Origin of the sequence: Geofilum rubicundum JCM 15548, assembly GCF_000974365.1 — a bacterium.
In the GTDB taxonomy this organism is placed as follows: Bacteria; Bacteroidota; Bacteroidia; order Bacteroidales; family Marinilabiliaceae; genus Geofilum; species Geofilum rubicundum.
The window spans coordinates 57672-115342 of sequence record NZ_BAZW01000001.1; the positions used below are offsets into that span (position 1 = coordinate 57672).

General features: G+C 46.0%; 49 protein-coding genes, 1 tRNA gene and 1 pseudogene (1 of these 51 only partly in view). 29 read left to right on the top strand and 22 right to left on the bottom strand.

The window, feature by feature from the left end:
• The 7 genes from JCM15548_RS00245 to JCM15548_RS00275 form a co-directional block, all read right to left on the bottom strand.
• Positions 1-1119, bottom strand: the 5' portion of a protein-coding gene (locus JCM15548_RS00245; RefSeq protein ID WP_062121922.1) for an HD domain-containing protein. Its footprint begins 135 nt before the window's first position; the window shows 1119 of its 1254 coding nt (coding positions 1-1119); it begins with the start codon at positions 1117-1119; the stop codon falls past the left edge of the window.
• A gap of 189 nt (positions 1120-1308) precedes the next feature.
• Positions 1309-2583: an SPFH domain-containing protein gene (locus JCM15548_RS00250; protein WP_062121924.1), complete on the bottom strand. Its 1275-nt coding sequence runs from the start codon at positions 2581-2583 to the stop codon at positions 1309-1311.
• 13 nt (positions 2584-2596) lie between these two features.
• A complete protein-coding gene (locus tag JCM15548_RS00255) occupies positions 2597-3919 on the bottom strand; it encodes an SPFH domain-containing protein (RefSeq protein ID WP_062121925.1) in 1323 nt (440 codons plus the stop codon).
• Between the two features lie 24 nt (positions 3920-3943).
• Positions 3944-4603 carry a hypothetical protein gene (locus JCM15548_RS00260; protein WP_062121926.1) on the bottom strand — a complete coding sequence of 220 codons (660 nt, stop codon included), beginning with the start codon at positions 4601-4603 and terminating at the stop codon, positions 3944-3946.
• 41 nt (positions 4604-4644) lie between these two features.
• Positions 4645-5733: a toxic anion resistance protein gene (locus JCM15548_RS00265; RefSeq protein ID WP_062121927.1), complete on the bottom strand. Its 1089-nt coding sequence runs from the start codon at positions 5731-5733 to the stop codon at positions 4645-4647.
• A gap of 5 nt (positions 5734-5738) precedes the next feature.
• Positions 5739-6359 carry a 5-bromo-4-chloroindolyl phosphate hydrolysis family protein gene (locus JCM15548_RS00270; protein ID WP_062121928.1) on the bottom strand — a complete coding sequence of 207 codons (621 nt, stop codon included), beginning with the start codon at positions 6357-6359 and terminating at the stop codon, positions 5739-5741.
• A gap of 129 nt (positions 6360-6488) precedes the next feature.
• On the bottom strand, positions 6489-7319 hold the full coding sequence (locus tag JCM15548_RS00275; protein WP_062121929.1) for an ion transporter: 831 nt from the start codon (positions 7317-7319) through the stop codon (positions 6489-6491).
• 618 nt (positions 7320-7937) lie between these two features.
• On the opposite strand from JCM15548_RS00275, the gene sufB reads away from it, so the two are divergent.
• The 15 genes from sufB to glgP all read left to right on the top strand — a co-directional run bounded on the left by sufB (position 7938) and on the right by glgP (position 25877).
• Positions 7938-9386, top strand: a complete 1449-nt coding sequence (sufB, locus tag JCM15548_RS00280; protein ID WP_062121930.1) for a Fe-S cluster assembly protein SufB — start codon at positions 7938-7940, stop codon at positions 9384-9386.
• Positions 9387-9434: 48 nt separating this feature from the next.
• Positions 9435-10187, top strand: a complete 753-nt coding sequence (sufC, locus tag JCM15548_RS00285; protein ID WP_062121931.1) for a Fe-S cluster assembly ATPase SufC — start codon at positions 9435-9437, stop codon at positions 10185-10187.
• A 43-nt stretch (positions 10188-10230) separates the two neighbouring features.
• Positions 10231-11610, top strand: a complete 1380-nt coding sequence (sufD, locus tag JCM15548_RS00290; RefSeq protein WP_062121932.1) for a Fe-S cluster assembly protein SufD — start codon at positions 10231-10233, stop codon at positions 11608-11610.
• A 41-nt stretch (positions 11611-11651) separates the two neighbouring features.
• Positions 11652-12872 carry an aminotransferase class V-fold PLP-dependent enzyme gene (locus tag JCM15548_RS00295; RefSeq protein ID WP_062121933.1) on the top strand — a complete coding sequence of 407 codons (1221 nt, stop codon included), beginning with the start codon at positions 11652-11654 and terminating at the stop codon, positions 12870-12872.
• A gap of 48 nt (positions 12873-12920) precedes the next feature.
• A complete protein-coding gene (locus JCM15548_RS00300; RefSeq protein ID WP_062122100.1) occupies positions 12921-13349 on the top strand; it encodes a SufE family protein in 429 nt (142 codons plus the stop codon).
• 67 nt (positions 13350-13416) lie between these two features.
• On the top strand, positions 13417-13734 hold the full coding sequence (locus JCM15548_RS00305; RefSeq protein WP_062121934.1) for an SUF system Fe-S cluster assembly protein: 318 nt from the start codon (positions 13417-13419) through the stop codon (positions 13732-13734).
• Positions 13735-13736: 2 nt separating this feature from the next.
• Complete coding sequence (gene queG, locus JCM15548_RS00310) at positions 13737-14675, top strand: tRNA epoxyqueuosine(34) reductase QueG (RefSeq protein ID WP_062121935.1); 939 nt, start codon at positions 13737-13739, stop codon at positions 14673-14675.
• An 83-nt stretch (positions 14676-14758) separates the two neighbouring features.
• Entirely contained in the window at positions 14759-15622 is an 864-nt protein-coding gene (locus JCM15548_RS00315) for an alpha/beta hydrolase (protein WP_062121936.1), read from the top strand.
• A gap of 83 nt (positions 15623-15705) precedes the next feature.
• Complete coding sequence (locus JCM15548_RS00320; RefSeq protein WP_062121937.1) at positions 15706-16638, top strand: GSCFA domain-containing protein; 933 nt, start codon at positions 15706-15708, stop codon at positions 16636-16638.
• Between the two features lie 331 nt (positions 16639-16969).
• Positions 16970-17488, top strand: a complete 519-nt coding sequence (locus JCM15548_RS24845) for a glycogen debranching enzyme N-terminal domain-containing protein (protein ID WP_262486822.1) — start codon at positions 16970-16972, stop codon at positions 17486-17488.
• A 20-nt stretch (positions 17489-17508) separates the two neighbouring features.
• Positions 17509-18147 carry a glycogen debranching enzyme N-terminal domain-containing protein gene (locus tag JCM15548_RS24850; RefSeq protein WP_262486823.1) on the top strand — a complete coding sequence of 213 codons (639 nt, stop codon included), beginning with the start codon at positions 17509-17511 and terminating at the stop codon, positions 18145-18147.
• Positions 18114-18908, top strand: coding sequence for an amylo-alpha-1,6-glucosidase (locus JCM15548_RS24855; RefSeq protein ID WP_262486824.1), 795 nt, complete (start codon positions 18114-18116; stop codon positions 18906-18908). Before JCM15548_RS24850 ends, JCM15548_RS24855 begins: the two co-directional genes overlap by 34 nt.
• A 4-nt stretch (positions 18909-18912) precedes the next feature.
• The gene (locus JCM15548_RS00330) at positions 18913-20205 is read left to right on the top strand and encodes a glycosyltransferase family 4 protein (RefSeq protein WP_062121938.1); all 1293 of its coding nucleotides are present in this window, start codon (positions 18913-18915) and stop codon (positions 20203-20205) included.
• A 19-nt stretch (positions 20206-20224) separates the two neighbouring features.
• Positions 20225-21562, top strand: a complete 1338-nt coding sequence (locus tag JCM15548_RS00335; protein ID WP_062121939.1) for a glycoside hydrolase family 57 protein — start codon at positions 20225-20227, stop codon at positions 21560-21562.
• Between the two features lie 79 nt (positions 21563-21641).
• Positions 21642-25877 carry an alpha-glucan family phosphorylase gene (glgP, locus tag JCM15548_RS00340; RefSeq protein WP_062121940.1) on the top strand — a complete coding sequence of 1412 codons (4236 nt, stop codon included), beginning with the start codon at positions 21642-21644 and terminating at the stop codon, positions 25875-25877.
• A gap of 213 nt (positions 25878-26090) precedes the next feature.
• Here the strand turns inward: glgP and JCM15548_RS00345 are convergent, their stop codons facing one another.
• Positions 26091-28097, bottom strand: coding sequence for an alpha amylase C-terminal domain-containing protein (locus JCM15548_RS00345; protein WP_062121941.1), 2007 nt, complete (start codon positions 28095-28097; stop codon positions 26091-26093).
• Positions 28098-28120: 23 nt separating this feature from the next.
• A complete protein-coding gene (gene kdsB / locus JCM15548_RS00350) occupies positions 28121-28879 on the bottom strand; it encodes a 3-deoxy-manno-octulosonate cytidylyltransferase (protein ID WP_062121942.1) in 759 nt (252 codons plus the stop codon).
• 169 nt (positions 28880-29048) lie between these two features.
• Here kdsB and JCM15548_RS00355 point away from each other — a divergent pair, with 169 nt between their 5' ends.
• From JCM15548_RS00355 to JCM15548_RS21370, 9 genes are all read left to right on the top strand, one after another.
• A complete protein-coding gene (locus JCM15548_RS00355; RefSeq protein ID WP_062121943.1) occupies positions 29049-30290 on the top strand; it encodes a sigma-54 interaction domain-containing protein in 1242 nt (413 codons plus the stop codon).
• A gap of 10 nt (positions 30291-30300) precedes the next feature.
• Positions 30301-30801, top strand: a complete 501-nt coding sequence (locus tag JCM15548_RS00360; protein ID WP_227625266.1) for an LptE family protein — start codon at positions 30301-30303, stop codon at positions 30799-30801.
• A gap of 6 nt (positions 30802-30807) precedes the next feature.
• Entirely contained in the window at positions 30808-31782 is a 975-nt protein-coding gene (locus JCM15548_RS00365) for a DUF8458 domain-containing protein (protein ID WP_062121945.1), read from the top strand.
• Between the two features lie 11 nt (positions 31783-31793).
• Positions 31794-32195 (top strand): preprotein translocase subunit SecG, encoded by a 402-nt coding sequence (gene secG / locus JCM15548_RS00370; protein WP_083984885.1) that lies wholly within the window; start codon positions 31794-31796, stop codon positions 32193-32195.
• 276 nt (positions 32196-32471) lie between these two features.
• Complete coding sequence (locus JCM15548_RS00380) at positions 32472-32750, top strand: co-chaperone GroES (protein WP_062121947.1); 279 nt, start codon at positions 32472-32474, stop codon at positions 32748-32750.
• 37 nt (positions 32751-32787) lie between these two features.
• The gene (gene groL / locus JCM15548_RS00385; RefSeq protein WP_062121948.1) at positions 32788-34425 is read left to right on the top strand and encodes a chaperonin GroEL; all 1638 of its coding nucleotides are present in this window, start codon (positions 32788-32790) and stop codon (positions 34423-34425) included.
• A gap of 213 nt (positions 34426-34638) precedes the next feature.
• Positions 34639-36426 carry a translation elongation factor 4 gene (lepA, locus tag JCM15548_RS00390; RefSeq protein WP_062121949.1) on the top strand — a complete coding sequence of 596 codons (1788 nt, stop codon included), beginning with the start codon at positions 34639-34641 and terminating at the stop codon, positions 36424-36426.
• Positions 36427-36447: 21 nt separating this feature from the next.
• Positions 36448-36855: a hypothetical protein gene (locus JCM15548_RS00395; RefSeq protein WP_062121950.1), complete on the top strand. Its 408-nt coding sequence runs from the start codon at positions 36448-36450 to the stop codon at positions 36853-36855.
• Positions 36855-37025 carry a hypothetical protein gene (locus tag JCM15548_RS21370; protein ID WP_157482273.1) on the top strand — a complete coding sequence of 57 codons (171 nt, stop codon included), beginning with the start codon at positions 36855-36857 and terminating at the stop codon, positions 37023-37025. The genes JCM15548_RS00395 and JCM15548_RS21370 overlap by 1 nt, the downstream gene beginning before the upstream one ends.
• Positions 37026-37428: 403 nt before the next feature.
• Here JCM15548_RS21370 and rprY read toward each other — a convergent pair whose 3' ends face one another.
• From rprY to JCM15548_RS00420, 6 genes are all read right to left on the bottom strand, one after another.
• The gene (gene rprY, locus JCM15548_RS00400) at positions 37429-38112 is read right to left on the bottom strand and encodes a response regulator transcription factor RprY (RefSeq protein ID WP_062121951.1); all 684 of its coding nucleotides are present in this window, start codon (positions 38110-38112) and stop codon (positions 37429-37431) included.
• Positions 38085-39686, bottom strand: coding sequence for a sensor histidine kinase (locus JCM15548_RS00405; protein WP_062122101.1), 1602 nt, complete (start codon positions 39684-39686; stop codon positions 38085-38087). The genes rprY and JCM15548_RS00405 overlap by 28 nt, the downstream gene beginning before the upstream one ends.
• 124 nt (positions 39687-39810) lie before the next feature.
• Positions 39811-40065, bottom strand: a complete 255-nt coding sequence (locus tag JCM15548_RS22385; RefSeq protein WP_227625267.1) for a putative dsRNA-binding protein — start codon at positions 40063-40065, stop codon at positions 39811-39813.
• A gap of 80 nt (positions 40066-40145) precedes the next feature.
• Positions 40146-40529 carry a ribonuclease III domain-containing protein gene (locus JCM15548_RS22390; protein ID WP_227625268.1) on the bottom strand — a complete coding sequence of 128 codons (384 nt, stop codon included), beginning with the start codon at positions 40527-40529 and terminating at the stop codon, positions 40146-40148.
• Positions 40530-40556: 27 nt separating this feature from the next.
• Positions 40557-41807, bottom strand: coding sequence for a beta-ketoacyl-ACP synthase II (fabF, locus tag JCM15548_RS00415; RefSeq protein ID WP_062121952.1), 1251 nt, complete (start codon positions 41805-41807; stop codon positions 40557-40559).
• A 32-nt stretch (positions 41808-41839) separates the two neighbouring features.
• Complete coding sequence (locus JCM15548_RS00420; RefSeq protein ID WP_062121953.1) at positions 41840-42076, bottom strand: acyl carrier protein; 237 nt, start codon at positions 42074-42076, stop codon at positions 41840-41842.
• A gap of 173 nt (positions 42077-42249) precedes the next feature.
• Between JCM15548_RS00420 and purN the strand changes: the two genes are divergently transcribed.
• Entirely contained in the window at positions 42250-42813 is a 564-nt protein-coding gene (purN, locus tag JCM15548_RS00425) for a phosphoribosylglycinamide formyltransferase (RefSeq protein ID WP_062121954.1), read from the top strand.
• Here the strand turns inward: purN and JCM15548_RS00430 are convergent.
• The 3 genes from JCM15548_RS00430 to leuS form a co-directional block, all read right to left on the bottom strand.
• Entirely contained in the window at positions 42791-44095 is a 1305-nt protein-coding gene (locus JCM15548_RS00430; RefSeq protein ID WP_062121955.1) for a peptidoglycan DD-metalloendopeptidase family protein, read from the bottom strand. The genes purN and JCM15548_RS00430 overlap by 23 nt on opposite strands.
• Before the next feature lie 85 nt (positions 44096-44180).
• The gene (locus JCM15548_RS00435; protein WP_062121956.1) at positions 44181-45041 is read right to left on the bottom strand and encodes a YitT family protein; all 861 of its coding nucleotides are present in this window, start codon (positions 45039-45041) and stop codon (positions 44181-44183) included.
• Positions 45041-47827, bottom strand: coding sequence for a leucine--tRNA ligase (gene leuS, locus JCM15548_RS00440; protein WP_062122102.1), 2787 nt, complete (start codon positions 47825-47827; stop codon positions 45041-45043). The genes JCM15548_RS00435 and leuS overlap by 1 nt, the downstream gene beginning before the upstream one ends.
• A gap of 271 nt (positions 47828-48098) precedes the next feature.
• Between leuS and JCM15548_RS00450 the strand changes: the two genes are divergently transcribed.
• Positions 48099-48872, top strand: coding sequence for a D-hexose-6-phosphate mutarotase (locus tag JCM15548_RS00450; protein ID WP_062121958.1), 774 nt, complete (start codon positions 48099-48101; stop codon positions 48870-48872).
• Between the two features lie 114 nt (positions 48873-48986).
• Positions 48987-49061, top strand: a tRNA-Arg gene (locus tag JCM15548_RS00455).
• Positions 49062-49176: 115 nt separating this feature from the next.
• Here the strand turns inward: JCM15548_RS00455 and JCM15548_RS00460 are convergent.
• Both JCM15548_RS00460 and JCM15548_RS20830 read right to left on the bottom strand, forming a co-directional pair.
• On the bottom strand, positions 49177-50373 hold the full coding sequence (locus JCM15548_RS00460) for a PAS domain-containing sensor histidine kinase (protein WP_062121959.1): 1197 nt from the start codon (positions 50371-50373) through the stop codon (positions 49177-49179).
• Positions 50374-50577: 204 nt separating this feature from the next.
• Entirely contained in the window at positions 50578-50736 is a 159-nt protein-coding gene (locus JCM15548_RS20830) for a DUF1328 domain-containing protein (RefSeq protein ID WP_083984887.1), read from the bottom strand.
• A 355-nt stretch (positions 50737-51091) separates the two neighbouring features.
• On the opposite strand from JCM15548_RS20830, the gene JCM15548_RS24860 reads away from it, so the two are divergent.
• Positions 51092-51301, top strand: coding sequence for a MarC family protein (locus tag JCM15548_RS24860; RefSeq protein ID WP_062121960.1), 210 nt, complete (start codon positions 51092-51094; stop codon positions 51299-51301).
• Positions 51267-51773, top strand: coding sequence for a MarC family protein (locus JCM15548_RS00470; protein WP_162198151.1), 507 nt, complete (start codon positions 51267-51269; stop codon positions 51771-51773). Before JCM15548_RS24860 ends, JCM15548_RS00470 begins: the two co-directional genes overlap by 35 nt.
• A 51-nt stretch (positions 51774-51824) precedes the next feature.
• On the opposite strand, the pseudogene lacZ reads toward JCM15548_RS00470, so the two are convergent.
• Positions 51825-54976 (bottom strand): annotated as a pseudogene (gene lacZ / locus JCM15548_RS00475) (beta-galactosidase, LacZ type).
• Between the two features lie 120 nt (positions 54977-55096).
• Positions 55097-57505, bottom strand: coding sequence for a glycoside hydrolase (locus tag JCM15548_RS00480; protein WP_062121962.1), 2409 nt, complete (start codon positions 57503-57505; stop codon positions 55097-55099).
• Positions 57506-57671 lie beyond the last annotated feature (166 nt).

The following is a 57671-nucleotide window of genomic DNA, read 5'->3' on the forward strand; positions in this document are numbered from 1 at the left end:
GTTGATTTTATCGTCGATGATGCTGTAGGTGTTATTGGAAATAGCCGCTGTAAATACAAAGAAGGCAGCTTCTTCCGTATCATTTAGGTCGAGGGTGTTTTGCAACTGATTTTGGAGGCTTATAATTCGTTCTTTCTCAAAGGGCTGGTCCTGTATTTCAATGGCCAAAAGGTTGCGGTTCAGCAGGCCACCTGCTAAAACAGACAGCACCTTGTCGGGGTGCGCAGCCCATGATTTCAGAGCCGTCATGATGTCACTGTCATCCAGTAAGGCAAAGTGGTCCAACACCTTTGGGTCGTTTCTGAATTGCGCCAATGAAGGCTGATGGTTTAAAAAGTAGGCCAGATGCCCGGGTATTTGCATGGTTTGAGAATCGCCGGCCAGTTGCCGGGCCCTTCTGAGAATGTTGATCAGCATTTTTTCAGCCACAAGCGCTGTCTTGTGCAGGTACACCTGCCAATACATCAGTCGGCGCGCAATAAGAAATTTTTCTATGGAGTAGATGCCTTTGGCTTCCACGACCAGTTGATCGTTGGCCACACTCAGCATTTTTATGATGCGGTCGGAGCTTACCACACCTTCTGAAACGCCCGTGTAAAAACTGTCGCGACGCAGGTAGTCCAGCCGGTCCATGTCGAGTTGGCTGCTCACCAGTTGGTGAAGAAACTTTTTGGGATAACGGTTGGTAAATATTTTAATGGCCATTGTTAAGCGGCCCTTCATTTGTTCATTGAGCCGCTCCATAAAAAGGAGAGAGATTTCCTCATGGTCGATGCCCTGAACCAGCGTGGATTCCAGTACATGGGAAAAGGGCCCATGCCCTAAATCGTGCATCAGAATGGCGGCATGTACCGCCTCTGATTCTTCGGGTGTAATGTCGTGCCCTTTTTGTCGAAGCGTTTCAACGGCCTCGCTCATCAGGTGCATACACCCGAGGGTGTGCTGAAAACGGGTGTGGGTGGCCCCCGGATATACCAGAGCGGTCATGCCCAGTTGCTTGATCCATCTGAGCCGCTGCAAATAGGGATGCTCGATTAAATCGAATAGCAGTTCTCCCGGAATAGAAATGAATCCGTGCACCGGGTCGTTGATGATTTTCTTTTTGTTAGTGGTTTTCAAAATGGAATGGTTTGTGGGTGCAAAGATAGGGCTTATCGTTAAGAAAGAAAGGGTTGGTCGGGTAGAATGGGTGGGAAGGGTCGAGAGGTGAAGCGCAGCGGAATCCCGCATGGCGGGATCAAGAGGTTGGAGGGATAAGTTAAAAAAAAGGCCGTCCGGGAGGACGGCCTTTGGGGGATGCCTGTTTTTTTATTGGGCCTCATCAGGTGGCGGGGTGTTGCCGTTTTTTTTATGTGAGACGGCACCGGCTGTGGCATTGTTGATGATGTTGTTTTTCATCTCTTCAATGGCACTGGGGTGAATGGCCGAAATGGGCTCATGTTTGCCTTCAATACCGGTGATGACAGAGATGTTTTTGGCCGGGAAATAATTGAGCGTTTCCGCAAATGGCCGTATCAGACTTTCAAAATTCTCGATGAGGTAAATTTTGTTGCCCGACTCTGGATTTTTGCGGATGATGTCAATGGTTTCTTTCAGCTCTTCAATTTCACCTTCGGCCTTACCCAAAAAGGAGAAGGTCTTTTGCCTGGCCTGCAGAATCATGCGCTCTTTTTCGGCCATGGCAGGCGTAACAATCTCTGCCCGGTATTTATGCTGAAGCATTTCGAGTTTCTGCTTTTCCGCTTCAATTTCAGAAAGCAAAGCAGCCTCCTGGGCTTTCATGTCCTGCAAAACCTTCTCAATACCCACTTTTTCGAGCTGCTTTTCGGTCATGATGCGTACCTTGGTTTCGGCGACCAATTGCTCATAGTTATTGTCGATGTTACGAACACCTACCTCGGCCGTCCGCGCTTCTTCCTGTTCCACCGCATTGGCTCTTGATTCAGCAATGGCTTTGCGGGCTTTGGTTTCCGCATTCACCGTTTGCACCCTTTTGAGCAAAGCAATGTACAAATCCGGTTCTTCCACTCCTTTTAGGCGGTGGTCGTCCACATCGGCAATGTTCATGGTGGTGATTTCCAGACCAATGTTTTCCAGGTCGCTTTTGCAGACATTGATCATTTTGGCCACCAGGGTGTCTTTGTCCTGCATCACCTGAACCGGTGTCATGGTCGCAATGGAGTCGCGTAAATGGCCTTCAATGATATTGCTGGCCAATGATTTGAGTTCGTCTTCGCGCTGAATCATGTGCAGGATGCGGATGGCGGCCAGACTGCGGCCGGCCTGATTGGAAGCAATGGCAAAACTGACCGTGGCCTTCACATTCAAGGGAACCACGCCTTCAGCAATGGCCGAATCAACCACCACCTCAATGGTGTGAGGTGTGAGGTCCATTTTGGCAAAGCGGTGCAGCAAGGGAATGGTGAAAATACGACCACCACTGATCATCTGAAATCCTTTTTTGCCGCTCACGCCTGATATAATACCCAATTCGTTACCACCAACAATGCGCATGTTCGAAATGATTTGCACCAAAAGGGTAAGAATGATGAGTCCTAAAAATACACTTACAAATACGATCATTTTAAATTCCTCCTTAGTTTTTAGTTGCGAAAAACTCTTTAACAGAAATCCCGGTGGCTTTTTCAAATTCACCCAGGAAGCCAACAAAGGATTCAGGCCCCCTGTTGACGGCACTGCTAAAGCCTTTGTCTTTGTCCATTAACACATACGAGTCGACCCCGATTTCGGAGGAATGCTTTTTGAAAGCTTCATAGAGATGGGGGAGTTGTTGCTGAAGGAAGAGAACGGAACAGCCAATTTCTTTGGCCTGTGCAATGATGTCCATCTTTTTACCGAGAATGCGGTTTTTGGCACTTTCAATGATTTTAACCGCTTCCTTGTCGCCCTGACTAAGAATATCAGCAGCTTCATTCTGGGCTTTTTCTTTGATCAAAATGTCGGTCTCGTTTTTGAGTTGCTTCAATCCGGTGTTGAGCTCTTCGATTCTTCGGAGGCCTTTGTTTTTAGCAGCTTCAATGTTGTTGCGGGCTTCGGCAATGGCCTGAACAATACTGGCCTCGCTTTCCCGCTTGTACATTTCCAGCTTTTCCTTGGCATGGATGATTTGCTCATTGGCTTTGGCCTTGGCCAATTCAATCCGGCGATTGGCATCCGATTCGGCCTTTTCAGCAATGGCCCGCAGTCGGGCCTCTTCAATCTCCACATCCTGGCGCTTCTCCGCCAATGTTTTTTGAGCCAGGTTTCCGATGTAGTTGGAGCTGTCCCATATTTTCTGAAGGGAAACAGATACCACTTTCATCCCAAAACTGGCCAGATCACTGTTGATATCCACCAACAGGGCATTTCTGAATTGGGCCCGGTCGCCTTCGGCGGCCGTAGCCTCATCGTCGCCGGAGCCATCATCATGGTAGCTGTCCTGCATACCAATCGCCTCCAGGGGCGTGGCCTTATTTAAGGCGCCTCTGAAGTTTCCGATGAGGGTTTGACGCACCTGTTCCTGTAATTCGTCAATGTCCTTTCCCATCAATCGTTCCACGGCTGAGTAGAGCATGGAGTTGTTGTCATCATCGATGCAGACACAGGCTGTGGCGTCGGCGCCTACGGTGATGCCATTGGCTGAGTTGACGCCGTCCACTTGTACGTTGATGGGCAGGACCCTCAGGTCGAGGTACTGCGCACTCTGAAAATAGGGAATGACACTGCTGCGTCCGCGCTCAACGCTAAAACCGAAGGTTTTTTCGTTTTCCTTTCTTTTTCGGCCGGTAATAACCAGCAATTTGTTGGGTGGTGCCACTTTAATGAAGGCTTTTAGGATGGCCAGAAGTATGAAAAAGCATACAACCGCCAGAATTCCTTCCAAAAGCCCGCCAGTGGCTGAACTGAAAAAATTTTCCATAAAGATTGGTGATTAAAGTTAAAGTTACTTGATTGATTGTTTTTGTATATAGACAACGTCGCTGTCCACTTTGCTGATGACGATGGCGTCTCCTTTCTGTACCGGCGTGTTTTTAAAGGCCAGTTTGGCATAGCGTTCCAGGGTGACAGAACCAAAATTGATTTTCACCTTGCCCATGGCATCCCCTTCAATGGGCAAGAGTGCTTCTCCTTTAAGGTGAAGCAATTCGTTTTCCGAAAAACTGGAGTCCAGTTTCTTGTTTTGAATGCGCTTGAATAGCTTAAAAATGAGCACCGTAATGAGTCCGACCGGGATGCTCCACAAAAGACTGGAAATACGGGACTCGCCTGTAAGGAGGGCAAAAGTGCCAATAATACCAAAGCCGGCTGAGAAATAGACCAGCGTGCGCAGAAAGCCGATGAATTTGAGCACCGTGCTGTATTTGTGTCGCCTGTAATCGACCATGTAGGAGCCCTGGATTTCCTGTGTTGTGCCGGCATCCGGACTGTCCGCGTCTGACAGGTCGATGAGGTCTGAGAGGCGGGTGTCATCCGCATCCTCTCCATCTCCGCCATCCTCTCCATCTCCCTGAAAAGAGGAAATGGCATTGGTGAATAAATCCACTAAAATAACACCAACGCCGAACATGCCGGTGAAAATGTATAGGTATAAAAGTCGGTCCATTGTTTTGGGTTTTAGAAATGGGGTCTGATGGATATGGGTATTTAGGCAGACTTGACTTCGTTAAGTTTGGCCTTAAGGTCGTTTTCGATTTTCAGGAGTTCTCCTTCTGCCTGGGCGCGTTTGGTTTTTCCTTCCTTTTGAATGGTCAGTGTTTCTTCAATGGTGGCGATCAGGTCGTTGTTGACTTTTTTCAAAGTTTCGATTTCAACAAGGCCTCTTTCATTTTCTCTGGCCGTCTCAATGGAGCCTTGCTTCAGCATTTCTGAGTTTTTAGTAAGGAGGTCGTTGGTGGTTTTGGTCATGTTTTTTTGCAGCTCCAGGGCCTTGTTCTGACGGAAGATACTGATGGCAATTACAACCTGGTTTTTCCATAGCGGAATGGTGTTCAATATGCTGCTTTGAATTTTTTCCACCAATAGCTGGTCGTTGTTCTGAATCAGCCTTATCTGTGGTGCGGTTTGGATGGAAATGGTCCGGCTCAGCTTCAGGTCGTGCAACTTTTTTTCAAAGCGGTGAACCATTTGCTTGTAGTCATGCAATCGTTGCGCGTCAGCCGGATCGGCAGACGCCGCTACGGCTTTTTCAATTTCAGGCAACTCCTGTTCATAGACCTGGTTAATTTTAAATTGTCCGGCGGCAATGTATACATCCAGTTCGCTCAAATACTCATGGTTTTTTTCATAGAGCGTGTCCAGCATGGCAATGTCTTTGAGCAATTGCATGCGGGCTTTTTCAAGTTCTTCAACAATGCGGTCGATTTGCGTACTCACCTTTTCGTAGCGGGTAATGAAGCGCTTGACCGAGTGGACCAGTCGGCCGACAAATGGCAGGCTCGCCAAAAAGCCGCCGGCCCCCAGCTTGTCCACTTTCAGTTCTTTTACGCTCTGACCCAGATGGACCAGTGTTTCTCCGATGTAGCCGGCATCCTTGGTCTTTACCTGAGAAAGGATGGACTCAGAAAAGGCGGAGATGTTGCTTTGAGCACCAATGCCGTATTGTAAAACGGATTGCGAGTCGCGAATGTCAACGGTGGTCGCTATTTGTTGTGCTTTTTCTTTGACTTCAGGTTTGAGTTGTGTTAAGTTGATGACCTGAGGTGTGTTGTTCGAGTGAAGATCCGGTGTAGTCATGGTTATTAGCCCTCCGATTTAATGGTTTTTGCCAGTACAGTTAATTCAATATCCAAATTCATTACATCCTTATCGTACAGCTTTTCTAACTGCTTTTTGAAGGCCGACTCTACCGTGTTTAATGTTTTTTCGACTTTGTCGAGGGAAGCTTGCGCTGAAGGGATGAATTCTGTTTTGGATTGTAATTCTGCATATTTGGTGACGATGGTGCCAGTGGCATCAATGTAGTAATTCAGGAATTGTCTGGAAGTCTTAATCGCATCCTGTCGCAGATTTATTTCATCCAGTATATTGTAGCCGAGGGCACAAATTTGTTGAACCTTTTGCCGCACCTCCAACCGTTGGATGGTCATGGCGGTTTGTTCAATTTCTGATAATTTGGATTTGGCCAGCGTCAGTGAAGTGTCTTTGGCAGAAGGGGGCTTGCTGTTACCAGCGTCTTGTCCGGCTCTTTGTGAGCCCAGCAGGGCGTTGACGGTAAAAAAAAGAGCGGTGGCCACAATGGCAGAAATCATTATGGGGAATCGAAAGACAACAAAGATCAGAACAAATGACACACCGGCAACTAGGCCGGAAATGACGCTTTTGTCGGGTTGCTTCCTGCTATGGTTCGATGCTTTGGGCATTGGCTTTTGGGGTGTTGGCGGTATGGTCCTTATCAGATTGAGTCGCTAAAATATAAATTATTTCAGAGAAATGGAGCAAAGAAAGGGTTTAAGTTTTACTTAGGTGTTGGATTTTGGCCTTGTTTCTCGTTAAACTTTGCTTAATTTTTCGCCACAAATTCTGCAATAATTGGCTTCCGGTGTATGATGGGGTTCCCCGCAGTTGTTACATGTTTTATGCTTGTCGGTGCTTTCATTAAAAGTGCGCGACATTTCCACCGTTACAATTCCGGTTGGAATGGCTAGTATGCTGTACCCCAAAAGCATGATGAAGCTGGCTATGAATTTCCCTAAATCCGTAAGGGGCACAATGTCACCGTAGCCCACCGTTGTGAGTGTTATGATGGCCCAATAGATGCTGAGCGGGATGCTGTAAAAGCCATTTTGAGCACCCTCAACAACGTACATGATGCTGCCCAGCATGACGACCAGTATGGCGATGAACATCATGAAAATAAGAATCTTTCGGGCGCTCCTTTGGAGGGCCAAAACCAGGAGGTTGCTGGCCCGGATAAAATGATACAGCTTTAGAATGCGGTAAATCCTTAGCAATCGGATGGCGCGAATGACCACCAGGGCTTGGGCATCAGGTGCCAATAAAGACAGAAAGGTGGGGATGATCGCCAAAAGGTCTATGATGCCCAGAAAACTAAAAATGTATTTGGCGGGTTTAGGCGACGAAAAAATCCGGAGCAGATATTCAACAGTAAACAGGATGGTTATCAGCCACTCGGCTGAGAGTAATTCCTTGCCGTAAATTTGCTTGACAGAGGGGATGCTCTCCAGCATTACCAGCGCAATGCTGATGACAATCACCACCAGCAGGGCAATATCGAAGCGTTTACCGGCAGGTGTATCTGCTTCAAAAATGATCTGATATATTTTCTCTCTAAGAGTGAGTGGTTGTTGGTCGGTTGTCATTGGTTGGTGTTTGGTGATTCAAAGGTAGGGAATTTTTGGAAAGGAGGGGAGAGGGGGGGAAGGGTAGATGGGGTTAATCGGGTGGATAGGGTTGATGGGGGAAAACGGGTGAAAGACCCATTCTTCTTACTCTATATCTTCCAGCCCGATTAACTCATCCTCCGCCCTGCTAACCCCATCGCCCCCATCCACCCTTCTCGTCCCTTCTTCCCTTTCAACCCCATCGCCCCCATCAACCCATCCCGTCCCTTCTTCCCATATTTCGTTTAAAATGCTTAAAAGTTGGTGGGTAGGGGGGCAATAACCGGGTCGTTAAGTTTAATTAATCTAAATAGTTTTGTAAATTTGCTCACTCATTAATTGTAACAAGTTGACAGGCAGAGGTGTTTTGTTTCAAGTACTGTCTTGTAATGTAAGCGTTTCCGGGTGATGATGAAAAATCTTTCATCCGTAAGAAGGATTATAGACGGTATTTATACGTCCTGCTAAAATCTTATTAAAAGACCTTGAACTCTTTAACCCGGGTGTTGTTTAACAAGGTATAAAGTGATTGATTTTGAGGCCCGAAAAGTTGGTGATATGCAGCATTGGCGGGCATCATAAAAACTTAGAATACATATGGCAAGCGAACAGGATAAATTATTGGAAGAAGTAACCAATCGGGAATATCAATATGGTTTTCATAGTGATATTGAAATGGACGCGCTTCCAAAAGGTTTGAATGAAGATGTGGTGAGGGAGATTTCCAGAAGAAAGAATGAACCTGAGTTTATGTTGGAGTTCCGATTGGCAGCGTACCGCAATTGGTTAAAAATGGAATCGCCCGAATGGGCGCATCTGAAAATCGCCCCAATCGATTTTCAGGATATGATCTATTATGCAGCCCCCAAGAAGAAGCCGCAACTTGATAGTTTGGATGATGTGGATCCGGAGCTGAGGGCGACCTTTGATAAACTGGGGATTCCGCTGGATGAGCAAAAAATATTGTCGGGCGTGGCGGTGGATGCCATCATCGACAGTGTTTCGGTTAAGACGACCTTTCGGGAAACATTGGCTGAAAAAGGGGTTATTTTTTGCAGCATTTCTGAAGCCATTCGAGAATATCCCGATTTGGTGAAGAAATATCTGGGTTCTGTGGTGCCGCCTGGCGACAACTTTTTTGCCGCCTTGAATTCGGCCGTGTTTAGCGATGGATCCTTTGTCTTCATTCCCAAAGGTGTGCGTTGCCCCATGGAACTGTCCTCCTATTTCCGGATCAATGCCCTGAATACCGGTCAGTTTGAGCGGACGCTTATTGTGGCTGAGGACGATAGTTATGTGAGCTATTTGGAGGGCTGTACGGCACCCATGCGTGATGAGAACCAATTGCATGCTGCTGTTGTGGAAATTGTGACACTCGACAGGGCTGAGGTGAAATATTCAACGGTTCAGAATTGGTATCCGGGGGATAAAAATGGCAAGGGTGGCATCTACAACTTTGTGACCAAGCGGGGTATGTGTAAAGGGGATTATTCCAAAATTTCCTGGACCCAGGTGGAAACCGGCTCAGCCATTACCTGGAAATATCCCAGTTGTGTATTAATGGGAGATAATACGGTTGGGGAGTTCTATTCGGTGGCACTTACCAATAATTACCAGCAGGCCGATACCGGTACGAAAATGATTCATCTGGGCAAAAACACCCGGAGTCTGATCGTCTCCAAAGGCATCTCAGCCGGTAAGAGTCAGAACAGTTACCGGGGACTGGTGAAGGTATCCAAGCGGGCGGACAATGCCCGTAATTTTTCTCAATGTGATTCCTTGCTTTTGGGCGATAAGTGTGGTGCTCATACCTTCCCCTATCTCGAAATCAATAATAGCTCTGCCAAGGTAGAGCATGAGGCCACTACTTCCAAAATCGGGGAGGACCAGATATTTTATTGCAACCAGCGCGGAATTGACACCGAGGATGCGGTGGGTTTAATTGTGAATGGATATGTGAAGGAAGTCATCAATCAATTGCCCATGGAATTTGCCGTGGAGGCCCAAAAATTACTGCAGATTAGTCTGGAAGGCAGTGTCGGTTAAGCCTCCTCCCATGTTTTGCTGAAAAAATATAAGATAAAAAATAGAACCATGCTAAAGATAAGGAATTTACATGCCATGATAGATGGCAAAGAGATATTAAGAGGTATCAACTTGGATATCAAGGCCGGAGAGATTCATGCCATAATGGGGCCCAATGGCTCAGGAAAAAGCACGCTGGCCTCCGTTTTGACCGGAAACGAAGCTTTTGAAGTGGTGGAAGGTACGGTGGAGTTTAATGGCAAAGATCTGCTGGACTTGTCACCTGAAGACCGGGCCCGTGAAGGTCTGTTTCTGAGTTTTCAATACCCGGTAGAAATCCCGGGTGTGAGCATGACCAACTTTATGCGTACGGCCCTCAATGAGCAGAAAAAATACCGGGGCGAGGATGTATTGTCGGCCAGTGATTTTCTGAAGCTGATGCGCGACCGTAAAAATCTGGTGGATATCGATTCTGATTTGACCAACCGTTCGGTTAACGAAGGATTTTCAGGAGGTGAAAAGAAAAAGAATGAGATTTTTCAGATGGCAATGCTGGATCCCAAATTGGCCATTCTGGATGAAACCGATTCGGGTCTGGACATCGATGCTTTGCGCATCGTGGCCAACGGAGTGAATAAGCTGCGTCGTCCCGATAATGCCACCATCCTGATTACCCACTATCAACGTTTGCTCGATTACATCATCCCCGATCATGTACACGTGCTTTACAATGGAAGAATTGTAAAGTCGGCCGGCAAGGAACTGGCGCATAAACTGGAAGAAAACGGTTACGACTGGATTAAAAAAGAGCTGGTCGGGTAGTCTTAGATGGGTTCGCCCAATGAATTAAATAAAAGATTAACAGATGAACTTATCTGAACACGATATATCGCTACAAAAACTGTTTGATACAAACAGAGCCTTTATTGAAAAGGATGCTGCCGCCGGGGTCAATTTGGCCCGGGTAAAAGCTGCAGAAGCTTTTGCCGTACAAGGCATTCCTTCCAGTAAAGTGGAAGCTTATAAATATACCAATTTGCAACCCTGGTTCAAGTCCGGTTTTGAGCAGGCATACGGACTTAACGGGTATTCGGCCGATGATCTGAAGACTTTTGAGTGCAACGTGCATGAAATGGAGTCCCATACCATTTTTACCGTCAATGGTAAATTTGTGGAGGGGAGCAGCGGTCATGCTTTGCCTGAGGGCGTGGTGGCCGGCAGCTTTTTAGAGTTGTCTCAAAAATATCCCGAAATCATTGAGAAGTATTACGGTCGGCAGGCCAAGGTTGAAACAGATGGTTTTATAGCCTTGAACACCATGTTTGCCATGGACGGCTTGTTTATTTACGTGCCAAAAAACAAGGTGGTTGAGAAGCCCATTCAAATTGTCAACGTGCTGACAGGTCCGTCCGATTTAATGGTGAATCAGCGCAATCTGATTGTGGTGGAAGAAAATGCCCAGGTGCGGGTGCTGTTCTGTGACCATACTTTATCGATGAGCCGCTTTTTGGTGAACACGGTTACGGAAGGTTTTGTGGCGGAGTCGGGCATGCTCGACTTCTACAACCTGCAGAACCAGCACAATGGCACCGTGCAGGTGGGGGGCTATTATTTTGATCAGGAAGCGAAGTCGCAACTGAATGCCAATTATTTTACGCTGCATACGGGAATTACCCGCAACAATATCTTTTCCCGCCTGGGCGGCGAACATGCCGAAAACCATATTTCCGGCTTGTATGTGATCGATAAGAATCAGCATGTGGACAATTTCTCGTTTATTGAGCATGCGGTGCCCGACTGCGAAAGCAATGAGCTTTTTAAGGGGGTGATGGACGATGCCAGTACAGGCGCCTTTACCGGCCGCATTTTGGTGGCACCGGATGCCCAGCGGACCAATGCTTACCAGTCGAACAACAACCTGTTGCTGACCGATAGCGCCAAGATGAACAGTCGGCCCCAGCTGGAAATATATGCCGACGATGTCAAATGCAGCCACGGGGCAACGGTGGGACAACTCGATGAAAATGCGATGTTCTACCTGCGGGCCAGAGGTATCAGTAAGGAGGAAGCCAATATTTTGCTGATGTATGCCTTTGCCTATGAGGTGATTGAGAAAATAAAGGTGCCTTCTCTGAAAGAGCAGATTCGCCAGCTGGTTGAAAAGCGTTTCAGAGGCGAATTGGATAAATGTGATTCCTGTGTTGTTTGCGGACAATTGGGGACCAATTTAATAAAAGCCAACTAAGCTGTCTTTGAAAGAATACGCTATATATATATAAGGTACCAATGAATTATCCCATTGAAGACATTCGCAAGGATTTTCCGATTTTAAGCCGCCCGGTTAACGGGCGGCCTTTGGTTTATTTTGACAATGGTGCCACCACTCAGACGCCTCGTCAGGTTGTGGAGGCCATGAGTCAGGTTTACTATGAATACAACAGCAATATTCACCGGGGCGTTCATACCTTAAGCAATATCTGCACCGAGGCCTTTGAGGCGGTTCGTCAGAAAATCACCACTTTTATAAATGCCACCGAAACGCGGGAGGTGATTTTTACCCGTGGAACCACTGAGGCCATTAATCTGGTGGCCCATTCTTTTGGCGAGACCTATTTGAAGGCGGGAGATGAGATCATCATTTCCGGCATGGAGCACCATTCCAATATTGTTCCCTGGCAAATGTTGCAAAAGCGCAGGGGCATTCAATTGAAAGTGATTCCTGTGCTGGACGATGGTTCACTGGATATGGGGGCCTTGCAGGAATTGGTCTCGCCACGTACACGACTGGTGGCCGTCACGCATATTAGCAATGTGCTGGGTACCATCAATCCCGTCGAAGAGATCATCGCCCTGGCGCACCAAAACCAGGCTGCGGTTTTAATCGACGGTGCCCAGGCCATCCATCATACAAAGGTGGATGTGCAACAGCTCGATTGCGACTTTTACGTCTTTTCGGGCCACAAAATGTACGGTCCGACAGGCAGCGGTGTACTTTATGGCAAGGAAAAGTGGCTATCGGAAATGGCGCCCTGGCAGGGGGGTGGTGAAATGATCAAAAGCGTGACTTTTGATCATTTCACCTTTAATGAGTTGCCCTATAAATTTGAGGCAGGAACGCCGGACTATGTGGCCACTATTGGACTGGGTGCTGCGGTGGATTACCTTCAGGGTGTCGGACTGGATGCCATTCACCAGTACGAAGAAGCGCTTTATGCTTATGCCTTCGAGCAGCTTTCTGCCTTTGGGGGTGTTGAGTTTTACGGAACAGCTGCCAACAGAGGCAGTTTGATTTCTTTTTTAATAAAAGGGATACATCCTTTTGATGCCGGAACCTTGATCGATAAAATGGGCATTGCCGTGCGTACCGGGCACCACTGTGCCCAACCCTTGATGGACCGCTTTGGCATACCCGGCACCATCCGTGCCTCTTTTGGTCTGTATAACACCCGGTCGGAAGTGGATGCTTTAATGGATGGACTGGCAAAAGTACGCCAACTGTTTGGTTAGCGGCCAAAAAATGGTGAAATTTGTCGCTCCACCTAAATGATGCGAGCTATGAACATTAAAGAGATACAAGACGAAATTGTTGAAGAGTTTTCAATGCTGACCGACTGGATGGACCGGTACTCACTGTTGATTGAGATGGGCAACGAACTGGACAATTTTGATGAAACCTACCGCACGGAGCAGAACTTAATTGAGGGTTGTCAGAGTAAAGTGTGGTTGCATGCCTGGATTGAGGATGGCCGCATTCGTTTTATGGCCGACAGTGATGCCATTATTGTAAAGGGCATCGTTTCTTTACTGATAAAGGTGATGGATGATCGCAGTCCGGATGAAATTCTTCAATCGGAACTCTTTTTTGTCGATAAAATCGGACTGAAAGAACATCTTTCCCCTACGCGTTCAAACGGACTGGTTTCCATGATTAAGCAGATGCGCATGTATGCCCTGGCCTACAAAACCAAAATGGAAAATCAATAAAAAGATAAACAAGTCCGCTTTTTGTTGGTTATACTCTGGTGTTGTCTAATCATCTTAAAATACCCTTATGAGCAATGAATTTTTAAGTAAGGAAATGGACATCGTCAACGCCATTAAAACCGTTTACGATCCGGAAATTCCTGTTAATATATATGATTTAGGCCTTATTTATGAGGTGGATGTGAAGGAAGACGGGAAGGTGCGCATTGTCATGACCCTGACCTCCCCCAACTGTCCGGTAGCCGAATCCCTGCCGCAGGAGGTGCATGATGTGGTGGCGGATTTGGAAGGCGTTACTTCGGTAGATGTGAGCATGACTTTTGATCCCCCATGGGACAGGGATATGCTTTCTGACGAAGCATTATTGGAACTGGGTTTGTTGTAAATATGTCCCTGACCAGTGAGTATATGGCCCGGGAGATTCGTTCGGAGGCGCTTCGCATCGGCTTTGACGACATCGGTTTTTCTCCGGCCAAAGAATTGGTGGAGGACAAGGAGCGGTTGACGCAATGGCTGGACAATGGGTACAACGCCGGTATGGGGTATATGGCCAACCATTTTGAAAAGCGGGTCAATCCGGCCTTGCTGGTCGAGGGCAGCCTGTCGGTCATCACCGTTGTGTACAATTATCATCCTTCTGAAGCACTGCTCTCACAGAAAGTTCCCAAAATTTCCAGATATGCCTATGGTCTGGATTATCACGACACCATTCGCAAAAAAATAGGTAGCCTTTTTGATTTTATTCGTGCGCATTTATATCCGCAACTCGAAGGACGTTTCTTTGTGGACTCTGCGCCACTGCTGGAGCGTTCATTGGCGGTGAGGGCCGGATTGGGATGGATTGGTAAAAACAGCATGCTGATTAACCGGAAGCTGGGTTCCTATATTTTTATTGGAGAACTGGTGGTCAATATGGAGTTGCCCTACCATGAAAGTCCGATGATGGACCGTTGTGGGGGGTGTAGCAATTGCGTAGATGCGTGTCCCACCCAGGCCATTCTCCCCGACCGCGTCATTGATGGTAACAAATGCATCTCTTACCTGACGATTGAGAACAAAACAGAAATTCCCAGAACTTTTGACGGGAAATTAAAGGGTTGGGCCTTTGGCTGTGACATCTGTCAGGAAGTCTGTCCCTGGAACCGCAAAGCCCCCGATACCGACGAGCCCGATTTTCGACCTTCGGAAACCTTGTTGACTATGGAGAAAGGGGATTGGGAGGAACTGACGGCTGAAGGCTTTTCAAAACTTTTCAAAGGATCGGCGGTTAAAAGGGCCAAATACGCCGGATGGCTGCGAAACTACCGCTTCGTTACCGAAAAATAAAATTTTCACTACCAAAGAATTGACTTAAGCTGATTTCCATTAGTTTTGTGCGACATCTGTTATTTTTGTAGCCTTTAATTTAAATGGGGAAGATACATCAGACTTTTAACCTGGTTTCGAAGGACGGAACGGTTTTGCGCGGACACTTCTGGAAGCCGAATGGTTATCCTGTGGCGACGATTTGTCTGGTACACGGCATCGGTGAACATGCCGGTCGTTACGACCACTGGGCGCGAAGGTTTTGCCAACAGGGGATTATGGTGTACGCGCTGGACTACAGGGGGCATGGGGCTTCGGAAGGGAAAAGGGGGCATGTGAACAGTATGACCGAACTGATGGATGATTTGGGCGTATTGGTGCGGCGCTGCAAGCGCAACTGGGGCGAAATTCCGGGTTTTATATACGGTCACAGCATGGGGGGCAATTTGGTCTTGAATTATTTGAATGTCCGTCGGCAGGATTTTACAGGCGGTATCATTTCCTCTCCCTGGCTGAAGCTGGTCCATCCGCCAAAACCAATATGGCAAAAATTGGGACAATGGTTGGATGGTCTGATTCCCGGATGGGTGTTGTCAACCGGCATTAAGTCCAGTCAGATGACCAGTGTCCTGAGTGAAAGGGAGGAGACGGATAAGGATTCCCTGATGCATGGCCGGATTTCTATCCGGTTGTTCAATGAAGTGAACCGGAGTTCCCAAAGGTTATTAGGCGATCAGGTCCATATTCACATACCCCTGTTGTTGTTTCACGGAGAGCGTGATCCCATTACCCACATGGAAGGATCCGCCCGTTTTTTTGAAAACCATAAGGATATTTGTACCTTTCATACCTATGCGGATGCCTTGCACGAATTACACCGGGAACCTATGGCCGATGAGGTGTTTAAGGATATTATGGACTGGGTTAAGGCGCAGTTGGGAGCAAAGAAACAGATAGCAACGGACTAACAGGATTCATTTATGGCAAAAGATCCCTTCAGAACCATCGTACAGATTGAAAAGTCGGCAGACTGATTTCTGTAGACTCTGGCATGCTGTTTATCGGATCGTGCTTTGCCGGTAATATCGGCCAGAAGATGGCCGATGCCCGCTTTTTTACCATGGTAAATCCCTATGGCGTTCTTTATAATCCCTTGTCGGTAGCTGGAGCTATCGAGGCCATTATGGAGAACCGAATGGTGACAGCAGACGATTTGGTGGAGCGGGATGGTTTATGGCATAGCTTCATGCACCATGGCCGTTTTAGTCACCCGGATTTAACCACCGCAGTTACGCGAATCAACCAGTCCACCGAAGAGGCCCATCGCTTTTTGCAGCAGGCAGAATATGTGATGGTCACCTTTGGTACCGCTTATGTGTATGAGCACAAACTGGAGCAAAGGGTGGTGGCCAATTGCCACAAGTTTCCTGACTTTGATTTTAACCGTTATTTACTGGAGCCGGAAGAAATTATTGAGGTCTGGAAAGATTTGATTGTCCGCTTGCGTGTTTTTAATCCCGCCATTAAAATATTTTTCACGGTGAGTCCTGTCCGCCATTGGAAGGATGGGGCGCATGGCAACCAGGTGAGTAAATCGGTGCTGTTTTTGGCCGTTGATAAATTGGTGCACCTGTTTGAAAAGGTGAGCTATTTTCCGGCCTACGAAATCGTGATGGACGAATTGCGCGACTATCGCTTCTTTGATGCCGCGATGATGCATCCCAATGAGGTGGCCGTCGATTATGTCTGGCAGCGATTCTCGCAGAGTCGGCTGAGTCCGGAGGCACAGAATTACCTTCAGGAGGTATCCAAAATAGTGCGGGCCCGCTTGCATCGGCCTTCGGGGTATCCTACAGCTTCCTACCAGGGCTTTGTTCAAAAAACCCTTGAGCATTTGTTTGAACTTTCGCGACGCTATCCCGCTGCCCGACTCGAGGATGATAAAAAATGGTTTCAGAATATCCTCGACCAATTAATGGATTAACTAAGAGATCTGGATGCTTCCTCCTTTCTTTGGGACTTTTGATAAAAGTATTACTTACACTTACGTGTTTTTTATAAAAGTTGTTGATTAACTAAAAATGTACTTGGATTTGAGGGTGAAAATCACTAATTTGATACCATTGTTGAGTCTCATAATTTCCTTTTGTTATCTAATATTTTTTTAATGTTAATTAAACATATTGATTGCCAAGCGCTGTCTGATAATTAGGAAAAGGTGGCTGTAAGATTTTGTTTAAACATATTGTTAGTCAGGTTTTTATGTTACTCGTCAGGATGGCTGATGCCGGAAAGTTATATTAATATAATATTTTATGACCTATCTAAACCTAGAAAAAACCAAACTGGTAAATCTGGAGTATTCTCTCAGTCGGGAAGTTATTCGCACCAATCGTGCCGGCTCCTACTCAAGTACTACCGTTATCGGATGCAATACCCGTAAATATCATGGCATGCTGGTTAGTCCCATCGATCATTTCGGGGGTGGCCGTTTTGTATTGCTTTCCTCTCTGGATATTTCTCTTGTGCAGCATCAACAGGTTTTCAATTTAGGCATTCATAAATACCAGGGAAGCCATTTTGAACCCAAAGGGCACAAATACATGGAGAGTTATGAAATGGAGGTCACACCCAAACGCGTATACCGCGTTGGTGGAATGCTGCTTAGCACGGAGTTGTTGATGGTGGAGGCTGAAGATCAGGTGCTGATGAAAGTGACGCTTATGGAGGCCCACTCACCAACCCTGATTCGGTTTAAACCATTTTTGGCTTTTAGAAGCATTCATGATTTGACGCACCAAAACATGGTGGCCAATACGCGTTATGAGCCATAGAGAAGGGGGTTAAAATTCAGATGTATGAAGGGTTTCCTTATTTGCACATGCAAGTAAGTAAGGATAACGAATTTTTGGCCATGCCTGACTGGTACAGGGATGTTGAATATACCAAGGAGCAACACCGGGGATATCCTTTCAAAGAGGATTTATTTTCGCCCGGATACTTTGAGATGGACATTGAAAAAGGAGAGTCCCTCATTTTTTCGGCCGGGACTCTGCCGGTTAAGCCCAACGGACTTAAAGCCAAATACACCCGGGAAACCCAAAAAAGAATTCCGAGAAATACCCTGCTCAACAATCTGCTTAATTCGGCGGAGCAGTTTATCCAGCGCAGGGGCCAACGGATAAAGCTGCTGGCCGGTTATCATTGGTACCATGAGCGTCTGCGGGATACATTGGTGGCACTGCCGGGTTTGATGGCCTATCAGGCCAACAGAAGCCACTACCTTGATATTTTAGAACATGTCATTGACCAGGTGAAGAAAATTTATATCGCAGAGTCTGAGTTGGGCCTAAGGCCGAATACCCAGAATGTGGATGTACCCCTTTGGGTTTTTTATTCCATCCAGGAAATTGAACAAATGATTCCGGAAATGGATATTTGTCAAACCTACGGTGAAGCATGGTGGAAATTATCCAGCATTACATGCGCCTGAAAAGTGGCGCACTTTGTCTGCATGAAAACGGACTTTTGTATGCCAAAGTCGAGGGCACACCGCTCACATGGATGGATGCGGTGGTTGATGGACAACCGGTTACCTGGCGTCCGGGATATGCCGTGGAAGTAAATGCCTTGTGGTACAATGCGCTTTGTTATTACGTGACTATGTGCGACAAACACAAGCGACATACCGAGGCCAACCGGGTGAAGGTTTTGGCGGAAAAAGTAAAACAGACCTTTGTGGAGACTTTTTGGAATGAAGCGGACGGTTGCCTTTATGATTATGTGGATGGTGACTATAAAGATGCGTCGATTCGTCCCAATCAGGTGCTGGCTGCCTCATTGACCTTCTCTCCATTAAACGTTGAACAGCAAAAATCGGTCATTGATGTCCTTAAGAAAGAGTTGTTAACCCCTCTGGGTTTGCGGACATTATCGCCTTCGGATCCAAAGTATCAGGGCGTATTGGAGGGGTCTCAGCGACAAAGGGATCTGGCCCTTCATCAGGGATCCGTATTTCCATGGCTGGCTGCTTTTTTTGCGGAGGGCTATCTGAATATACACAAGCGGGGAGGTTTGCCATTTATTAAAAAGATGGTGGATGATTTTGAAGGAGAAATGGGAAACCATTGTCTGAGTACCATCTCGGAATGCTTTAACGGCAATCCGCCTCACGTGGGAAAGGGCGCCATTAGTATGGCCTGGAACGTGGCAGCTGTTATCCGAATCATTCATCTAACCGAAAAATACAACTAACGATATGAGGGTACTCATGTTTGGGTGGGAATTCCCTCCCCATATATCAGGAGGACTTGGTACAGCCTGCTATGGCTTAACCAAAGGCCTTTCGCATATTCCGGGACTGCAGGTCCTTTTTGTTGTACCTAAAGCGTATGGCGATGAGGACCAGTCGGGGATCCGACTGGTGGGGGCCAACAAGGTCCCTGTCTCCCACAGAGAGTTAAAGTTAAAACATTTCAGCGAAACCCTGGATTATATTGAGGTTGGCTCAAAGCTTATTCCCTATATGGAGCCTGAAGAATTTTGGCGACATACCCGTGAGGAAAAACTGAGGCAGTTGGAGTTTTTGAATACCAATGAAGAAGGTTTTGTTGATTTTTCAGGTAAGTACGGCGCAGACCTTCTGCGGGAGATCAGGGACTATGCGCTTGTGTCCAATATCATTGCCCAGGATTACGCTTTTGATATCATCCATGCCCACGATTGGCTGGCTTATCCTGCCGGTATGGCAGCCAAGGAAGCTACAGGCAAACCCCTGGTGGTGCACGTGCATGCGACCGACTTTGATCGGAGCGGAGGAAGTGTTAACCCGGCCGTTTTTGAAATTGAAAAAAAGGGCATGGAAGCGGCCGACATGGTCATCACGGTGAGTAATATGACCCGACGTATTGTGGTAGAGAAGTATGGCATTGATCCCGATAAGGTGGTGACTGTTTACAATGCGGTTGAACCGCATGAAATGACGGTTGCAGATGTCCCAAAGAAGGGTGTTGACGAGAAAATTGTCACTTTTCTGGGACGTATCACCATGCAAAAGGGGCCGGAATATTTTGTGGAGGCGGCCCACCGGGTATTGCAACGCATGGATAATGTGCGCTTTGTGATGGCCGGTAGTGGCGATATGATGGAAAGCATGATTCGGCGGGCGGCCCAGTTAAAAATCAGCGACAAATTTCATTTTACAGGCTTTTTGCGTGGGGATGATGTCTTTGACATGTTGGTGATGAGCGACTTGTATGTGATGCCCTCCGTTTCGGAGCCTTTTGGTATCAGCCCGCTCGAGGCCATGCAAAGCAATGTGCCTGTATTGATTTCTCATCAATCCGGCGTTGCGGAAATTTTAACCTATGCCATCAAGACGAATTTTTGGGATGTGGATGCCATGGCAGATGCCATTTATGGGGTATTGAATTATTCGGGATTGCCAAAAATGTTTGTGGCGCATGGAAAGAAGGAGGTGGATTCGCTTAAGTGGGAAAATTCAGCCATCCATGTGAAAGCAGTGTATGATAAGGCCCTGGCCAGACAATAACTTATTTAAAAAACCATCTATGAAGACCATCTGTTTCTACTTTCAGGTTCATCAACCTTTCAGGTTTCGGAGATATCGCTTTTTTGATATTGGTAATGATCATTATTATTACGATGACTATACCAATGAAAGTGTCATGACCAAGGTCGCTGCCAAGTGCTACTTGCCAGCCAATGAGTTGCTTTTGAAAATGCTCAGGAAGCATAAGGGGAAATTTAAAGTTTCCTTTTCCATTTCCGGTCTGGCCATCGAGCAATTTAAGCTCTATGCGCCCGAAGTGCTCGATAGCTTCAAGGCTTTGGCCGATACTGGTATGGTTGAATTTTTGGCCGAGACTTATTCCCATTCTTTGGTTTCATTGAAAAATAAGGAGGCCTTTTTTTCGCAGGCGGAGGCACATGCCCATCTTATTGAATCGTTGTTTGGGAAGCGCCCAACCGTTTTTCGGAATACGGAACTGATTTATTCTGACCTCTTGGGAGAGCTCGTGGCGGAAATGGGCTATCAGGCGATGCTGACGGAAGGGGCGAAGCATGTTTTAGGGTGGAAAAGTCCCAACTTTTTGTATTGCAATTCCATTAATCCGCGCTTGAAGGTCTTGTTGAAAAATTTCAAATTGAGCGACGATATTGCTTTTCGTTTTGGCAACAAGGGCTGGAATGAATGGCCCCTGACGACCGAAAAGTTTGTGAAATGGATATTGAAATTGGACAAACGGGAAGAGGTTATCAATCTTTTTATGGACTATGAGACCTTTGGGGAACATCAGGATAAAAACACCGGCATCTTTGATTTTTTGGAGAACTTGCCGGTTGAGGTCTTGAAGCACAAAGGACTTTCGTTTTCAACGCCATCTGAAGTGGTGGCTGATTTGCAACCAATTGCCCCTGTCAGTGTGCCGCATCCTATTTCCTGGGCGGATGAAGAACGTGATCTTACCGCCTGGTTAGGTAATGAAATGCAGCAGGAGGCTTTTGATAAGCTCTATACCCTGCTTCCAAAAATACAATTGTGTAAGGATGCCAAACTATTGAAGGATTGGGATTTTCTTCAGTGTAGTGACCATTTTTACTACATGTGTACCAAGTTCTTCTCGGATGGAGATGTTCATGCTTATTTCAATCCCTATGAAACGCCTTATGAGGCCTTTATTAATTATATGAACGTACTGAGTGACTTTACCATTCGACTGAATGCGGCCGTTCCCAAGTCCGACCTGGATCAGGAATTGTCTAATTTGACCGATTTGCTGGCCGCTAAGGAGGAGAAAATAAGGAAGATGGAAGACGAAATTAAGAATTTAAGAAAGAGACGGACCTCGGTGAAGAAGCCTGTCAGTACGAAAAAGAAAGTTTAGATATTGGATGTAAATTGGACGGATTGTTGATGGGCAAACGTGATAATGAATAGTTGAAAGAACAATAATATTTTGATTTATGGTAGATAGTTATCTTAAGCCCGATTATGTGTTTGAAACCAGTTGGGAAGTTTGCAATAAAATGGGCGGTATTCATACGGTCTTGTCCTCAAGGGCGCATACGCTTGTGCAGCAATTTCAGGATCAACTGATTTTTATTGGTCCTGATGTTTGGCGTGGCCCACATAGAAATCCCGAATTTATTCCTGATGATACGCTTTTTGCAGATTGGCAGGCCGTCATGCAATACGAAGGTGTTCGGGTGAAGGTGGGAAGGTGGAATGTTCACGGCCATCCGGTGGTGATTTTGGTGGACTTTTCGCCCTTTGTGGCCAGAAAAAACGAGATATTGTCTTACTTATGGGAAACTTTTAAGGTGGATAGTATTTCCGGCCATTGGGATTATGTGGAATCGGCGCTTTTTGGTTATGCTGCCGGTGTTGTTATAGAAAGCTTTTACAAGTTTCATTTAACTGGTCCTGACAAGGTTATTGCCCATTTTAATGAGTGGATGACCGGAAGCGGGGCTTTGTATTTGAAGGATAAGCTGCCTCAGGTTGGCACCATCTTTACCACTCACGCCACAACCATTGGACGCTCATTGGCCGGTAACGGATTTCCTGTTTACGATGAAATGGCCGGGTATGACACCCATTTAAAAGCACAGGAGTTGGGTGTGATGGCCAAACATTCGATGGAGAAAATGACTGCTGCCAATGTGGATTGCTTTGCTACCGTTTCAGATATAACAGCCAATGAGTGTGCCCAGTTCTTGAATCGTCCTGTGGATGTCGTCACGCCCAATGGCTTTGAAAATGATTTTGTCCCTAAAGGAGAGCAATATGTCGAAAAACGAAACGCGGCCCGCGAAAAATTGAGACATGTGGCCTCCTGTGTAATGGGTTATCAGGTGTCCGACCAGGCACTTTTGGTGGCCAGTAGCGGACGCTATGAGTTCCGGAACAAGGGTGCCGATGTGATTTTGGATGCCCTGAAGTCCTTAAACGAGGATCCGAAGCTTGACCGGGAGGTTCTTTTCTTTGTGTTGATTCCGGCGAATACTTATGGCCCCAGAAAGGATTTGATGGACCGCTTGCAGGGAGCTGCTTTTGATGAGGCACTGCCGAATCCCTTTTTGACACACGGACTCAATGATTTGGGATATGATCCCATCATCAATAAAATCCAGGAGATTCATTTGAACAATGAAGCCTCGGAGAAAGTGAAATTGATATTCGTCCCGAGCTATCTCAATGGGGACGATGGTGTTTTTAACATCCCTTACTATGATTTGCTGATAGGTATGGACCTGACGGTTTTCCCATCTTATTATGAACCATGGGGGTACACGCCGCAGGAAAGTATTGCTTTTGGAATTCCAACGGTTAGTACGACTTTGGCTGGTTTTGGTATTTGGGCTTCCCAATTTTCTAAATCTGTTTTCGACGGGGTGGCGGTTGTTACCCGAAACGACAGCAACCGGGAGGAAGCTGTACGCAGTATTGTGACGATTATTAAGGAATTTGCCGCCTCTGATGCTTCTGTTATTGAGGAAGCGCGTAAAAAGTGTTTTAAGCTGGCTGCTGATTTGGAGTGGGAAAATCTAATTAAACATTATTACAAGGCTTATGATATTGCTTTGAAAGAAGTTAATAACCGCAGGGACCAGTTTAGTAATGTGCAACAGCAAGAGGTACGTGCGCCCCTTAAGCCCGATCTGGTATCAGTTCCTTCCTGGAAAAAACTGATTATTAAATCAAAAATGCCGGATCGCATTTCGGCGCTCAATGTTTTGGCTCGCAATCTTTGGTGGACCTGGAACTATCAGGTGGTAGAGTTGTTTGAGCTGATTGATGAGGAGATATGGGAAGACGTACGAAAAAATCCGGTACAGTTATTGGAAAAAGTGTCCTACGATAAGCTGACCCAGCTGGCAGAAGATACTTCCTTTACTTCCAAATTGGATGAAGTTTATGAGATGTTCCAGAAGTACATGGCACAGCCAATGGGGCAAGGGCCTGATATTGCCTACTTTAGTATGGAGTACGGCCTGAGTGACGTGTTGAAGATTTATAGTGGGGGGTTAGGTGTACTGGCTGGTGATTATTTGAAAGAAGCCAGTGATAAAGGTGTGAATATTACGGCAGTCGGATTGCTCTATCGTTACGGGTATTTCAAGCAGGTGTTGACCGTAAATGGGGAACAGACGGCGAGTTATGAAATGCAGGAATTCTCCAATTTACCGCTGGAGGAGGTGCGTGATGCCGATGGTCAGCTGATTAAAGTGAAAATTGATCTGCCTGGTCGGGAAATGTACGCAGCTGTATGGAAAGCGCAAGTGGGAAGAATTTCTCTGTATTTAATGGATACGGACATTGCTGAGAATACCCATCAGGATCGGGAAATTACCTATAAACTGTATGGTGGCGATTGGGAGAACCGTTTGAAACAGGAGATCTTGCTGGGCATTGGTGGTGTTCGCTTGTTGAAGGCGCTGAATGCCCAGCCGGACTTGTATCATTGCAATGAAGGTCACGCAGCACTCATTAACGTGGAGCGATTGGTGCATTTGGTAGAGAAGAAGTTTAGTTTTGCTGAAGCGCTGGAGTTGGTAAAGGTTTCCTCTTTGTTTACAACGCACACGCCTGTTCCTGCCGGACACGATAAGTTTGAGGAGGATATGTTCCGGATTTATATGCGACATATTCCTGAGAAACTCAATATAAGCTGGGAGGATTTAATGGACTTCGGTCAGGAAGGAATGGAAGAGAATGAGAAATTTTCGATGAGTGTTCTGGCCGCTAAAACCTCTCAGGAAATCAATGGTGTGAGTTGGTTACATGGAGAGGTGACAAAGAAAATGTTCCGACACATGTGGAAGGGGTATTTCCCCGAAGAGCTGCATATTAAGTACGTGACCAACGGGGTTCACTACGGTACGTGGACGGCCAAGGAGTTTCGTAAACTTTACGAGTCTGAGTTTGGCGAGGGCTTTTTGGAGGACGTCTCGGACAAGTCGCGCTGGGAGAAAATTTACAATGTTTCTGACGAACGTATTTGGGAAACCCGGGTGGCCTTACGGCGAAAATTGATTGACTATATTCGTTGGCGCATGGGTGTTGGCATGGTGGAACGCCACGAAGATCCTTCCCACATTGTGGATGTGCTCGATACCATTCGTGAAGATGCTTTAACCATTGGTTTTGCACGAAGGTTTGCGACTTATAAACGGGCCCATTTGCTGTTCACTGATTTGGATCGACTGGCCCGTATTGTGAACGATCCCAAACGGCCGGTACAGTTTATTTTTGCGGGTAAGGCCCATCCCGCTGATGCCGCCGGTCAGGGATTGATTAAGCACATTGTGGAGATTTCTAAGCGCCCCGAATTTACCGGGAAAATTATTTTCCTGGAAAATTACGATATGGAGTTGGCCAAGCGATTGGTCAGCGGTGTGGATGTATGGTTGAATACACCTACCCGACCGCTCGAAGCTTCCGGAACCAGCGGAGAAAAAGCCGAGATGAACGGGGTTCTCAATTTTAGTGTGCTGGATGGCTGGTGGTTCGAGGGTTATAAGGAAGAGGCCGGCTGGGCATTAACCGATAAGAAGGATTTTGAAAATCAGGATTTTCAAAATGATTTGGATGCCAAAACCATCTATAGTATTTTTGAGAATGAGATTATTCCCCGGTTTTTTGAAAAAAATGACAAGGGCTTTCCCGAGGGTTGGATTCAGTATGTAAAGAATTCGATTGCCAAAATTGCTCCCGAGTTTACGACCCGTCGGATGATTAATGATTATGAGGACCGCTTTTACCATCCCATGTTTGAGCGGGTGAAGTTGTTAAATGCCAACGATTACCGCATGGCACGTGAAATTGCCGGATGGAAACGCCGGGTTTACGCCGGTTGGCAGTATGTTTCGGTGCTCTCCTGTACCATGCCCGATATTGCTCAAAAAGAGCTGGGTATTGGCGAGAAATATGAAGTCGAGGTTGTTTTGGACCTGAAGCGTTTGGTTGGCGTTGACATCGGTCTGGAGATGGTGATTGCTGAGGCCAGTGAAGATCAGTTTCCTGCCATTTTGCATATTGAGCCTTTTACGGAAGTTAAGAAAGAAGGCTCGGTGGTTCATTACAAACTGGATTATAAATTGAACCTGCCTGGTGTTTATAAGTTTGGTATTCGTATGTTCCCGTATAATGAGGCCTTACCGCACAAGCAGGATTTTAGTTTGGTGAGGTGGATATAAGCGTAGCGGGATGATAGGTCGAGAGGTCAATAGGTCAATAGGTTGATAGGTCGATAGGTCGAGAGGCGAAGCGGGATGAGAGGGGGGAGAAAGGGTGAGAGGGGTTGATGGGGGCTTAAAGGGTGAGAAGGGTCGAGAGGTTAGGAGGGGTTGATGGGGTTAAAAATAAAGAGGGCAAAAGCGATTCGCTTTTGCCCTTTTTATTTTTTGGGCTTACCCGTAAACCGATTTGACGGGTTGCCTTTTGAGAACCAGGCCCATTCGGGCGGGCAGATACATTCGTAGTTGGTGCTGGGTTTTGTTGTTTGAGAGGGCCTGGGTAAAGTAAACCATGGATTTGTTGACCCGGTCAAAGCCACCAAATCCGGGGTCATCTGTTGACAGAACAATTTTAAATTTGCCGGCATTGGTGGGTATGCCATAGTCGGTATAGGATTGTGAGGGATGAAAGTTAAAGATGAATAGCAGGCCTGCCCGTTCAAAGGCCAATACCTGGTCGATGGTGTTGGCCAGCTTCAGATATATTTCCGGAACAGCATTCAGTTTTTCTTTTCTGGCCAGAAGAATCATGGTCCGGTCGAACAGTCCCAGCCACCTGAATTTTAGCGCTTCATTGTCAAAGAGCTGCCACTGTCGGCGGGCATATTTATAGGACCACTGGTTACCTTCCCTTGGGAAGTCAATCCATTCGGGATGGCCGAATTCATTGCCCATGAAATTGAGGTAGCCGCCGTAAGCTGTGCCCAGAGTGATGAGGCGTATCATCTTATGGAGGGCAATGGCTCTGTCAATGATTAAATTGGGGGTGTTGACCGACATGGAATCATACATTTCCTTATCGGCCAGCCTGAACAGGATGGTTTTGTCGCCCACCAAAGCCTGGTCATGCGATTCGGCATAGGATATGATTTTTTCCTCCGGGCGGTGCTGACTCAGTTCATGATATATCTGGCCAACATTCCATTGCTCATCGGTCTGCTCCTTGATGGTTTTTATCCAAAAGTCGGGTACACCCATGGACAGCCGGAAATCGAAACCCAGACCATCCCGGTCACCCGCTATGGTCATGCCCGGCATGCCGCTCATTTCCTCGGCAATGCTTACAGCTTTAGGGTGGATCTCGTGAATCAGCTGGTTGGCCAGACTGAGATACAGGATGGCGTCGTCATCCTGCTGTCCGTTAAAGTAATCGTCATAACTGGTAAAGGCTTTTTCTAAACCATGGTGATAGTAAAGCATGCTGGTAACGCCATCAAAACGATAACCGTCAAAATGGAATTCTTCCAGCCAATACCGGCAATTGGACAGTAAGAAGCGCTGGACTTCTTCCTTACCATAATCAAAGCATCTGGAATCCCATGCCGGATGGTTGCCTCTTTCACCTTTGTGAAAATACTGGTGGTAGGACCCGTCGAAGCGGCTTAGTCCTTCTTCCTCATTTCTGACCGAATGGGAGTGTACCAAATCCATGATGACACTAATGCCCATCTGGTGGGCTTTGTTAATAAGAAATTTTAGTTCTTCAGGGGTTCCGAAGCGACTGGAGGGGGCAAAGAAGTTGGACACATGGTAGCCGAAACTACCATAATAGGGATGTTCCTGCACGGCCATTAATTGCAGCATGTTGTATCCGGCTTCTTTGATGCGGGGCAATATTTTTTCTGCAAACTCCAGATACGAACCCACTTTTTCCTCGATTTGGGCCATGCCCGTGTGTGCCTCGTATATCAGGGGCGGCTCATCAGCTACGGAAAAATGCTGATCAGACCATTGAAAGGGTTCAGGCCGCCAAACCTGCGCACTGAACAACAAGGTGTCCGAATCCTGAACGGTTCTTGTGGCATAGGCAGGGATGCGCATGCCTGCGCCACCCTCCCAAACCATCCAAAGCTTATAGTGGTCGCCATGCTTGAGCAGTTCTGATGCCAGATGGATCACCCAAACGCCACCATCTTGACGCATTAGTTTATAGGCCTTTTGGGGTTGCCAGTCAGAAAAAGGACCTACCAGATAGAGCTCGGTTGCATGGGGGGCCCATTCGCGGAAAACCCATTGCCCCTTGGAAAAGTGCAGTCCAAATTCTTCATGGGCAGAGGCCAGGGACTTTAATGAGCCCCACCGATTGGCAATGAGATCCAGACTTTCTTCAAAACGCACGCGGCGTTTCTCCAGTTGTGAACCATAAGGTTGGAGCCAGGGGTCGTAATCGATCAGTCGCATGGGCAAAATATTTTAAATAATAGTTAAAGCAAGCCCGAACGAATAACGCGTTCGAGGTCTTCCGGTGTGTCAATGCCCACACTCTCGTGGGTAGTAGGTCGCACACTGATTTTGTAATTGTTTTCGAGCCAGCGCAATTGTTCTAAAGATTCAGCCATCTCGAGGGCAGAGGGTTTCAGATTGGTTATTTCTCTTAAGATGTCACTTCTGTAGCCATACAATCCTATATGAAGGAAATAAGTATGGTGCAGATGCCATTCTTCTTTGGGGTGTTGGCGTAAAAAGGGAATGGGTGAGCGTGAAAAATAGAGCGCCTCATATTTGGGATTCATGATGACTTTGGGTTTGTTGGCATCCCATAAATCTTCTGCGCTTTTAAGGGGCTTCACCAGGGTCGCAATTTCTGTCATGGAACTCATAAAACAACCAGCCAGCGTTACCAGCAAGTCGGGTTCAATAAATGGCTCATCCCCCTGAATGTTAATGACCACGTCAAAACTGCGCTTCTCCTCCATTTCGATGAGGTTGAGCGCTTCGGTGCACCGATCGGTGCCGCTCTGGTGATCGGGGGAAGTCATGATGACTTTGCCGCCAAAGTGGGTAACTGCCTTGGAAATACGCTGGTCGTCCGTGGCCACATATACATTGGTTAAGGCCTTTGATGCTTGTTCGTAAACTCTCTGAATCATTGGCTTCCCACCTATATCAGCCAGTGGTTTTCCTGGAAAACGGGTAGAGGCATAACGGGCAGGTATGATACCTATAATGGATTCTTGTTTCATATGGATCAATTATTTTCATTACTAAGGTAAGGAAAATGCAGGGACCGGTTTCTATTTGGCGGGGACTATTTTAGAACAAAATCGGCTATGTATTTGTAATCAAAATTGTAACTTTGTCAGTTGAACCTGAAATTTTAGCAGGATTTTTAAGAAATACATAGTTGTTGATATGAAGGATGTTCAGCAAATAAAGCAGCGATTTGGAATTATTGGCAATTCACACGCCCTGAACAGAGCCATCGATGTGGCTGTTCAGGTGGCGCCAACCGACTTGTCGGTTTTAATTACAGGGGAGAGTGGGACCGGTAAGGAGGTTTTTCCACAAATCATTCATCAATTCAGTACCCGTAAACACGGATCCTATATTGCCGTGAACTGCGGAGCCATTCCCGAAGGCACCATTGATTCAGAGTTGTTTGGCCATGAAAAGGGCTCTTTTACCGGCGCTTTGTCCGATCGCAAAGGATACTTTGAGGAGGCCCATGAAGGCACCATTTTCCTGGACGAGATAGGCGAGTTACCGCTGGCCACCCAGGTGCGGTTATTGCGGGTACTTGAAACCGGAGAGTTTATAAAGGTCGGTTCTTCCAAAATAATAAAAACCAATGTGCGCTTAGTAGCGGCCACCAATGTCAATCTGGAACAGGCCATTTCAAAAGGTCGCTTTCGGGAAGATTTATTTTACCGGCTTAACAGTGTGCCCATTATCATGCCGCCCTTAAGAGAGCGGGTGGATGATATTTATTTGTTGTTCAGGAAGTTTGCCAATGATTTTGGGGATCGGTACCGGATGCCTGCCATCAAACTGGATGAAGAGGCACGCTTATTGCTTGAAAAATACCGTTGGCCGGGAAATATCCGGCAGCTCAAAAATATAACCGAGCAGATTTCGGTGATTGAAAACCAAAGGGTTTTAAATGCCGATGATTTGCGAAAATATTTACCTTCGCATGCCGGAGAAAATTTACCGGCGCTCATTGGCAATGAGCACCGGTCGGAGCCCGGATTTTCAAGCGAAAGAGAAATTCTTTACAAGGTGCTTTTTGAGATGAAAAGCGATATGAATGATTTGAAGAAGCTGGTTTTGGAGATGTTGCAGCATGGCGGTGATTTGAATCTGAAAGGAGAGAATGCGCAGCTGATTCAGAATTTGTACAATGGGGAAAGTGAAATTATTAAGCCTTCCACCACTCCTGCTCCCATGAATTATTCGCCGCATCACAACGATCATTCCATCGAAGACACAGAAGAGTTTATAGAAGAATCCCTGTCGTTGGAGGACAAGGAGAGGGAGTTGATTGAAAAAGCCCTGGAGCGACACGGGGGGCGAAGAAAAAATGCTGCCCGGGAGTTGGGGATTTCTGAACGTACACTTTACCGTAAGATAAAAGAATATGCAATTAATGGTTAATGGGAGGTTTTTGGCATCCCGTCTGTTTTGGGTCGCGGCTGTTGTATTAATGGCCGGTTGCAAGGTGCAGATGACTTTCAGAGGGTCCTCTGTTCCGGAAAATGTCAATACTGCTTCCGTTCAGTATTTCGAAAACCGGGCCCCGCTCATTAATCCGCTTTTGAGTCAGACCTTCACAGAGGCTTTAAAGGATCGGATTACTTCGGAATCACGTCTGATTATCAATGACGAGGTGGGAGATGTGGATTTTTCAGGAGAAATCACCGGGTATGACCTGCGGCCTATGGCCATTCAGGCCAATGCCATCTCTGCAGAAACGCGCATGACCATTAGCATTCGGGTGCGTTACCGCAATTTTAAAAATCCCCAACAGAATTGGGAATCTTCCTTTTCTGCTTATGCCGATTTTGAGAGCAGCCAGAATATTACGGCCATAGAATCTGAATTGGTAAGTGATATCGTGGATCAGATTACTGAAAATATTTTTAACAAAGCATTCTCTGACTGGTAGGAATATATGAACAAGCAGCAAATTACAACCGCCCTTGGTCAGCCCCACGGCCTGAACGAGCAGACGCTTGATCAGATGCGGGAGGTGTTGGACGAGTATCCTTTTTTTCAGGCAGGAAGGATGCTGTGGATTAAGAATTTGCATTTGTTGGGACACATTCGTTATAACAATGAATTAAAACTCGCTGCCGCCCATATTGCTGACCGGTCTCGGTTGTTTGAGTTGTTGCATGCGCCGGAAATAGAGGCGATTACGGAAAAAGCGGACAGCGCCGATGTGGTTGTTTTACCATCGGATGATCAGACTTCAGAACCGGACCAGAACAAAACGCTTGAGGACTTCATTGAGACAGAAGGACCGGTAGCTGCAGATGATTATTTTGGAGCGGATGAGGATTTTAAAACCGAGAGCGGAGATTCGCTAAGGTTTACCCGCTCTTTTGAAGAGGAGCAGGAGGACGATGAAGAGGAGATCAGATATGCTTTTCCGGATGAGACAGAGAACATCGTTTTGCCCAGTGCGGATTTACTGGGATACGAAATGCCTGAAACATCTCCCTATCGTTTATCAGATAACGAAAGCGCCAATTGGGATGAAGCGCACTCCTTTTCGGGTTGGTTAAGCGTATTAAAGAATCAGCCTGCTCCAATGCCGCCCTCCGAAGTGAATCCTGAGGTAGAGGAAAATGGCGGCAAAAAGAGGTCGTTGATCGATCATTTTTTGGAGAGTGGCATGAAGAAGCGACGAACCCCTCCGGTCAAGGCACAGGATAAGAAGGATGAAATTGTCGACATTTCGGCCAAGAGCCTGCAGGAAAATGAGGATTTGATGACCGAAACCCTGGCCAATATATATATCAAACAGGAACATTTTTTTAAGGCAATTGATATATTCGAACGTTTGCGTTTGAAATATCCCGAAAAAAACCTTTACTTTGCACGTCGAATTAAAGAGTTGGAAGAACACATTAATAATCAGTAATAAGTAATAATATGTATCCATTTGTATCTGTGTTGGTGATTTTGGTCAGCATTTTTTTGATTTTAATCGTTCTGGTTCAGAACTCCAAAGGTGGTGGACTTGCTTCAAATTTTGCCTCATCCAATCAGGTGATGGGGGTGCGAAAAACCACTGATTTTCTTGAAAAAGCTACCTGGACACTGGCCACAGCTTTATTGGTGTTATCCTTTGTAGCGGTGATGGTTTTACCCAAAGGTGAAATGGGACGTCGGTCCGTTATTGACGAGCAGATGGAGAATGTCATGCCGCCTGCATCTAACATGCCTAACTTTCCCATAGGAGACGACGCTGAAGAAGAAGGTAATCCTGAAGAAGGTAATCCTGAAGAGGGATTGGAAAATTTAGATATAGAAGGACTGGAAATAGAAGAGTAAACCACCCTTCAATGATCCGGTGGACGGGTGAAAATAAATGTCACCGTAAAATATGTCAGAGTGTCAGGTTTCCTGACACTCTTTTTTGTGCCTAAGTGATTCATTTTTTGTTGGAAGGAGTAAGGGGCTGGCTTCTGTATAGCAGGAGTAGTCATCTGACTAAGGCAAAATGGCAGTTTTTGTGCCATAATAAGGCTGTTTTGGGCTTTGGCATGTTTTGTGAAACACAACATTCCGTACAATAAAAAATGTTTAACGATTAAATCAATATTAGAAATGTCAACTTTAAAAGGAAAAATTCTTGCCGGTAAGGTTTTGGTAAAACCGCAGGCAGCAGAAGAAAAGACGAGCAGTGGTATTATTATTCCTGATTCTGCCAAGGAGAAGCCACTGAAAGGCGAGGTTTTGTTGGTAGGTGCTTCTAAAAAGGATGAGGCCATGGAAGTAAAAGCCGGAGATGTGGTTCTTTATGGAAAATATGCCGGTACCGAACTGAGTATTGATGGTGAGGATTACCTGCTTATTTCGCAGAGTGACATTTTATACATCGCATAATCCAATTATTAGTAATCCGATTTAAAATAAGATTGAAATGGCTAAAGAAATTAAGTTTAATATTGAGGCCCGCGAACTCCTGAAAGAAGGGGTTGATGCGCTGGCCAATGCAGTAAAGGTAACTTTGGGTCCAAAGGGTCGCAATGTGGTTATTGACAGGAAATTCGGCGCTCCTTCCATTACAAAGGATGGCGTGACCGTGGCCAAGGAAATTGAATTGGAGGATCCCTATGCCAACATGGGTGCTCAGATGGTTAAAGAGGTGGCTTCTAAAACCGGAGACGATGCCGGTGACGGTACCACCACCGCCACTGTTCTGGCCCAGTCGATTATTAACGTGGGACTGAAGAACGTGACTGCCGGTGCCAATCCAATGGAATTGAAGAAGGGTATTGATCTGGCTGTAGCAAAAGTGGTTGAAAGTATCAAAGCTCAGGCGCATGAGATTGGTGACGACAATGAGAAAATTGAACAGGTTGCTAAAATTTCAGCCAACAACGACAGCGAAATTGGTCGCCTGATTGCTGAAGCCATGGAAAAAGTGGGTCGCGAGGGTGTTATTACCGTTGAGGAAGCCAAAGGTATTGAGACCACTGTTGAGGTAGTGGAAGGTATGCAATTCGACCGTGGTTATATCTCTCCTTACTTTGTAACCAACACCGAGAAGATGGAGGCAGAGCTGGAGAATCCATATATCCTGATCCACGACAAGAAAATCAGTGCCATGAAGGACATGTTGCCCGTGTTGGAGCAAACAGCCCAGTCGGGTCGTCCATTGCTGATCATTGCCGAGGATGTGGACGGAGAGGCTTTGGCTACCCTGGTGGTGAACCGCTTGAGAGGTTCCCTGAAAGTGGCTGCTGTTAAAGCCCCCGGCTTTGGCGACCGTCGCAAAGAAATGCTGCAGGATTTGGCGGTATTGACAGGTGGAACCGTTATTTCGGAAGAAACCGGTCTGAAGCTGGAAAATACCACTTTGGAAATGTTGGGAACAGCTGAAAAAATTACCATCAACAAGGAGAATACCACTGTTGTGAATGGTAATGGCGCCAAGGATGCCATTGAAGCCCGTGCCGGTCAAATTAAGGGACAAATTGCCAACACGACTTCGGATTACGATCGTGAAAAACTGCAGGAGCGTCTGGCTAAAATAGCCGGTGGTGTGGCTGTTCTTTATATTGGTGCTGCCTCTGAAATGGAGATGAAGGAGAAGAAAGACCGTGTGGATGATGCTTTAAGCGCTACCCGTGCTGCCGTAGAAGAGGGAATTGTTCCCGGTGGTGGTGTGGCTTATATCCGGGCCATTGATTCTCTGGAGAACCTTAAGGGAGAAAACGAAGATCAGACAACCGGTATCGAAATCGTGAAACGTGCCATTGAAGAGCCTTTGCGCCAGATTGTATTCAACGCTGGTAAAGAAGGTGCGGTAGTGGTTCAGAAAGTTCGTGAGGGAAAAGGAGATTTTGGTTACAACGCCCGTGTGGACGAATACCAGAATTTCAATAAAACCGGTGTTATTGATCCTGCCAAGGTGACCCGTGTGGCACTTGAGAATGCAGCTTCTATTGCAGGTATGTTCCTGACCACTGAGTGTGTTTTGGTCGAAAAGAAAGAAGATAATCCTGCACCTGCAATGCCAGGTGGAATGGGTGGCGGTATGCCGGGAATGATGTAAGCAAAATTCCTATCGAATGGTTTTATAAAGGGTCGGCTTTTAGCCGGCCCTTTTCTGTATTTAAACCGAAGATTTTTACGCCCGGAACCAGCGTCTTATTTATGAAAAGTCCATGGAATTCAATATATTTGCAAACTTGAAGTGAGCCATCCATCTGTCTGCCTGAAGCGATGGTTAAGAGGAAGAGGCAGTGCTTGAAAATCCATAAGATAGATGAAGAATATCCGTAATTTTTGTATCATAGCCCATATCGATCATGGGAAAAGTACCCTGGCTGACCGTTTGTTAGAGGTTACTAAAACCATTACCCCTAAGGAAATGCAGGAGCAGACGCTTGACAGTATGGACCTGGAGCGGGAGCGTGGCATTACCATAAAAAGTAAGGCCATCCAAATGCAGCATGTTCATAACGATGAGGCCTATACCTTGAATTTGATTGATACGCCGGGTCACGTTGACTTTGCCTATGAAGTTTCCAGGTCGATTGCCGCCTGTGAAGGAGCACTGCTCATTGTGGATGCGACTCAGGGTATTCAGGCCCAGACCATCAGCAACCTTTACCAGGCGGTTGATCACGATCTGACCATCATACCTGTGCTCAATAAAATGGATATGCCCAATGCCATGCCCGAGGAGGTGGAAGATCAGATCATTGATTTACTGGGGTGTAAGCGCAACGAAATTATTCATGCCAGTGGGAAAACGGGGATGGGTATAGATGCCATTCTGGAGGCCATTGTTGAAAATGTGCCCCCTCCGGTGGGTGATCCGGAAGCCCCTTTGCAGGCTTTGATTTTTGATTCTGTTTTTAATTCCTTTAGAGGAATCATTGCCTATTTTAAGGTGGTTAACGGCGAAATACGGAAAGGGGATTTTGTTAAGTTTTTTAACACCGAGAAGGAGTATTATGCCGACGAAGTGGGGGTGCTGGGCTTGGGACTTGTGCCGCGTGATGTGATGAAAACCGGAGATGTGGGTTACATCATTTCGGGGATTAAAACCAGTAAGGAGGTCAAGGTAGGCGACACCATTACGCATGTCAAGCGCAAATGTGCCAAGGCCATTGCCGGATTTGAGGAAGTGAAGCCCATGGTATTTGCAGGTGTTTACCCCATAGATACCGAAGATTATGAAGATTTTCGCGTGGCCATTGAAAAACTTCAGCTGAACGATGCGTCCCTGACCTTTATGCCCGAATCATCCGCCGCCTTAGGTTTTGGCTTTCGTTGTGGTTTTCTGGGTCTGTTGCACATGGAAATTGTGCAGGAGCGGCTCGATCGGGAATACAATATGGATGTGATTACTACGGTACCCAACGTGCCGTATAATGTGTATACCACCAGAGGTGAAAAGTTAGAGGTGCACAATCCTGCCGGACTACCGGATGGGGGGAGCATTGATTATGTGGAAGAACCCTATATCAGTGCCCAAATAATTACTCATGCCGATTATATTGGAAATATCATGAATCTCTGCCTCGGCAAAAGAGGTGAATTGGTTAAGCAACATTACTTAACGACCAATCGGGTAGAGTTGGTTTTTGATATGCCCCTGGCTGAAATTGTTTTTGATTTTTACGATAAACTGAAAAGTATTTCCAAAGGCTACGCTTCCTTTGATTATCATACCACCGGCTACCGTCCGTCCAAGTTGGTGAAACTGGACATCCTGCTGAATGGGGAGAATGTGGATGCTTTATCGGCATTGACACACGTCAATAATGCCTATAACCTTGGGAAGCGCATGTGTGAGAAGTTGAAAGAGCTGATTCCGCGCCAGCAATTTGATGTGGCCATTCAGGCCGCCATTGGTGCGAAAATTATTTCGCGTGAAACGGTTAAGGCTTTAAGGAAGGATGTGACCGCCAAGTGTTATGGTGGTGATATTACCCGTAAACGTAAATTGTTGGAAAAGCAGAAGAAGGGAAAGAAACGGATGAAGCAAGTGGGTAACGTAGAGGTGCCTCAAAAGGCCTTTTTAGCGGTACTGAAACTCGATTAATATAAGATAAAACGCCTGTCCATGAGATGTTTGATAGCTGTCTTTCTGTTTTTAGGAATAACGAATACCGTCTTTTCGCAAGTTGAATTTAAACCTTATGCGGAGTTTGGGGTGAAAGCCGGAGCCAGCTTTTCAAATATGTTTCTGGAAGACAGGATTGGCGATGAACCCTTTGTCGGTTCTTTGATAGGAGGCAGGGTGGTTTATCTGGGCGAAATGAATTTTGGCATATTGTTCGAGACCAACTATAGTCACCTGACGCATGACGATGAAGAATTGGGTAGTCTGTCCTACAGCTATCTCCATACCCCGTTTTTGTCCCGTTTTAGAATTCCGGTGGGTCGTACAGCCATTGTTATTAATCTGGGCTCCTATGTCCAGTTTGTGATGCACAATGATGACCAGGTGGTGCTTGAACGAGACGCCTGATGGGCCTGGCCGGTGGTCTGGAATTTACGTTTCCGGTGGGGAAGTTGAGTGCTTCTGTCGAAGGCCGTTATAATTACAATCTACACTCTAACAGCACCACCATTGATGACTTGTGGGCTACCTGGGCAGAGGTGGGCCTGGTGTTCAGCTATTCTAACCGCAAGCGCTAAGACTTTTTGCTGCCTGCACCCCTTAAGTTTTTTTGCTAAAAATCTGTCTGCTCACTGCTTGGCAGAGTCCGCCATTATGTGGCACGTCCCTAACATTGAATAATGCTACTGTCGCAGATTAATCCATCTTGCCGCTCGGCGAAGTTTGTAACTTCGCCGAATTTTGATGGCGATTTTTGTGCGGCCATCATGTATGATGCAGATATCATGAAACGTCTGACAAAAAAACGGGGTGCTCTTTTTCAGAGAACCCCGTTGAGATATGTGTTCGTACAAATGGGTTAAGCCCATTTGTTTTAATTAAAAGTGTTCGGGCCAGGCAACAAAAAAACCTTATTCACTGTTTACTGCCTGCAAACAGCCAATAGTAAGCCCCATTCCATACCTTTAAGGAAGGTTGGTATTACATCACCAGCTTGTAGCCTTTACCATGGACATTCAATATTTCTACTGAAGGTTCATCTTTAAGGTGCTTACGCAATTTGGTGATATAAACATCCATGCTTCGTGCATTGAAGTAGTTATCGTCCACCCAGATGGTTTTTAGGGCGAAATTCCGCTCCAGAACCTTATTGGCATTGTTGCAAAGGAGCTTGAGTAATTCAGACTCTTTGGTGGTTAGTTTAACCACTTTTTCGCCATCAATGAGCTGCTGCTTTTGGGTGTCAAATTTGTATTTGCCAATTTGAAAGACATCCTGGCTGGCCAACGTTCCTTTGGTACGACGCAAAATGGCTTCAATACGGAACAATAGCTCTTCCATACTGAAGGGCTTGGTCAGATAATCGTCAGCGCCAATTTTGAAGCCCTGAAAAATGTCCTCTTTCATCGACTTGGCCGTGAGGAAAATGATGGGCACCTCCGTGTTAACCATTCTTATTTCTTTGGCCAGGGTAAAGCCATCCTTTTTGGGCATCATGACGTCAAAAATACAAACATCATATTTCTTGCTCATAAAGGCATCGTAACCGGCCTCTCCGTCAGGCAATAAATCGGTTTCGTAACCTTTGGCTACCAAGTATTCCCGGAGTAACATCCCCAGGTTTTCATCATCTTCGGTCAGGAGAATTTTATATTCTTTTTCCATTCCTTATTGCTTTTAAGGGGTAAAAATATTTCGAACTTAGTTCCTACATTTAATTCACTTTCGACTTTAATTTCAGCGCCATGATCTTCCACAATCTTTTTGACATAAGCCAAGCCTAAACCAAAGCCTTTAACATTATGCACGTTCCCCGTTGGTACGCGATAAAACTTCTCAAAGATACGTTTTAAATTCTCTTTTGAAATACCTAAACCATTATCTTGTATATTTATTACCAATCCGGTTGGCCTGTTCCATGTTTTTACATAAAAAACCGGTGTTCCCCGGCGGTATTTCAAGGCATTATCCAGCAAGTTAAAAATAACATTTGTAAAATGCACCTCATCTACCTGTGCAAATGGATTTTTTGCCTCTAATTTTTCTACCAATTTACCATTTTGTGATTCAACTTTGATACGAAAGGTGTTAACCACGCCATGAACCAACTCATTGATGTTGGTTTTTTTCATTTTCAGTCCGGCCTTTCCCTTATCAAAGATAGCCATTTGAAGGACTTTTTCCACCTGAAAACTCAGGCGCTTGCTTTCGTCTTGTATAACGCCGGATATGTGTTGTAAGGTGGAGGGGGTTTTGGCTACTGCAGCGTCTTTAAGCATTTGTGAAGCCAAAGATATGGTAGAGATGGGAGTTTTGAATTCGTGAGTCATGTTGTTGATGAAATCATTTTTGATTTCATCCAGTCTTTTTTGTCTGACAATGATAATCATGGTGAGTATCGACATGAAAATCATCACCAGAGTGAAGATGGCGGTTGGTAAAACCATTCCCATGGAGTCCATGATGAAGTTAGGACGTTTGGGGAAATAGACCAGGAGGAAATTGGGTTTTGGATGAACGTCGTTGGGAAACAAATGTTTCTGATAGGAAACGGTGGCCGCTTCACGGTCAAACTTAGTGGTGGAACTGACCATTTCGCCGCGGGAATTGAAAATGCCAAACTCAAAGGGCAAGGAAACGCCTCTTTCCTCAAAGGCCTGAAGAAGCGTAACATCCATCATTTCACGGGAAATTCTTTCTTGAATGGGGATGTCACTGATGAAGATGCCCTTCATTAATTGGGCTTCCTGTTCAGCAATTTTACTTTTGAGTTGCTTTTGGATATTGTTGAGTGCATGCGACAAAGGATCGGTATTTCCTTGCGGATTATATACCATAGGGGTTCGCTCCTGGTAGCTGGATACCAGAGAGTCTTCCTGATAGGTGGACATCCTTGTGCTAAAATGAGAATCGGAAAAGGAAAAATCCAGAGAAATGTCGTACTGCATTCGGTTCCCTCCTGGACGACGCTGGTTCTTACCCGAAAAGTACCGGTTTTCATTATTGAGTTGGGGCGGCAGACTGATGTTTTGACCCAATTCCAAACGGGCCCCTAACATGGACGTTTCGTTGATTTCTAAGCGGTGCACTACCTGGTCAAGCGCCTGGCGCACCAGCTGGTCAAAATGGTCCTCTTTGATGCTTGTGGCATTCTTTATCCACAGCATTTGAATATAAATCAAACCGACCAGTGTGATGGTAATTACCACTATAAGTAGTTGAATAAACCTTCTGCTCATATTCACAAAAATAACTGCTAAATGATAATTATAGGCCTGTTTAACATTAATTAACTACATTTGTCTGAAAATCAGTACTTTTAGGTGGGAGGATTTTCAGAAAAACGGCATAAGAACGGGCCCTTCAATTAAGCATTTGTTCATGGTGTTCTGCCACATTGTTCAGCGCTTCCTCTGCTGCATTTTGCTGTGCTTCCTTTTTGGATGCACCTTTTCCTTGTCCCATAACCACATTGTTGACATGGGCCTGGGCTAAAAAGGTGATTTCGTTGTTGTTGGTGTATTCTTCCGTCACAAAGTGAATTTCACGTCTGTTTTTTTGTCCCCATTCAATCAAAATGGATTTATAGTTCGAATCGTTTTCAAAAATGTGTTCCAAATCGGTATGGGTGTTCAGTAGTTTAGAGAGTATAAATTCCCTTGATTTAAAATAGCCGCGGTCAAGGTATATGGCCCCAATCAGGCTTCCAAGGCGTCTCCCGGAATATGGGTCTGCGCTAAATCAGCCAAAGGTTGTGTTTTAATCAATTGGCCCAATCCCATTTTCAGGGCCTGGCGGTTCAAATTGTGGCGATTTACAATTCGTGCCCGCATTTTGGTCAGCGCCCCTTCGTCCTTATGCGGAAACCGGAGATATAGCTCATGCGCAATAACCGCGCCCAAAATGGCATCTCCCAGGTATTCCAGCCGTTCATTGTTGATGGGCAGTCCATTGTCGTCTTTCCGCATCAATGATTTATGATGTAAGGCCAATAAGTAGTAGTCCGGATTTTTAGGTAAAATGCCTGTGATGTTTTTTATCAAACAATAAAACTTCTTGCCCTTTCGGGGAAGAAGTTTCATTGATATTAAGAGATGCTTGAACACAGTTTATTCAATCGCTTTAAAGGCCACACATGCATTGTGACCACCAAATCCAAATGTGTTTGACAAGGCTACCCGTACCTTGCGCTCCTGAGCTTCGTTGAACGTAAGATTTAACTTGCTGTCCACTTCAGGATCAGGCGTGCTATGATTAATGGTCGGGGGGACTATGCCATTTCTGATTGCGAGAATCGATGCTATAGACTCAATGGCTCCGGCAGCTCCCAGGAGATGCCCGGTCATTGATTTTGTGGCACTGATATTCATTTCGTAAGCGTGATCGCCGAAAACTTTTATTATGGCCAGGACTTCCGCAATATCCCCGCGGGGAGTGGATGTTCCGTGCACATTGATGTAATCAACGTCTTTCAAGTCAATATCGCCGTCTTTCATGGCGCTTTCCATCACTTTTGCTGCACCCAGTCCTTCCGGATGGGGAGCCGTGAGGTGATAAGCATCGGCCGTCATGCCGGCTCCTGCCACCTCGCAGTAGATTTTTGCGCCTCTGGCTACAGCGTGTTCGTATTCTTCCAGAATGAGCGAACCGCCACCTTCTCCAATAACAAAACCGTCGCGTTCCTTGTCAAATGGACGGGATGCACGAGCAGGATCTTCGTTAAAGGTTGACATGGCCTGCATTGAATTAAAACCTCCAACGCCTGCTTCATTAATGGCTGCTTCAGAACCTCCTGTAATAAATACTTTTGCTTTTCCCATTCTGATATGGTTAAAAGCATCAGCTATGGCGTGTGATGAAGAGGCACAGGCCGATACGGTAGCGTAATTTGGCCCCCTGAAACCGTACTTCATAGAAATGTGTCCGGCAGCAATGTCAGAAATCATTTTTGGTATGAAAAACGGGCTAAAACGGGGAATGCCGTTGCCTTCAACATAGGCTTTGACTTCATCCATGAAGGTTATGATCCCACCAATACCAGCTCCCCAGATAACCCCGGCCTCGTCGGGGTCCAATTCTTCCAGGTTAAGACCGGAATCCTGGATAGCCTGCTCAGCCGCCGCCATAGCGTACTGAGCAAACAAATCCATTTTTCTTACCTCTTTACGATCAAGGTAATCTGTAGGATCAAAATCCTTTACCTCGCAAGCAAATTTAGTCTTGAAATTGGTGGCGTCAAATCGAGTAATGGGTCCGGCTCCGCTTACCCCTTTAATCAGGTTATTCCAGTAGGTTTCCACGGAATTTCCAATGGGGGTTATGACGCCTAGTCCCGTTACAACTACTCTTTTTAACTCCATAAATTAATTTTCAGTGATAACTAGTGATTGTCTTACTTGGCATTCTCTTCGATGTATGCAACTGCATCACCTACTGTGCCGATGTTTTCAGCTTGATCATCAGGAATGGCGATGTTGAATTCTTTTTCGAATTCCATGATCAACTCAACAGTGTCAAGAGAGTCAGCACCCAGATCGTTGGTGAAGCTAGCCTCTGGAGTAACTTCTGATTCGTCAACTCCCAACTTGTCTACAATAATTGCTTTAACTCTTGATGCAATGTCTGACATAGCTTTTAATTTTTAGTTAATAATTCAATTTTAGTTTTAAAAATAACTGTGCAAAGAAATAGATTTGCACAAAATAAATCAAATATTCCTTCAACGAAATTCTTATTAGGGCTCTTTTTTTTATAATTTTAGGGTTTAAATTCTTAAATTCACACTAGGATAACTTGTTGAAAATGAAAAAAATAATAGTACTGGCGTCGGGGTCAGGGAGCAATGCAGAAAATATCATTAAATACTTTAAAGATTCCGCTAATGTTAAAGTTAGCTACCTGTTATCCAATAATCCTGACGCTTATGCTTTGAAGCGCGCTGAGTCCTTGGGTGTCAACACTATGGTGTTTTCAAGGGAGAGTTTTTATAACAATGGCGAAGTTCTTAAATTTTTGTTAGGAAGTCAACCAGATCTCATTGTTTTAGCGGGATTTCTTTGGTTGGTACCTCAGGATATAGTGAAAGCTTTCCCCGATCGCATTGTTAACATTCATCCTGCTTTGCTGCCAAAATATGGAGGTAAAGGGATGTACGGTGATAAGGTGCATAATGCCGTTCTCCAAAACGGTGAAAGGGAGTCAGGGATCACCATTCATTTCGTGAATGAGCATTTTGATGAAGGGAACACGCTGTTTCAGGCGACTTGTTCCGTTGAACCGGGTGAAGATAGAGCCTCTCTTGTACAAAAAATTCACGCCCTGGAGCACACGTACTTCCCCAAAGTTATTGAGCAACTGCTTGCTTAGTGGCAGGAGCTGGCGGGGAAGTGTATTGTTTGAGTTGTTGTAATTCCAAAAACAGGGGTTCAATATACTCCAGATATTCTGCCATGCTGTCTTCCTGGATGGGATCAACCGGAGGTGCTTCAATTTTAAGCGGATCAACCGCTGATCCGCTTCTGTACATGCGAAAATCCAGATGTGGTCCTGTTGACAGACCTGTGCTGCCCACATAGCCGATGAGCTGACCTTGTTGTACAAAGCCTCCTTTTTTGATGCCCTTTCCGAATCCCTGAAGGTGCATGTATAAAGAGGTGTAGACGCTGTTGTGCCGAATTTTGATGAAGTTGCCACCGCCCTTGGGGTCCCATCCACGGTTTGTCACAGTGCCATCACCAATGGCATAAACAGGGGTGCCTGAAGGGGCAGCATAATCCACTCCATGGTGCGGCCGGTTAATTTTCAATACCGGATGAAAGCGGTTATTGCTGAATCGGGAGCTGATTCTTGAGAATTTTAATGGGGCTTTTAAAAATGCCTTTCTCAAGCTGTTTCCAGCTTCATCAAAGTAGCTCCAAACACTGTCCTCCTTGAAATGGAAGGCATAATATTCTCGTCCTTTATGGTTGAAATGAGCTGCATGTATGGCATCAATGCCGATGGAGACACTGTCTACATACTGCTCATCGTAAATCACTCTGAATTTGTCTCCTTTTTCAATGCCGAAGAAATCAACTGTCCAGGCATAGATTTCAGAAAGCTCCATGGCGAGGACAGGATGGAGGTTGTTCTCGTTGATGGTATTCCAAAGGGAGGAGGTGATTATTCCTGTGCCGCTCTTCCGCACCACTTCGATGGGTTTTCTATCTCGAATGATATCAAGAGAATCGGTCAGTTGCATCACCAGGAAATCTGTTTTGTCAATCTCATAGACAAACCAAAGCGGGGTTTTAAGGGTGTCCCGACTATAAAATATGGCGTAGGGATTGCCTGTTCGTATGCGTCGAACATCAAACTTTTCTTTACTTTTTTCTGCCAGCTGGTAAATGATTGGGTACTCAACGTTTTGTGCCAGGAGGATCGAGGCCAGATTTTGGTTACGGGCCACTTTAAAATTTTCAATCTGAAACGAGTCCGCCACTAAGCCATAGACCCTGTTTGGTGGCGGGGGAGGAGGGAATTCATCGAGGGTAAGCGCTTTTTGTTGTTCTTGGGTAACATCGTTCTTTTGACGCCATTGGTATATGTAGATGGTTGCAGCGATGGCAATAACAAGCAGTACGATAAGTGCAATCAGAATTTTCTTCATTCGTTATGAGGTCGAGCGTTAAAAAGAATAATTTTCGTAAATATAACGATGTGTCAATGCTTTTGCAACCTGAGGTGAATAATTTTCAACCTTTGATACTTTCAAAGCCCTGGCCATATACCCCCATGACGCTTCCCATGGTAATGAAGGCCTGTGGGTCAATTTGCTTAATGATACGAAGAATGATTTGTGATTCGCTTTTGCGGGCAATCACCATGAGCACCTTGACTTCGTGGCCCGAGTACCCTCCTTGTCCCGGCAGAATGGTCAATCCTCTTTTGGCGACATGAATGATATGGTGTTGTAACTCTTCATGCTTATCTGAGAAGATAAAAAATTGGACCGTTTGTTTAGTGCCACTGATGATCACATCCACGGTGTAGGCGATGATGGCCATGGTAACAAAACCATAAACCATGGTTTCAATCGATTTAAACAGGAAGAAAGAAGAACTGATAACAATGGCATCGATGTATAGCAGCAGACGGCCCAACGTAATGTTCCGGTACTTGTTAATCATGAGCGCGATGATGTCAGAACCGCCTGTGCTGCCCCCATTTAAAAAGACGATACCACTCCCCGTACCTGCGAGGATACTGCCTGTTAATGTGGCCATGATTTTTTCCGAAACCAGTGGCCCGTCAATGTAGTGACTCGTCAGAGAGAGAAAAAGAGAAAAAACAGAAATCGCATAAATGGTTTTTAGGCCAAAGGAGGAGCCAATAATTTTTATGGCCAGAAGTATGAGCAAGGCATTCATGCCAAAAGCCATGATGCCGATATCCAGTCCCGTCAAGAAGTGAAAAACGGTGGCGATGCCGATCACACCGCCACCTACAATTTCAGAGGGAATGATAAAACCTGCCCATCCTATGGTGCTAATAGCTAAACCAATGGTCAGGAGGACGTAGGATTGTACCTCTTTTCGTATCTCCTGCGCACTCATTAACCCACTACAATATTGATGATTTTTCCGGGCACTACAATCACTTTCTTCACTTGCTGACCTTCTATCCATTTGAGCGACTGCTCATTTTGTAAGGCTGCTTTTTCTATTTCAGCTTTACTTAAACCGGCAGGTAGTTCCAGTTTAAAGCGCATTTTGCCGTTGAAAGAAACCGGATAGAGTATGGAGCTCTCCACCAAATGTTCGGCGTTGAAAACCGGCCATTGGGCATCACAAATCGATTGGGTGTTCCCCAGTCGTTGCCAGAGTTCTTCGGTGACATGCGGTGCAAATGGTGCCAGCAGTACTAAAAGTGGCTCTAGTATTTCGCGTTTATTACATTTAAGGTCGTTCAGGTCGTTTACACAAATCATGAAAGAACTGACCGCTGTGTTAAATGAAAAGCGCTCTACATCATCGGCCGTCTTTTTAATGGTGCGGTGCAGCACTTTTAGCTCTTCAGGTGAGGCCTTTTCATCGGAGATGCTCAGGTGCCCTTCCTTGTTTATGAACAAGCGCCAGACTTTTCGTAGAAACTTATGTACTCCGTCAATACCATTGGTGTCCCAGGGCTTGGATTGCTCAAGTGGCCCTAAAAACATTTCGTAAAGTCGCAGCGTGTCTGCTCCATATTGCTCCACAATGGTATCGGGATTGACCACGTTGAACATCGATTTGGACATCTTTTCAACGGCCCAGCCACAAAAGTATTTGCCATCTTCCAAAATAAATTCGGCGTCTTTGTATTCCGGGTTCCAGGCCCGGAAGGCCTCTATGTCCAGCTGATCGTTGTGCACCATATTGACATCCACATGAATTTCCATGGTCTCATACTGGTCTTTCAAATTCAAAGAGACGAACTGATTGGAGCCTTTTACTCTGTAAACAAAGTTAGAGCGGCCCTGAATCATGCCTTGGTTGACCAGCTTTTTGAAGGGTTCATCTTTGCAGACTTTGCCCAGATCGAATAAGACTTTGTTCCAGAAGCGGGAATAGACAAGGTGGCCGGTGGCATGTTCGGTACCGCCAATGTACAAGTCCACATCCTGCCAGTATTGGTTGGCTTCGGAACTTACCAGCTCCTGCTTGTTTTGGGGGTCCATGTAACGCAGGTAATAGGCCGATGAGCCGGCAAAACCGGGCATGGTATTCACTTCAAGTGGATAACCTTCCTGTGTTTGCCAGCCTTTGGCGCGAGCCAAAGGCGGTTCCCCTTTTTCGGTGGGTAAATACTTGTCCACCTCGGGTAACTGTAGCGGCAATTCATCCGCTTTGAGCATGTAGGGCATGCCTTCCTTGTAAAAAACAGGGAAGGGTTCCCCCCAGTAGCGTTGGCGGCTAAAAATGGCATCGCGCAGGCGAAAATTAACTTTGACCTGTCCTATGCCTTTTTCAGCAACATGTTTTTTCGTCTTTTCAATGGCCTCGGGCACGCTTAAGCCATCTAAAAAGCCCGAATTGATCATGGTTCCTTCCTTGGAATCGATGGAGTCGCTCCAGGCTGAAGTGTCGGCCGGTTCTTCTCCTTTGGGCACAACTACTTGTGGGATGGGCAGGTTGAAGGTGCGGGCAAAGGCAAAGTCGCGGCTATCGTGTGCCGGCACCGCCATAATGGCACCGGTACCGTATCCGGCCAGCACATAATCACTGATCCAGATAGGAATTTCTACCTTGCTGAGTGGGTTAATGGCATAAGCGCCGGTGAAAACACCGGTGACCTTTTTAACCTCCGCCTGCCGTTCGCGTTCTGTCCGTTTTTTAGTCTGTTCAAGATAGTCCGCCACCTCTTTTTGGTGATTTGGCCGGGTGACTTGTTGTACCAGCTCGCTTTCGGGGGCCAAAACCATAAAGGTTACACCAAAAACCGTGTCGGCGCGCGTGGTAAAAATCTTCATTTCCACCTCCGAATCTTTAACCGGGAAAACCATTTCAGCCCCTTCAGAGCGGCCAATCCAGTAGCGCTGAATCTCCTTCAGCGAGTCGCTCCAGTCAATGGTCTCCAGTCCGTTCAACAGCCGCTCAGCATAGGCCGAAACCCTCAGCAGCCATTGACGCATGCGCTTTTGTTCCACCGGGTGCCCCCCACGTTCGCTGAAGCCATCCTTTACCTCATCATTGGCCAGCACCGTACCCAAAGCCGGGCACCAATTGACCATGGTGTCGGCCAGATAAGCCAAACGATAGTTCAGCAGGATTTCCTGTTGTTCCTTTTCTGTTTTGCCCTTCCATTCGTGAGCTGAGAAGTTTAGTTTTTCTGTTTGGGCGGCATTCATACCGTCTGTGCCATTTTTTTCGAAGTGCTCAATGAGCATGGCTATAGGCATGGCTTTTTTCGCGTCATCGTCGTAGTAATGCTCAAACATTTTTATGAAAGCCCACTGCGTCCACTGGTAGTAGTCGGCATCGCAGGTTTTCACCTCCCGGCTCCAGTCGTAAGAGAAGCCTATCTTATCCATTTGCTCGCGGTAGCGGGCAATGTTGTTTTCGGTGGTAACAGCCGGGTGCTGTCCGGTCTGAATGGCATATTGCTCAGCCGGCAGTCCGTAAGCATCATAACCCATTGGGTGCAGCACATTAAAGCCATTCAGGCGCTTGTAACGACTGTAAATGTCAGAGGCGATATAGCCCAGCGGATGCCCCACATGCAAGCCTGCCCCAGAAGGATAGGGAAACATATCCAATACATAAAATTTTGGCTTGTCGGGATCGATGGTTACTTTGTAGGTCTTGTTGTCAATCCAATATTGTTGCCACTTTTTCTCAATCTCATTAAAATTATATTCCATAACCGGCTGTATTGTCAAATTTGCGTATGAATGTGCGAATTTAGGAAAAGTTTTTGAATGGTAAAGGCTGAGGTTTTAGCTGATTTGTAATAAATTTGGGCTGTATAAGGAGGCCTTTCTGGTAGAATGGTGAAATCTGAAAGCCCCAATAATTTAAAAATAAGATAATGTTGGTACAGGAACTTAACAAACGATATGGTCTGAATGAGCATCTTGTTTTCATAGAGGAAGACGGTTTGAGGATGGCATACATATCCAATCAATTGGCCAATTGCAAGGTTTCTTTGTACGGAGGCAGGTGCTTTCGTATATTCCCAAGGGACAGGAAGATTTGTTACTGGTGAGTACTTCATCTGCCATGGAGGAAGGGAAAGCCATCAGGGGAGGCATTCCGGTTTGCTTTCCTTGGTTCGGTAGCAATAAGGAGAATCCGGACGGTCCCAAGCACGGCTTTGCGCGACTGCTCAATTGGGAGCTTAAGTCTACTGAGCAATTGCTGACCGGGGCTACCCGACTGGTACTGGCATTAAATGATAGTGTGCTGACACGTCCGTGGTGGGATCATCGCTTTGCTTCAGAGCTGGTTATTGAAGCGGGAGAGGAGCTTTCGGTCAAATGGCAGGTGAAAAATTTAAGTGATGTGCCAGTTACCATCACCAATGCTTTACATAGCTATTTCAGGGTTGGCGATATCTCTCAAGTCCGTATTGAAGGATTAACGGGCGTACCTTATATGGAAGAGATTCGTTCTGATGAGGCTTTTGCCGGGGATGACCAGTCCATCGTTATCCAACGTGAAGTAGACAGGTCTTACACCGATACCACAGCGACCTGCCTGATTGTGGATGCCGCTTTGGACCGAACCATTGTTGTTAAAAAAAGCGGAAGTCAATCGACCGTTGTTTGGAATCCCTGGGCAGACCTTGCCAGGCAAATGGTTGATTTAGGCGATGGCGATTATCAGCATTTTGTTTGTGTGGAAACAGCGAATGTTTGGCACAACGCTCTGGTAATCGAACCACAGTCGGTGCATGTTATGCAATAAACAACTGGTCTTATAAAGCAGCAAAACGTTGACTCAACAGGAATATTGGCATAATCTGCTCCAATTATTATCGCAATTGCGGAAAAATAACTATTTTCGCACTCTCAAATTAAAGGTCCCGTAGTTCAATGGATAGAATTTCAGATTCCGGTTCTGAAGATATGGGTTCGAATCCCGTCGGGATCACCAGCAAAACCCTGTAAATGAAACATTTGCAGGGTTTTTTGTGGAGCGGTTTTTTATGCTATAGCTATTAAAACATGGAGGCTTTGCTCATAAATATGCTAATTAGGCGGGCTTCGCCTTAATCACTTTCATCAAACATTAATTCGTCGGCATTGATTTTATTCCTTAAAGGTTTATCAATGGGTAAAGTAAAATAAAAAGAGGAGCCTTCACCAACAATGCTTTCTACCCATATTTCACCGCCATTTTTCTCTAAAAACCCTTTTACCAACAATAATCCAATTCCGGCACCGCTATTGTTTTTTCTGGCTTCTGCAAGATTTTTCATCTGAGGCGTAAAGAGGTTATCCATGATTTCTTTGGACATACCAACACCGGAATCCTTCACCTGAACAATGATTTTATCTTCTATGGTTTTTGCGGAAACCGTTATTGTTCCTCCTTTGCCAGTATGTTTAATTGCATTTGAAACGATGTTTTGAATGATGGAAATCAGCATTTTGTCATCCGCAAACACGGAAGTGTCTGCTTCAACTTCCTGATGAAGGTTGATGGTGTTGATCGTGGCAGTGTCGTATAGTGTTTCGAAGACCTTATTGATGTATTCGGTCAGTTTTATTTTTGTTGGAGAAAACGAGTCAGAGGCGTATTTGATTCTAGCCCACTCTACCAGATAGTCCAGCATATCTAATTCATCCGTTGATGACTTATGCAGTACCTCCAACATTTCCTGAACCTCTTCGGGCTTCATGGTTTGGTAATGATCTTTCAAGAAACCTGAGATTTGAATAATGGTGGCGAGGGGACCTCTTAAATCGTGGGAAAGAATAGCGAGAACACTCTCTTTATGCGTATTAAGATCCTCGAGATCTATGATGTATTTTTTTATGGCATCCTCATTTTTTTTTCGCTGAGTTAAGTCACGCAAGATTTTGACATAACCCAACATGTCTCCGTCTGAACCGATAAGCGGAAAAACCACACCATAAGCAAAAAACAGACTTTGGTCTTTCCCAATATGCCACCTGTTATCTGTGGCTCTGCCTTCATTCAATGCGGTTTCAATTTCTTTTTTCGGAATACCCGCCTTTTTATCTTCATCCGTAAAAATGATATCGAAAGGCTTTCCTATTATTTCTTCTGTTTCGTAACCTAGAATTTTTGCAGAACCAGAACTCCAACTGTTGATGCTTAATTGGTTATCCAATGTGAAAATGGAATAATCCTGTAAACTGTCAATTATTTGGCTATAAAACTCTGCAGCAGGTACGTATTTGTTTTTCCGAATGATCGGTTGGTCTTCTTTGTTTTCCATTTGTTTATGTTTTAGCCCTTTGGTTTAGGACAACTGCAAGTTAACTCATTTCTAAACATAAAACATTGATTGATCGAACATAAAGAAAATTTAAACATGTACGCATCAATTTTCATTTTCAAGCTTCCAAAAGGAAATTTGTATCTCTTGCGGATTGGACCTGAATATGAAAATTGAAGGTTTTCAATTTCGTTACCATAAAGGTCAACTCACGACATTCATAATAATCACAATGGCCAATATAACCAGAAAAATGTAAAAAAGAATTTTTGCAATCGCTGCAAAACCTCTTGCTATTCCTGTAAAACCAAGAAGGGCAAATACCAAGGCCCCAATTAAGGCTGCTATAATCCATCCAATCATAATACATGGGTTTAATGAATAATTTATTCTATCATAAGCATTCGATTCAATATTCATACCCGCTAATGCGCAGATACTATTTTGGCCTTTGTTTTTCTTTCTAATATATTAGATAAGTTTAATATTGTTAGGTGGTGAGCGGTTTGTGTGGTTTTTGTGAAGGTGGTTTGATGTATTTTAGGATACCTGCTTGTAAGTCATCATGCTGTGGAAATTGCGACACACAAGAATCAAATCAGGGGATAATTCTCTACAGTAAGGCCGTTTAAACCACAGTTATACCACCACATAATTGTTGGCGTGATTTTCACAAAGCATTGATGAGTGCTCTTAAACGTTTAAAAAATAAAGATCTATGAACTGGGACTTATACATCAACTTCCTCATTGCCATGGTGGCCATTATTAACCCCTTAGGCATCTGGCCCATGTGGAGCGAATTAACCAATGATGCCAGCTCTACGGTAAGAAAGCGGATCGCTTTCTTAGTGACGGGCACGAGCTATATCATTCTCGTTGTTTTTCTTATTGTTGGGAAATATATGCTTCAGTTTTTCGTCCATTGATATTGAGGTTTTTAAAATTGCCGGTGGTATTTTGCTGCTTTTTACCGGATTGTCCATGTTGCAAGGGGAAGCCACCCAGCTTGACGACAGAATGGAAGAGGGTTTAACCGATTTTTCGCTCGCCAAGCAGCGATTCAGGAAAATTCTTGTCCCTCTTGGGATACCAATGCTGGCCGGACCCGGTTCTATTACTACAGTGATTCTTTACGGTTCATTATCAGGATCTTTTATCGATTTTGTATCCATGTCCATAATCGTATTGATGGCATTTATTGTTCTTCTAATTGTATTTCTAAGTTCTTCCTTTCTGGAGAAAAATATGGATGGTATCGTATTTGTTGTTTTTACAAGAATATTTGGCATCATCGTTACAGCCATTGCCGTCCAATTTATGGTGGAAGGCCTTGGAGAGGTATTCCCCAGTTGGATGGAGGGACATTCTGCCATTGAACCGGATGCTGATAAGCCTTAAAAAAGCCCGTTAGTTGAAAAACTAACGGGCTTTTTATGCGGTTACTTAGGCTTATTTCGCCGGTTTAATAATAAAGCCGTAGCTGTATTCTTTGTCGGTCAGCCTGTATTGTTCGTGCGTCCAGGCGCCCCAGCTGGTATCGCCACCCACACCCATTTGTTTGAGGTCGATATCGACCGCCGTCAAATCACGGGGTTTAACATCGTTGATGTGGCGTTGAACGGCGGTTTCGCCTTCGGGCAGGCGACCATCCGTTCTGCGGGGAGATTCAAAATCTTCAAGCAGGTTATGATGGGCCGATACTTCAAGCAGTTGTTTTCCTTCAAACAACAGGCCTTCACCGTTATCGTTGGTAATGGACAGCCACCTGACATCCGTTTTGTTGCCATTTTCCTGGGGACGGACATAGGGGAAGTACTGATCTGCCACCGGTCCACTGTATAGGTCAACGAAGGCACTGGTCTTACGGTCCTGATACGATTCATGCGGTCCGCGTCCCAGCCACGACATTTGGTTGAATGTTTCCGGCATAATCAGCGTCATTCCTATACGGATAACCTCAGGCAGATCATCCGAAGTCATTTTAAAGTGGTTGTCCACTTCCACGGTGCTGTTGCCTTTCACCAGATATTGACTGGTGTAATCTGCTATTTTATTTCCCTCGTCATCTTTTAAGTCAAAGACAAAAGAAATCTGCACCTGGCCATTCGTTGGTTCCGTCACACGGGCAGAAACCACCTGGCGGTTTTTTCCGGCATTTTTCCAAATGCCGGAGCGTATCGGCAGATCGTTACCAAAGTCGTTATCGATGGGTGCTCTCCAGAAGGAGGGTTCAGGACCCTTCAGCAGCATTTCCTGCTCGTTTATTACGAAGCTGGTCATAAGTCCATTGGCCTTGTCAAACGAGACCTCAAAGTCGTTACCCGAAACCCTTACCGTATCGCCATTTTCAACCACTGATAAAGCAGAAAGCTCCGCTTCAACAGGATTGGCTGGCAGCGCAATGGGCAGTTCAAATTGCTCAGCGGCCAGAATGGTGCCTGCAGGCACCAATCCGTCTTCTTCTTTTAGCGTAGCCGAAACGGTCAGAAAATATTCCACACCCGGTTCAACCGTAAAATCCATATGGCTGAAACGGTGGTTTTTTGATCCGGATCCAGGTTTATTTGGTCGAAGGTTCCGGATTGCACCTTTTCGCCATCCCCCTCAATCACCCATGTGAAATCAAAACGATTGGTGTTGATGAAATCGTATTTGTTTTCGATGGCAATGGACCCCTTGGCCAAATCTTCCGGATGGAACTTGATGTATTGATAGACCTTTTTCACCTCCAGAAGAGCTGGTTTGATTCCGCGGTCGGGATCCACCAGGCCATTGATACAGAAGTTGCCATCAGAGGGAACTGTGTCGGGGCCAAAATCACCACCGTAGGCCCAAAATTCAGTACCATCTTCATCCTTTGTCAGGAGACCTGCATCCACCCAGTCCCAGATAAAACCGCCCTGCATCACCTCGTAAGCCTCAATAACGTCCCAGTAATCCTGCAGGTTGCCAACACTGTTACCCATCGCATGGGCATACTCGCACTGAATAAGTGGTTTGCTGCCATCCTCTTCGGCATAGCGAATCATGCGCTCTATGCTGGCATACATCGGAGCAAAGATATCTGTATTTCGGCCACCGTGGGCTTGTTCATATTGTGTTGGACGCGTTGAATCGACCGATTTGAGGTAGTCGTAGGTGGCATCGAAGTTGACGCCGTCGCCCGCCTCATTGCCCAATGACCAGATGATGATGGAAGGCTGATTCTTATCCCGTTCAAACATATTTCGGGTGCGGAAAAGATGCGATTCCATCCAGGCCGGGTCTTTGGCCAGCGATTGGTCGCCATAGCCCATGCCGTGTGATTCAATATTGGCCTCATCAACAACATACAAACCATAGCGGTTGCACAGTTCATAAAAACGCTCCGGTTGCGGATAGTGCGAAGTCCGCACCGCATTGAGGTTATGACTTTTCATGATTTCAATGTCCTTCAGCATGGTGGCCTCATCCATAACATGGCCGGTAACCTCATGGTGCTCATGAAGGTTGGCACCTTTCAGATAAATGTACTCACCATTCACCCGAAGGGTATTGTCGATGATCTCCACTCTACGGAAACCGACATCCTGCCGAAGGACTTCCACCACTGCGTTCTCTGCGTTCCTGAGCGTTATTTCCAGTTCGTAAAGGTGGGGTGTTTCTGCCGTCCATTTTTTAACATCCGGATAGCTCGATTCAAAGTGCACCTGTCCATTGGTGGCGACTTCCGAAAATTCTTCCAGGATGGTGTCGCCTTCTTTTAATGCCGCGGCAATGCTGTAAGAGGCGTCGAAGTTGGCCGATAGCTCTACCTGCAGCGACAACAGGCCGGTTGTGTAATCGTCGGCCAGGTTGCCATTCACCCTAAAGTCGCGGATGTGCGTCGGGTTGCGGGCCATTAAAAACACATCGCGGGTAATGCCACCCAAACGCCAGAAATCCTGGTCTTCCAGGTAACTGCCATCGCTCCATTTATACACCTCTACAGCCAGGGAGTTTTCGCCGGGCTTCAGGTATTGGGTGATGTTGAATTCGGCAGGGGTTTTGCTGTCCTGACTGTAGCCCACCATTTGTTCGTTGACCCAGATATACATGGCCGAGCTGACCGCTCCAAAGTGAACAAACACCTCTTTGCCATCCCAGTCGGCCGGCAGAGTAAAAGTCCTTTTATAGGAACCTACCGGATTGTAATGGTCCTGAATGGTAGGGGGCGTGACTTCGTGCGGATATTGCACATTGGTGTAGATGGGATAGGTGAATCCTTCAATTTCGAAATTGGAAGGAACCTTGATGGTCGACCAATTTCGGGTATCAAAATCATCCTTGAAGAAATAAAAAGGACGGGAGGAAGGGTTGTCAGAATAATTGAACAACCATTCACCGTTGAGCGACTGCAAAAGCGAAGAGGCCCATTTGTCATCGGCATCCACTTCATTGGGCGAAGCAAAGGGTACATACCAGGCACGAGGGGTTTCCCGGTTAATTTCATTCACCGCGGTGTTTTCCCAGTCGGCCGGCACCTTCTCTTCAAAGGGAACTTCCGAATAATCGGTGTAGGATGTACAGCTCCATAACAAAGAGCTAAAGATTAATACAGATAAAAAAGAATTTTTGCGCATTTTTCAAAATATTATAATTGGTGTTTGATGGATAATTTAACCATTGAATAAAGTTCGTCCTTTCCGCGTACAGGGAGCTTTTTTAGAGCAAAGGTGCTACCGTAAAAGTACGCATTACATTTATTTTACCAATACCTTCTCTGTTAAAATGCCTCCCTCCGTGGTGCGGACTTTTATAATATATAGCCCCGTGGCAGGCATATGAAGGTTATAAGTGGGGGTGTTGTTCAAATTTTTTCCGGACAGAACCTTACGGCCGCTGATGTCGAAGAGGTCTATTTGCTTCATATTTAAGCCGGAAACGCTTATCTGAAGAGGAGCAGACTGCCAAACGTTCAATCCGGATGAGGTGGATACAGCTCCGGGGATGGCCGTTACACTCGTCCTGCTGAAGGGAGAGGCTGAAAGCACGATTTCATCAAAATAGTATTTGGATGGGGCGCTGTTTTTTTCACTTTCCCAGGCCTTGTCTACAATCATCAGAATTTTTTCAAGCGGTGTACCCGTCTCAATCAGGTGCTGCAGGTCGATTACCACGTCTTCCCAGGTGTTGTCGCTGGCGTTATCGCCGTCGAATCTCAGGGTTCCCAGATAAGTGCCCGCATCTTCATAGGGAGCATCCGTATTGATTTGGAAGCTCCAGCCATAATTGTTGTGTTCCCGGTAATGCAAAATGTGCAAAAAGCGATTTTCCTCCGTAATCGTAACAGGCGTCTCCAGTCGGAAGGCCAGAAAATTGCCCCACCAGTCGACCGGCGACTGGGTCTCCGTTACCAGACTGGTGGCTGTGCCGTTGATACCAGACTGGTCGGGGTTGGCGACCCAGTCGGTGTACGTACCATTATCCTGCTGAAGGTACCAGGATGGAATTTTGTTGGCATCGGCGATGGTCCATTCCAGAAAATCGTGATAGACAATGGCTTCATTCTCTTTTTCTCCCGTTAGCAGTTGTTGTTGCGAAGCGACCGGGTCCTCTACAGAACCATTCGATGCTTCGAGTTCCACCACCATGGTTGTGACCGATTTGGCAGAAATGGTGTAGCTGTCTCCGCTGTTAATGGCCGCTTTTTGTTGCAGGTTGTTGGTGGCGTCGGTGACGTAAGGCGTGATTTGTTTGATTTTTTTTCCTTCCGGCAAGGCATAGAACAAATGGTCCATTTCAGTGACGGCGTTTCCCCAGTTGACGTGGACCACAATGATTTCCGACTGGTCGGGAGCCAGATAAGCAGAGCTCATGAGGCCCGACAAGTTTTCGGTGTTGTTGGTGCTGATGCGCTGGTAGCCGGGACGAATAAAATAGCTGAAGTTGCCCAGGGCCCACAGGTTTTTATCGGCACTGATGGTCCCGCCGTTCTCCAGGTCCACATAGTCGCCACCATTGGGGCGAAGGCGAATCAGGTAAAAGCGGTTTTTCTGGCTCCAGCGCTCCCGCTCAATGGCCGTCCAGAAGTCATAAACCGATGCATTGGCAATGGCCAGCTCGGCATGTACCATTTTAGCTAAGAAGATGGAATTGGAGAGATAATTGTCATAATCGTTGCTCAACAAACAATACTCGGTCTGGTACAGCTCAATGCCTTGTTCCGCAGCTTTTTGAGCAACGGCCTGGCGGACAGATATAATTTCTTCGTCCGATGTGTCCGTCCAGTAACCATGGCCGGCAATGCCCTTCAATACCTGTGAATGATGGCCCAGATAATGGGTCGAAGCGGGATTGAAAAAGGCATTGATCTGGTCGTCCCGGTTGGTGTATGAGGTGTTGTTTTGATAGAGCACCCGATAGCTTTCCGCTTCGGCCAATAAAATTTGGGTATCTAATCCTTTGTCCAGAATGGACTGGTTCAGCAGTCCCGTGATTTGGGCTATCTCCTGATTGGTCCAGGGTGTCCCTTCCTGTCCGCTCAACCATGGGTATTGGGGCTCGTTGACCGGACTCACTTGTGAGAAGGTCAGTCCCTGATTATCAAAATGAGCCAGCACCTCGGTTAGGAAAGTGGCATAATCGTCGAAGTGCTCCGCTTTTAAATTGGTAGTGCCTCCATGGTCGTCGGCATTGGCGCGGCCATTTTTAGTGTAGAAGCGGGGAGGGCTGTTGACAAAGGCCACGAGGTGATCCACCCCATGCGTTTTGGCTTTGTTGAGGAACCATTGCTGGCCCGACTGCTTTTCCCAATTGTAGGTGCCATCTGCATTCAAAAAGGATTCTGCCCTGCGCTCCGGTTGGTCAATGTTGCTGGCTTCGCCTTGTTCGGCGCTGCCACCGCCCACATTAAAGCGCCAGCGCGACAGGCCAATGCCCAATGGATGGCCATTGGCATCCACCTCTTGTGAAAATAATTTGAGCGCAATGTCTTCCTTTACTGTTTCACTCCAGTGCTTACCCACCGGGTCAAAATTCCAGGCATCAGAGGCACCAATGCCGCGTATGGTTTGGTGTTGTTCTGCCACGTTGATATGAACAGCCGTCTGGCTGTAAACCGTCATTGACAACCATCCTATGACAAAGTAAAGTAGTGTTTTTTTTCTCATTTTTTTACTGCTTGATGGCGTAAGTCATGCCGTCCGGTTTGTCCCCAGAAACGAAACTTACACCGATTGTTTACGGAAATATCCACATAAAGGGAAGGATGCTCTTCCATGCAGATGGAATTCTACGGCTTTTATTGATATATAAATAAAAGGCTATGGCGTCAAA

Excerpts from the sequence above, each read along its gene's own strand:
- JCM15548_RS00395 (WP_062121950.1), top strand. The coding sequence starts at position 36,448 with ATGAGATGTTTGATAGCTGTCTTTCTGTTTTTAGGAATAACGAATACC.
- JCM15548_RS24845 (WP_262486822.1), top strand. The coding sequence starts at position 16,970 with ATGACCTATCTAAACCTAGAAAAAACCAAACTGGTAAATCTGGAGTAT.
- JCM15548_RS00305 (WP_062121934.1), top strand. The coding sequence starts at position 13,417 with ATGAGCAATGAATTTTTAAGTAAGGAAATGGACATCGTCAACGCCATT.
- JCM15548_RS24855 (WP_262486824.1), top strand. The coding sequence starts at position 18,114 with ATGGTGGAAATTATCCAGCATTACATGCGCCTGAAAAGTGGCGCACTT.
- JCM15548_RS00355 (WP_062121943.1), top strand. The coding sequence starts at position 29,049 with ATGAAGGATGTTCAGCAAATAAAGCAGCGATTTGGAATTATTGGCAAT.
- sufB (WP_062121930.1), top strand. The coding sequence starts at position 7,938 with ATGGCAAGCGAACAGGATAAATTATTGGAAGAAGTAACCAATCGGGAA.
- JCM15548_RS00345 (WP_062121941.1), bottom strand. The coding sequence starts at position 28,097 with ATGCGACTGATCGATTACGACCCCTGGCTCCAACCTTATGGTTCACAA.
- JCM15548_RS00405 (WP_062122101.1), bottom strand. The coding sequence starts at position 39,686 with ATGAGCAGAAGGTTTATTCAACTACTTATAGTGGTAATTACCATCACA.
- queG (WP_062121935.1), top strand. The coding sequence starts at position 13,737 with ATGTCCCTGACCAGTGAGTATATGGCCCGGGAGATTCGTTCGGAGGCG.
- JCM15548_RS00275 (WP_062121929.1), bottom strand. The coding sequence starts at position 7,319 with ATGACAACCGACCAACAACCACTCACTCTTAGAGAGAAAATATATCAG.
- JCM15548_RS00335 (WP_062121939.1), top strand. The coding sequence starts at position 20,225 with ATGAAGACCATCTGTTTCTACTTTCAGGTTCATCAACCTTTCAGGTTT.
- secG (WP_083984885.1), top strand. The coding sequence starts at position 31,794 with ATGTATCCATTTGTATCTGTGTTGGTGATTTTGGTCAGCATTTTTTTG.
- JCM15548_RS00295 (WP_062121933.1), top strand. The coding sequence starts at position 11,652 with ATGAATTATCCCATTGAAGACATTCGCAAGGATTTTCCGATTTTAAGC.
- JCM15548_RS00330 (WP_062121938.1), top strand. The coding sequence starts at position 18,913 with ATGAGGGTACTCATGTTTGGGTGGGAATTCCCTCCCCATATATCAGGA.
- JCM15548_RS00480 (WP_062121962.1), bottom strand. The coding sequence starts at position 57,505 with ATGAGAAAAAAAACACTACTTTACTTTGTCATAGGATGGTTGTCAATG.
- JCM15548_RS22390 (WP_227625268.1), bottom strand. The coding sequence starts at position 40,529 with ATGAAACTTCTTCCCCGAAAGGGCAAGAAGTTTTATTGTTTGATAAAA.
- sufC (WP_062121931.1), top strand. The coding sequence starts at position 9,435 with ATGCTAAAGATAAGGAATTTACATGCCATGATAGATGGCAAAGAGATA.
- JCM15548_RS00265 (WP_062121927.1), bottom strand. The coding sequence starts at position 5,733 with ATGACTACACCGGATCTTCACTCGAACAACACACCTCAGGTCATCAAC.
- JCM15548_RS00250 (WP_062121924.1), bottom strand. The coding sequence starts at position 2,583 with ATGATCGTATTTGTAAGTGTATTTTTAGGACTCATCATTCTTACCCTT.
- purN (WP_062121954.1), top strand. The coding sequence starts at position 42,250 with ATGAAAAAAATAATAGTACTGGCGTCGGGGTCAGGGAGCAATGCAGAA.
- groL (WP_062121948.1), top strand. The coding sequence starts at position 32,788 with ATGGCTAAAGAAATTAAGTTTAATATTGAGGCCCGCGAACTCCTGAAA.
- JCM15548_RS20830 (WP_083984887.1), bottom strand. The coding sequence starts at position 50,736 with ATGATTGGATGGATTATAGCAGCCTTAATTGGGGCCTTGGTATTTGCC.
- JCM15548_RS24850 (WP_262486823.1), top strand. The coding sequence starts at position 17,509 with ATGTATGAAGGGTTTCCTTATTTGCACATGCAAGTAAGTAAGGATAAC.
- JCM15548_RS00435 (WP_062121956.1), bottom strand. The coding sequence starts at position 45,041 with ATGAGTGCGCAGGAGATACGAAAAGAGGTACAATCCTACGTCCTCCTG.
- JCM15548_RS00255 (WP_062121925.1), bottom strand. The coding sequence starts at position 3,919 with ATGGAAAATTTTTTCAGTTCAGCCACTGGCGGGCTTTTGGAAGGAATT.
- JCM15548_RS21370 (WP_157482273.1), top strand. The coding sequence starts at position 36,855 with ATGGGCCTGGCCGGTGGTCTGGAATTTACGTTTCCGGTGGGGAAGTTG.
- fabF (WP_062121952.1), bottom strand. The coding sequence starts at position 41,807 with ATGGAGTTAAAAAGAGTAGTTGTAACGGGACTAGGCGTCATAACCCCC.
- lepA (WP_062121949.1), top strand. The coding sequence starts at position 34,639 with ATGAAGAATATCCGTAATTTTTGTATCATAGCCCATATCGATCATGGG.
- JCM15548_RS00430 (WP_062121955.1), bottom strand. The coding sequence starts at position 44,095 with ATGAAGAAAATTCTGATTGCACTTATCGTACTGCTTGTTATTGCCATC.
- JCM15548_RS00300 (WP_062122100.1), top strand. The coding sequence starts at position 12,921 with ATGAACATTAAAGAGATACAAGACGAAATTGTTGAAGAGTTTTCAATG.
- kdsB (WP_062121942.1), bottom strand. The coding sequence starts at position 28,879 with ATGAAACAAGAATCCATTATAGGTATCATACCTGCCCGTTATGCCTCT.
- JCM15548_RS00365 (WP_062121945.1), top strand. The coding sequence starts at position 30,808 with ATGAACAAGCAGCAAATTACAACCGCCCTTGGTCAGCCCCACGGCCTG.
- leuS (WP_062122102.1), bottom strand. The coding sequence starts at position 47,827 with ATGGAATATAATTTTAATGAGATTGAGAAAAAGTGGCAACAATATTGG.
- JCM15548_RS00380 (WP_062121947.1), top strand. The coding sequence starts at position 32,472 with ATGTCAACTTTAAAAGGAAAAATTCTTGCCGGTAAGGTTTTGGTAAAA.
- JCM15548_RS00420 (WP_062121953.1), bottom strand. The coding sequence starts at position 42,076 with ATGTCAGACATTGCATCAAGAGTTAAAGCAATTATTGTAGACAAGTTG.
- JCM15548_RS00260 (WP_062121926.1), bottom strand. The coding sequence starts at position 4,603 with ATGGACCGACTTTTATACCTATACATTTTCACCGGCATGTTCGGCGTT.
- JCM15548_RS00320 (WP_062121937.1), top strand. The coding sequence starts at position 15,706 with ATGCTGTTTATCGGATCGTGCTTTGCCGGTAATATCGGCCAGAAGATG.
- sufD (WP_062121932.1), top strand. The coding sequence starts at position 10,231 with ATGAACTTATCTGAACACGATATATCGCTACAAAAACTGTTTGATACA.
- JCM15548_RS00315 (WP_062121936.1), top strand. The coding sequence starts at position 14,759 with ATGGGGAAGATACATCAGACTTTTAACCTGGTTTCGAAGGACGGAACG.
- JCM15548_RS00270 (WP_062121928.1), bottom strand. The coding sequence starts at position 6,359 with ATGCCCAAAGCATCGAACCATAGCAGGAAGCAACCCGACAAAAGCGTC.
- JCM15548_RS24860 (WP_062121960.1), top strand. The coding sequence starts at position 51,092 with ATGAACTGGGACTTATACATCAACTTCCTCATTGCCATGGTGGCCATT.
- rprY (WP_062121951.1), bottom strand. The coding sequence starts at position 38,112 with ATGGAAAAAGAATATAAAATTCTCCTGACCGAAGATGATGAAAACCTG.
- JCM15548_RS00460 (WP_062121959.1), bottom strand. The coding sequence starts at position 50,373 with ATGGAAAACAAAGAAGACCAACCGATCATTCGGAAAAACAAATACGTA.
- glgP (WP_062121940.1), top strand. The coding sequence starts at position 21,642 with ATGGTAGATAGTTATCTTAAGCCCGATTATGTGTTTGAAACCAGTTGG.